The following is a 55,103-nucleotide window of genomic DNA, read 5'->3' on the forward strand; positions in this document are numbered from 1 at the left end:
GACTAGTTCAGAATCCATTTGGTAATACAGCCTACAACTCGCATAACTGGTTCTTTAACCTTCCTTACTATGTAGGTTTTGAAGATAAGTTCTCTATGGGAGTTAATTTTCATCAGCGCAGAAATCGCTGGATCTATGATGTTGCCTTTTTTAAGAACGCAATGGAACTGAATTTCGGTGATAAATCGGGAACAGACCCGTCAAGATATTCTTATGATGTTGCCGGCAGAAACAAAGAAGTTAACCAGGGGAACATCAAAACAGAGTATTTGATAGCAGAAGACAAAAAGATTGGGGTTTCAGGGATGCTTGGCGGAGTATATAATATTCCTACAGGGAGAATGGGAGCCAGATGGGCAGCAGCATTACATACTGATTTGACTTTTGGAAGGGTTAATGTGAAGTTACAGTCTATGTACTATCAATATAATCTATCTGACTCGTCTCAGTATAAAAATATAGTACAACTGGCCGCCTATGGTTCATCCTATGATGTCGCCCGCAAAGCTTACTTGCATACTGCATCCTTCGCTTATACACAACCAGTAAAACTAGGCCCTGTAAAGTCGCTTGTTTTTTTTATGAGAACTACTCTTATATGAATAAGCCGCAGGCCGGATTTAAGGACACACAGATGAATGTATTAGGTTGTATGATTAATGCAGGAAACCTGGTGACCTACGTAGACTGGGCCGCGGGGAAAAATCAGCCCTGGTTAGGGCCGGATTGGCAAAATGGATTATCAACAGGTAATCCAGAATCAAAATGGAGTAGCCGGTTCAACATTAATATCGGTTATTATTTTTAACATAAAACAGCTATACTATGTCTAAACTTAAGATAGAAGACCTTACACTCATATTCGGTAAAGAAAAAGAGGAGGCACTGGCACTATTAAAACAAGGAAAAACCAAAGCTGAAATCCTAAAAGAAACGGGCTGTACGGTTGCAGTAAAGAATGCTAGTTTTAATATAGAAAAAGGAGAATTTTTTGTAATTATGGGCTTATCAGGTAGTGGTAAGTCTAGTTTACTCAGATGTTTTAACCGGTTAATAGAACCTACTTCGGGAAACGTAATTTTGAACGACGTAAATATTACCAGTCTTGAAGATAAGGAATTACAGAATGTACGGAAAAAAGAGATGGCAATGGTTTTCCAGAACTTTGGACTATTACCTCACCGTACCGTACTGGAAAATGTAGCCTTCGGTTTAGAATTACAGGATATTCCAAAAGCGGAAAGAGAGGCAAAAGCTCAGGAAGTAATTGAGATGGTCAGCCTGAAAGGATACGAACATCAAAATACTTCAGAACTTTCGGGGGGTATGCAGCAACGTGTTGGCTTAGCCCGTGCTTTAGCGAATGATCCTGAGATCTTGCTAATGGATGAGGCTTTCTCTGCACTTGATCCGCTGATCCGTACACAAATGCAGGATGAGTTGATTGACTTGCAGGAAAAAATGCATAAGACAATTATTTTTATTACGCATGATCTTGACGAAGCGATCCGTTTGGGTGACCGTATTGTTATTATGAAAGATGGAGAAGTTATTCAGATTGGTACGCCTGAGGATATTTTAACAAACCCGGCAGACGAATATGTGTCCTCTTTTGTAGAGAAAGTTGACCGTAAATCGATCATTACTGCGGCCAGCCTATTATTTGAAAAACCGACAGTAGCCATCTATAAAAAAGATGGAATAGTGGGTACTTTAAGAAAAATGCGTTCTTCGGGGTTAACCACTTTACCAGCGGTTTCGGTTGATAAACATTTTCTAGGTTTTGTTTATTTGAAGGACATTCTTGATTTGAAAGCAAAAGGAGAGCATACCATAGAAATGGCTATTGTTAAAGATATCCCTGTTGCTTATCCGGAAACCACTGTTGAGCAAATGCTCCCTTTCATTGCAGAAAATGGAAGAGCAGTGCCAATCATCGATAAGGAAACAAATAAACTGCTTGGAATCGTTGCGCAGACCTCTTTACTGATAGAGACCACAGGAACTTCCTGGGAAAATGTGTGCGGAAACTCAATTGATAATTTACAAAACGAAGTAATATAATATGATACATATAGGACCTTATATAGAAGAATTTATAAACTGGCTTACCAGCAATTTTGGCGCCTTATTTAATATAATAAAGATCATTGTGATCTCAGTTGTTGACTCCGTTGAATGGATATTGATGTTTCCTCCATTTTATATCATTATCTTACTGGTTGCTTTCCTTGCATGGAAACGCACAGGTTTGGGAGTTACCATTTTTACGATTTTAGGATTATCTCTGATCTGGGCAATGGGATACTGGGGACAAACAATGGCAACGCTGGCACTTATTTTATCCGCTGCCTTTATCGCTTTGTTAATGGGAGTACCGATGGGAATATGGGCTGCTAAAAACCCGTTGGCCGGAAAAATCATGCGTCCAATTCTGGATTTAATGCAAACGATGCCAGCTTTCGTCTACCTGATCCCTGCAGTATTGTTCTTTGGATTAGGGAAAGTACCCGGAGCATTTGCGACAATTATATTCGCTATGCCACCTGCAGTTCGTTTAACTACATTAGGAATCAGTCAGGTACCTAAAGAGATCGTAGAAGCTACCCGTTCTTTTGGTGCTACGCCAAGACAGTTACTTTTTAAAGTGGAATTGCCTTTAGCCTTGCCAACCATATTGGCTGGTGTTAACCAGACGATCATGATGGCGCTTTCAATGGTAGTTATTTCAGCAATGATTGCTGCCGGAGGACTTGGTGAGGTTGTTTTAAAAGGAATTACGCAGTTGAAAATAGGATTAGGGTTTGAAGGCGGGATTGCAGTAGTAATTCTGGCAATTATCCTTGACCGTATTACGCAGTCATTCGGGACAACAAAGAAGAAAAAAAAAAACAGCATAGAAAATATTAAAACGAAAAATTAAATCTATTCAAATGAAGAAAGTAATTAGCGGATTATTAATAGCACTGACAGCAACGATGATGTATTCATGTAATGGCGGGGCAGGTAACAATAAAAAAGTAACTATAGCCTACGTAAACTGGGCAGAAGGAGTTGCAATGACTCAATTGTCAAAAGTATTACTTCAAAATGAAGGTTATACCGTTGAATTGAAAAATGCAGATGTTGCACCGGTTTTTGCAGCAGTTGCTGGTGGCGATGCAGATATTTTTATGGACGCATGGATGCCGGTTACACATAAAGAGTACATGGATAAATTTGGAGCAAGACTTGAAGTCCTGGGTACAAACTATGCAAATGCACGTATAGGTTTAGTAGTTCCTGATTATGTGAAAATTAACAGTATTGACGAATTGAATGCTAATGCATCTCTTTTTGAAGGTAAAATCATTGGAATTGATGCTGGTGCAGGAATTATGAATAAAGCAGAGGCTGCAATTAAAGATTACAAATTAAAGTACGAATTGCAATCTGCCAGTGAAGCTGCAATGCTTGCAATTTTAAAGAAAAGTATAGATGCTAAGAAACCGGTAGTGATTACTGGCTGGTCTCCGCATTATATATTCAGCAATTATAAGCTGAAATTTTTAAGTGACCCTAAAGGTGTTTTTGGAAAAGTTGAAACTTTACAAACTGTTGCAAACTGTTGCAAACAAAGATTTTGTAAAACTAAATCCACAGGTTAGTTCATTTTTTAGAAATTTTCAGTTAGATGATGATCAATTAGGCTCATTGATGGCTGTACTTAAAGGTACTGATGATGAAAAGGCAGCTATTGATAAATGGTTAGCTGATCATAACGAATTTGCTGTTCGTATGAGTTCTTTTTTGAAAAGTGATTCAGTAAAATAATAAGAGTAATATTAAACCGATTTTGAATCTTTTGAATTATTCTATTATAATCCAAAAGATTCAAGATTGGTTTTTCCAAAACGACATCCTAATGATGGGCTGGAAAGTATTTTAAGTCAAAAAACTAATATTTGATTGCTCCGGCATCAGGATTCCCACTAGAATTCAATGTCTTATTGAAAAAATCAACCCTCCGTTACTGACAATTGCTAATCCAGCAGCAATGCATGGGGAGGTACTGGATAAATCAAATGCAGTCGCTGTAGCTTTTCCGGTCCCATAGCTTCCTGGCTTAACGAATTGTGGCTGAAGAAGAGATATTGTTGCTGTGATAACAGCCGTTCCAGTTACTGGCAAGTATAACTGTATTAGGATAGATGCAATTGTTTAAAAACCGGGCATCGGTCGTCATGGCATTCTGAGAAAATTGAGCGACTGTTCCTGTGCTGTTAATGATGTTATTTGTAAATGAACCTGTAAACTTACTTTGGAAAATATAACTTACGTTATTGGTCAGGTAAAAAACGTTGTTATAAATTTGGTTTGAAGTATTTGTAGCGGTGAAGTTAAATAGCTTGCTGCCCCCCAGAACATCATTTGCGCTTATATTATATCTGACAATTATATTTTTTGCATTTGGCATGAACAGCATAAATCCCCGGTAATTGTCATGGGAATAGTTGTATTCGAAAATGTCACCATCAGTATTGATGTCAGCATCAAATGCCTGTCCGTCATTGTATCCGCCAACCAGGCCATATACTTCATTATTGGAGATTGTTGTCTGATAGCTATTGTAGGTCCAGGCACCGGCGTAGTTGGCAGCATTACTGATACAAGCATTTCTTATCGTATTATTGGTTATCATTGAACCTCCGGTCACACCATTTAAAACAATGCCATCCCCATAAATATTTTCGATTAAATTATGATCAAATACAACATGTGATGCCCTGACACTGCTTGATGTTCTGATTCCTTCTATCTGACAATTGGCAACGTGGCAATTTTGAACCAATACTTCATTTATCAATCCGTTGAAGATGATACCACCAGAGCCCTTGTTATAATTAGAATTTCCTACCCCTGTCGAATTTACATCATGTACATAACAGTTCTTAATATAGATGTGTGTATTAGCGGTAGTTGCCGGATTATTTACTTTAATTCCGGTAACTGAATAATGAAGGCCTGAGGTAATTGTATTTGTAATTTCGAGATTGTTAATTTCCCAGTAGGACTGATTACTAAGAGAAAGGGTTACAGAAGCATTGGTTAAACCCCCTCCGTTAATGACGGGGGCAGCGCCTTCCATATTGATCGATAACAATAGGGGCTTCCGCAGTTCCTGAGCCCAGTAGCTGAAGGTTGCCTGACCAGCTGCCCCCGGATTTAAATAAAAGTAAATCACCTGGTAAAAAAGTTTGTGTGTTTATTTTGCTGATTGTTTTCCAGGCAGTAGCGGGACTTGTGCCATTACTGTTATCATCGCCGAAGGGATCGACATAATAAGAAATTCCTGAAGCTCCGTTTGTTTTGGGGTGAATTGAGCTCTGATTGTCAGTGGTACCAGCATTTGAATTCTTTTTACACCCCGTAAATAGTAAAAATGCTAGTAATGAAGTGATTAATAGATTCTTCATTTTTTAATTGATTTAGGTTTATATTTTGTTTAAGTAAAAATATAACCAGGCCGTTGGCATGAGGGGGTAGGATTCTGATTAAATAGGGGGGATTTTAGACAAGAGCTTTTTGTTAGATTCGTAATCTTGATTTTTCAATATCAGTAAAGGCAGTTTTCCCTTAATCAAGAGAAAAAACTGCCTTTTTCATTGAACTTTATTCCAGTTCTTAATTTAAGCGTTCTTCATGATTAAGCATCTCTCAGCGTTTTCATATCAAGTTTATCCATTTTCAACATGGCTGCCATCACCCTTGATGCCTTGTCCGGATCATGATGTCGTAACAGTTTGCTCAAATCTGAAGGCACAATCTGCCATGATAAGCCAAACTTATCTTTAAGCCATCCACATCTTGATTTTTCTCCCCCTTCTGATAATTTCTCCCAGAATTCATCTATTTCTTCTTGTGTATGGCAGTTGACAAATAAAGAAATAGCAGGGGTAAAAGAGAACATAGGGCCGCCATTCATCCCCAGAAAATCTTGTCCGTCAAGATGAAAAGAAGCAGACATGACTTTTCCTTTTGTTGCCGGATCTTTTCCTCCCTGATAAGAGATGTTTTGAATAACAGAATTCTTAAAGATCGAGGTGTAAAAGTGAATCGCCTCCTCAAGATTGTCATTGAACCATAAAAATGGAGTTATCTTTTTCATATGGAATATATTTGGTGGTTAGTTGATTTTAGCTGATTAACCCCTACATTAGTTCCAGAGGTTTCTGTTTTTTTAAATATAATCAGAATTTGATTTAAAAAAAGGCATATCACAGACATTTAGAGGATAATCAATGAAACATGTTTTAATATTTTTAGCTTGTTCTGGTTTAGGAGCCAGCTTGTTTGCCCAGGAAAAGCCAATGAAAACTTCGGGAAATCCTATCTTTCAGGGATGGTACGCAGATCCGGAAGGGGCAGTTTTTGAGAATAAATTTTGGGTATACCCTACTTATTCTGCTAAATACGAAGACCAGGTATTTATGGATGCTTTTTCTTCCACGGATTTAGTGAAATGGGAGAAACACGAACATGTTATTGATACCGCTAATTTCAAATGGGCTAAAAAAGCTGTCTGGGCACCTTCTATAATCAAAAAGGATAATAAGTATTATCTTTTATTCGGAGCCAATGATGATATACAGAGCGATCAGGAAACAGGAGGGATAGGGATTGGAGTTTCAGATAAGCCCGAAGGCCCGTTCAAAGATTACCTGGGTAAACCACTTGTTGATAAATTTTATAATGGTGCGCAGCCAATAGATCAGTTTATATTTAAAGATAAAGACGGACAGTATTATTTGATATATGGGGGGTGGGGACACTGTAATATCGGAAAACTGAAAGCTGATTTTACAGGGTTTATTCCTTTCCAGGATGGAAAACTATTTAGAGAAATTACACCTCAAGGTTACGTAGAAGGTCCTTACATGTTTATTCGAAATGGTAAATATTACTTCATGTGGTCTGAAGGAGGGTGGACAGGACCTGACTATTCAGTAGCTTATGCCATAGCGGACACACCTATGGGCCCATTCAAAAGAATTGATAAAATCTTAAAGCAAGATGCTCAGGTGGCAACCGGAGCAGGTCACCATTCAGTAATCAAACATCCCGGAACCAATGATTACTATATTGTTTATCATAGAAGACCACTGGGAGAAACCGATGGAAATCATAGGGTTACCTGTATTGATCAGATGGAGTTTGATACAAATGGATTTATCAAACCGGTGCAGATAACCTTCGAAGGAGTGAAAGCAAATCCAATCAGGTAGTTTTCTAACCTGATCAGATAAATTTTATTCAATACTTATACTGAACACAAGCTTGTGAATTGTTACAATTCAGAGCCTGTAAAGCCGTTTTGTTCTTGCCTGGCCATATTATTTTATCATTTGTTTTGTTCAAATTTGCACGCTCTTTAAATGGTTTCTTATTTATTATGTATGGCATAACCGGATCAAAAGATAAAACGCAATAAGGTTTTAAATTATCTGTAAATGATAATTAGGACTGGTTTTTGTCAACAGTAATTACAAACACAAATGAACCGCTTTTTGAGATACCGTTTAATTAAAAAATTGCTTAAAATAGGTCACATCATTTAATTAAAAAGGGACCATGGTAATGAGAAAAAAAATAAACTATGTTGTACATCCCTTTAAAATGGGAATTATAAACTGATTTTAGCCAAGAATTAATATAATACGCTGCTATAGAATGAATGAATTAACCGGGCCGTCCAAACAAACTTTAAACTTATTAAGTGCTGTTACGGGAGCTGTTTATGTGCTGTTGAATAAATATCAGGCCTATCTGAACGATGTTGTAAAGATCGGACTGAGTTTTGACCAGGGCAGACAATCTGGAACCCAATTACCCTCTCTTGGATTTGAATATCCATTAGATAGTAAAATGATGTTCAGTGAATTGAGTGATAAAATTGCCGATAGTCTTGATACTTATTATACCGCTTCCAATGAAGATTTTTCTTTAATTATAGTCTGGAAAAGTGACGATCAGGCTAATGAATATAAAAGTACTATCCGCATAGAAAACGGAGATGTGATCTCTTCAGTTTTTACTTGCAAGGACACCGCTTTTTATGCTGTTAGTTTTAAAAATGCAATAGCTCATTTTATGAACGTATTGCAGCAGGTAGCAGAAAATCCGACCATTCGGATCTCAGATTTGACTTTTATGGATACTGCTGAGCTGAAACGTCTGGCAATTTTTAATACTGGTTTGATCGATAATGAAGTTGGAACGCCAGAATTATTACATTCTTTGTTTGAAAAAACTGCACAGATTTTTCCTCAAAACAGGGCTATATATGCCGCGGGCCGACAAGTTAATTATGAAGAATTAAACCAGGCGGCTAATCAGCTTGCTTCATTATTAATAGCCAAGGGGATACAAAAAGGTGATTTCGTTGGCATTTTATTAAAAAGGTCTCCGGAAGTTTATCTTTCGATGCTGGCTATACTTAAAGCCGGTGCAGCTTATGTACCTCTGGATATTGGCTATCCCGAAGACAGAGTGAGTTTTATCCTTGAAGATTGCGGAGCTAAATTCTTGTTAAGTGACCCGGCCTGTTCCGCTTCATTCAAACTCTCCAGTGAAATAATTACGTTGATGACAGTTCTTTTGCTATGCATCAAAATAATTCTGAAGCGCCATCGGTTTCTATTACCGTAGCTGATCCGGCTTATATGATTTATACCTCTGGTTCTACTGGCAGGCCAAAAGGAGTGATTATCTCTCATGGTGCAATTAGCAACCTGGTCAAAGGAGAGGATCGTTTATTTGAATTAGGGCCTAATGATAAAGTTGCGCAGGTTTTTTCTGTAGCATTTGACGCCTCTTTAGAAGAAATATGGCTTGCTTTTAGGTCAGGAGCTACTTTATTCCCTGTTTCGGAGGCTGTAATGCATTCCGGAGCCGATTTGAGTGAATTTATTGATACACATCAGCTGACTGTACTGTCTACAGTGCCTACAATGCTTTCGATGATGCAGGTACCTTTACCTTCATTACGTTTATTGATTCTTGGAGGAGAGAACTGTCCGCATGAATTACTTTTGCCCTGGCACCATAGTGGATTACGTATTGTCAATACATACGGGCCTACAGAAGCAACGGTAATTGCTACCTATGCTGATTTTGATCCGTTACATAAAATCACCATTGGGAAACCAGCAGTCAATTATTATACTTGTATAGTTGATGAACAGCTTTTGCCAGTACCTATAGGTGTACCAGGCGAACTCTGCATTGGCGGACCTGGTTTAGCAATCGGCTATTTACATCAGCCTGATTTAACCGCAGAGAAGTTTATACAACCAGCTTTCCCGCTTCCGGAAGGCACACCTCCCTGTTTGTACCGGAGCGGTGACCTTGCCCGCTTTAACGGAGATGGGAATATTGAATTTCTGGGACGTATTGATCTGCAGGTCAAATTAAGAGGTTATAGAATTGAGCTTTCTGAGATAGAATCGCAGTTATTGCAGATAGAAAGCATAAAAAATGCAGTAGTGACTGTCAAAGAAGATGAGCAGAAAGTACAGCGGCTTGTAGCTTACCTGATTCTTAAAGGGGAAAAGGATACTTTTAACGAAGAATCATGTAATGTATACAGCTTAAAGCAAGATTAGCACCTTATATGGTTCCTGCTGTATTTGTGATTATGGATGCTTTCCCATTGCTTGCCAGTGGTAAAGTAGACCGGAAACTCCTGCCTCAGCCTGTAAAAAAATATAAATCAGAAGGCCGTAAACTTGTTGCTGCACGTACACCGACAGAAGTAATGCTGGTGGAGGTGTGGAAGAAATACTTCGAGCCTCAGGAAGTTTCGGTGACGGATGATTTCTTTGATCTGGGCGGACATTCACTGGTCGCATCCATGATGGTCTCTGAATTAAGAAAAACAGGAGCTGCTGCGCAAATTTCTGTACAGGATATTTATACCTGCCGTACATTAGAGAAGCTGGCAGCAAAAATTAGTGATATTGCCGACGATAATGAGCATTTGCATAAAGAAAAAGCCAAACCAACTGTAAGATTAAAAGTATCAGCAGGTCTGAAAGCATTAACTTCTGTATTGCAATTAGTTAGTGTACTACTGGTCTTCTTTATGATCGGTTCTGCCGGATTAATGGGGCCGTTTATCATCAGGCATTTTGGCTCTTCTACCAATGTGTATGATCTGCTTGTTTATGGTGTAACTGGTTTCTCTGCTATATTTTTCTCTATCATTATCCTTTCAATATTAGCAAAATGGATATTGATTGGTAAATTCAAAGCGGGACGGTATCCACTTTGGGGTTGGTATTATCTGCGTTTCTGGATCGTAAAAAAACTAATTGACCTTAGTCCGATAGGTATTTTAAGCGGAACCCCATTTTTAAAATGGTATTTCAGCCTGATGGGTGCTAAAATTGGCAAACGCGTATTTCTTGGATCTGACAGGATCAGAGTATTTGATCTGGTTAGTATAGGTGATGGTGCAAGTATTTCAAAAGAATCAAATTTATTAGGTTATAAAATTGAAGACGGAGCCTTAGTTATTGGTAGCCTGATCATTGGTGAAAATTGTTTTGTGGGTACACGTGCAGTCATCTCCTGTGGTGCTGTGAGAGAGAACGGATCGGCGATTGGCGAACTGTCTCAGCTACAGCCGGACACGACAATTCCTGCTGGTGCATATTGGAAAGGAACCCCCGCAGTGCATATCGGGTCTAATAAAGCAACTGAAACCATGCAGTTTTCGGGGCAGAATAAACCCATGAATTTCGCGCTATATTTGTCCCTGCTGATTGTTACCCTTGGTTTTGTATTCATTTTTCCATTCGGATTGAGCATCCCATTTATAGTGATCTATTATGAAGTGATTTTGTCGTTTGGGCTGGGCTGGGCGATAGTACTTTCCGTACCAATTTCCGGTATGTATATTATCATTTACTGTGCATCGGTAGCACTATTCAAATGGTTGATCATTGGGAAGTTAAAAGAAGAGCCTTTTAGTGTTTACAGTTTCAAATATATTCGGAAATGGGCGGTTGATTCGTTAATGAATATGAGTTTAACTTATTTCAGATCCGTTTATGCAACGATTTACCTGTCTTCATGGTTAAGGTGATGGGGACGCGAATTGGTAAAGCGACAGAAATATCTACTGTAAATCAGATTACAACAGACCTTGTTAAAATAGGTGCAGGAAGCTTTCTTGCAGATTCAGTAAGTTTAGGATCACCCGAAGTACACCAGGGAACTATGTACCTGCGCCGTATTACTATTGGTAATAAAACTTTTATTGGAAACAGTGCTGTAATTTCCTCAGGGGATACGATCGGAAGTAACTGTCTGATCGGTGTATTATCTACGCCACCAGCCAATATTGAACGTAAATATATCAATGATTCTTCGTGGCTGGGTGCACCACCAATGTATTTACCTAAAAGACAGGAAAGTGTGAAATTTTCTGATGATCTGACCTTCAGGCCAACTAATAAATTATACATTCAACGTGGTATCATTGAGCTTTTTAAGATCACTTTACCCTATGCAATTACTTCGATTATCCTGATGTTATTTTATCACTTAATTGATAACTATTATGATCATATGGGAAGACATTAGTGTACACACTTTGTCTGGCCCCATTTTTACTGGTGGCCTTAATTGGAGTTTCTGCCTTAATTACTGTTTTGTTTAAAAAAGTACTGATTGGTACTTATGAACCCGCGAACAAACCTTTATGGAGCATGTTTGTCTGGAAAAATGAACTGGTTAATTCTTTATGTGAAAATATGGTCTATCCTTTATTGGTCAATACCTTACTGGGAACACCATTTGCACCTGTGTTTTTTAGAATGATGGGTTGTGATATAGGGAAAGACGTTTATATGGATACCAGTGAAATCACAGAATTTGACCTGGTACATATTGGCGATCATGTAGCGATCAATCACATGTGTACCATACAAACACACCTTTTTGAAGACCGCGTGATGAAAATGGCTCATTTACATATTGGCGATAACTGTAATATTGGTGCGATGAGTGTCGTTTTATATGATTCTACTATCGAAGAAGGAGCAACTTTACAGGCATTATCATTAGTCATGAAAGGAGAGACTATTCCTAAACATACACAATGGGCGGGGTCACCAGCTAAATTTGTGAAATAAGCGCATATTGCTAGATTTGTTTCTTTAAGTATGGCCTGATGATGACAAACCTAAAATGCAATTTCGCCCTGATTTTTTTACTGTTTATTGCTAACCTGGCGATTGCCCAGAACAAGATTCTTGTTTTTCAATCCGACTTTGGCCTGAAAGACGGTGCTGTATCCGCTATGAAAGGAGTTGCGATTGGTGTTTCACCAGATCTTAAAATATTTGATCTTACCCACGAAATCCCTGCGTATAATATTTGGGAGGCAGCATACCGTTTGGTTCAAACAGTCCCTTATTATCCTGCGGGCACCGTATTTGTTTCCGTAGTAGACCCTGGAGTTGGAACAGCCAGGAAGTCTGTGGTGCTTAAAACCAAAACCGGGCAGTTTATTGTCACACCTGATAATGGTACACTGACTTTAGTTGCCCAGTCATTAGGAATTGAAGCATTACGGGAAATTAACGAAGTGAAAAACAGGCGTAAAGATTCTGAGAAATCATATACCTTCCACGGACGCGATGTTTATGCTTATACTGGTGCTAAATTGGCTTCTGGTGTTATTACTTACGATCAGGTTGGTGCTGAATTGCCAAAACAAGTAGTTGAAATACCTTATCAGAAAGCGACGCTTGAAAATGGAGTCCTTAAAGGTAGTATCTCCATTCTGGATGTTCAATATGGGAATATCTGGACTGATATCAGTGGTGATCTTGTTAAACAACTGAGCCCTGTATATGGTGATGTGCTACAGGTGAAGATCTTCCATAAAGGAAAAAAAGTCTATGAAGGAAACGCTCCATACAGTCAAACCTTTGGTGCTGTTGCTGTAGGTAAACCCCTAAGTTATCTGAACAGCCTGTTACAATTATCATTCGCTTTAAATCAGGCTAACTTTGCCGAAGTTTATCATATTGCCAGCGGTAATGAGTGGAGCGTAGAAGTGACTGTGAAAAAAAAGGCAGATAGGATAAGAACCATAATACATTCATTTTTTTTTTTTGTTTTGTTTGAATTGTGTAATATTATTTAGGTGCGTATTTGATGTTTTTATTTGTTTTGATGCTTTTGGTGCTGTTTAGGCTGTACGTTAATTCTATCATCATTGAATTGTGTAATCATTTATTTGATTAGTGTAATTGACAAAGCTACTAAAGCTTTAATTTTGTAGCATTATGATAATGATTACCTCCAAATCAAAAGCTATAAAAGATAAACATCAGGGAATAGCCACCCTGCTTGCTTTTGCATTACTCCCGCTCTCTGGCTTTGCAACTGATATTTATATTCCTTCATTGCCGACAATGGCAGGGGAGATGAATGTAAGCAGTATCCAGGTGCAATTAACATTAAGTATTTTTCTAATCAGTTATGGTGTTTCTCAATTATTTATAGGGAGTGTCCTGGATAGTTTTGGGAGATACAAAATCTCTTTGGTTTCACTGGTTATTTTTGCACTGGCAGTTTTGTCATTGCAAAAAAAGTCATAACATTTACTTGATTTATCTGATGCGTGTTATTCACGGGCTCACCGTAGGTGCAATTATAGTTGCCAAGCGTGCTTATTTTGTAGATGTCTTTTCTGGTGACCAGTTGAAACATTACCTAAGTCTTTTTTCTATTATCTGGTCTACAGGTCCAATTGTCGCTCCTTTTATTGGCGGATACCTGCAAGCTGCCTTCGGCTGGGAGTCTAATTTTTACTTTTTAGGCGGATTTGCAATGGTGCTGCTTTTGCTTGAATTAATTTATAGTGGAGAAACGCTCGTACATTTTACAGAGTTCCGTTTCCGCAAAATTGTAGATATCTATACGACTATGATCAAAACAGCAAGTTTTTCACTCGGGATTGTGATGCTTGGTTTGGCTTATTGTATGGTGATGATCTATAATATGACCGGCCCTTTTATCATTGAACATCATTTACATTTATCGCCTATTGTTGCTGGTTACAGCTCCCTGTTTTGGGTTTTGCATGGATGGTCGGTGGATTTATTGGTAAGGCAACTATTAATAAACCATTTTTCAGGAGACTGGTAATCAATGTAGGGTTACAGGTTGTGTTTGTAGCCGCGATGATTATTAGCCTGAATTTTATCACGAACTTATATTCCATGATCTTCTTTGCTTTTATAATCCATGTAGGAGCTGGTTATACTTTTAACAATTACTTTACTTTTTGTCTGGGTAAGTTTCCGAAAAATGCAGGTATTGCTGGCGGACTTACTGGCGGGATTACTTATGTGATTGTTTTTTTTTTAAGTTATGCAATTGCTAATATAGTTCCTGCAAAAGATGAAAGAAACCTGAGCTATAGTTATTTGATACTTATAGTTTTATCAGTAGTGATTATGTTTATCATCTTTAATATGAATAAAAAAGCTGTACCTGAGCCGGCCAGGCAGGCAGTTTAATAGACAAAGAAAGAATTAGCAAACAAAGATTAAACGGGATGATCAAAGGTCAAACACTGATTATCCCGTTTTTAACCGCATAAATTACCAGTCCTGCGATCTTTTTTGAACCTATTTTCTCGAATAATTTTGTTCGGTAGCCTTCCACAGTCCGGACACTTAAAAACAGCTTTTCGGCAATCTCAATATTGGTGCTTTCCTCGCATATCAATTTCAGAATATCAATTTCCCGGTCGTTCAACATAGCTTCGTGACTGCCGATTGTAGCTGGATGGTGAACCAGCAGCTCTTTGATTAAAGTAACAGATAAGTGTTTATTAAAATAGAAACCCTTATCGCATACGTCATTAATGGCATGTATAACTTCTTCTGGTTCAGAATCTTTGAGTAGATAACCATTTGCACCAGCCTTCATTACGTTGATAATACATTGATCGTCATCATGTGCAGATAGCATCAGTATCTTGACCCGGTCAAAGTTTGCCCTCATTTGACTAATTATCTTTAATACTTCCATATCAGGCAGTTTAATGTCCATTAAGATGACATCGGGGTTTTTATGGACAACTGGTTAATGATTCCAATACCGTTCCCCGTTTCTAAAACCAGGTCAAACTCTTTAAAATCTTCCAGTATTGCTATTAATCCTTTTCTAAAGATCTTGTTTTCGTCAGCGATTGCAATTTTTAAAGGTGCCATGAGAGAGAGGGATAATCATAAATCAATACAAACCCGAATAATAAATATAATCTAATTCTTAGAAAGTATCAAATTTTTGCAGGTCTAAATGACTTGTGTTTTGCAGCCTGAATTATACAGCAGAAACATTGAATTTTATTTATGCAGTCTTTTTAGCGTAAAATCACTTATTGCTACCGTAGTACTACTCATCTTGAAATCCGTATTTGAACGCTCCGGAATCCGTATTGGCTACCTTGAGATACAACATTTAAAAATTGAATTTTATAAAGCAATTTGTGTGGCCTTATTGAAATCCGGATGATAAAATTGTTTATCATCCGGATTTCAATAAGGCCTAAGAGTTCTTGCTCGAAAGGTTAATTATGGGTTGATGGCACCAAGCCGTTGAAAAAACAAAAAGCTCCGATGAAACATGATGAATTTGAATCAAAAAATAAGTCAGATAAACAATTCCTGAATACCGAAGGTGGGAAAACGAAATCCAATGCGATAGAGATACCATCAATTAATCTGCCCAAAGGAGGCGGGGCAATTAAAGGTATAGATGAAAAATTCTCTGTTAATGCATTAAATGGTACTGCCTCCTTTTCAATTCCGATTCCTTTCTCCAATGCGAGAGGTAACTCACCTTCATTAAATTTAACTTATAGTTCCGGCTCAGGTAACGGAGTCTTTGGACTGGGTTGGAATATCAATCTTCCGTCTATCAAGCGGAAGACAGATAAAAAATTACCTCAATACTACGACGCCATTGATTCAGATATTTTTCTTTTCTCTGAGGCAGAAGATCTGGTCCCTGCTTTTAAAAAAGATCTGAGCGGCGATTTTATGAAAGATCCGGCAGAAATATATATCATTAACGAAAAAGACTCAGCAGATCATTTATTCACTATACGTTACTATCTGCCCAGAATAGAAGGTCTTTTTGCACGTATAGAACGCTGGTCGGCCAAAACCGGTCCGGAAATTAAATGGCGGATTACTACCAAAACAAATGTGACGACCCTATTTGGCTGGAGCAGTAACTCAAGAATTACAGATCCCGGAGATGAAAACAAGATTTACGAATGGCGGCCGGAATTTATATTTGATGATAAGGGGAATTGTACACAATATCGTTAAAAAAAAAGAAGATGAACTGGGCTTTGATCATCAATTGATTAATCATACCAACCGTTTTAAAAACGGAAAAATAACCTATACCAATTTATATCTTGAAAAGGTGTTGTATGGAAATAAAACACCTTATAAAAACTTCGCAGATCCATTTCCTCCTGAAACAGACTATAGCTTTCAAACTGTTTTAGATTATGGAGAATATGATCAAAATGCACCTTTTGATAGTGTTAATAATAACTGGGGCTTCCGGACTGATGCCTTTTCAGTTTGTAAAGCGGGTTTTGAAATCAGAACTACCAGGCTTTGCCGCAGAGTACTCCTGTTCCATTATTTTGAAGAATTAAAAGATATCATCTCCGGAAATAAAACCCTGGTCAAATCTTTGAATTTCAATTACGATACCATTTCTGGACAGGACTTTACCTTTTTAAAGACGATAACTGCCTTCGGTTATATCAAACAAGCGGATGGGACTTATACCAGTCAGAACCTTCCGCCAATGGAGTTTATCTATCAGAAACATGATTGGAATAAAGAAGTGAAAAACCTCTCCGCCGAAGCACTGGTCAATGCACCTTCGGGGCTTGATGAACAGTTATACCAGTTCACAGATTTACTTAATGAAGGATTATCTGGTATGCTGACCGAGCAGGGGAATAGCTGGTATTATAAACGAAATCTGGGAAATGGAAATTTTGAGCATGCGCGTCTTGTTGCTCCTAAGCCGTCATTAATGGATGGATTAAATAATCAATTACAGCTGTCAGACCTCGATGCTGATGGAAGCAGGCAGGTTGTTAATTACCACCATGAGCCAAGAGGTTATTTTGAACTCAGCGATGAGCAGGAGTGGCAGCCATTCCGTTATTTCCAGACTTTGCCTAATGTAGATCTGAAAGATCCGAATACCAGGATGGTGGACTTAAACGGCGATGGAAAACCCGATATACTGATTACCGAAGAACAGGTTTTTACCTGGTACGAATCCTCTGGAAGAGAAGGATTTAACAGTATTCATAAAGTTTTTAAAGCATTTGATGAAGAAAGCGGGCCTCACATCCTGTTTTCAGAAGCTGAGCAAACTATTTTTCTGGCTGATATGCAGGGCGATGGAATGACCGCTCTTGTTCGTATCCGAAACGGAGAGGTCTGCTACTGGCCTAATTTGGGTTATGGAAAGTTCGGCGCAAAAATAAGTATGGCAAATGCACCTGTTTTTGATTACCCTACCCTGATGTTTAATCCTGCGTTGATCAAATTGACAGACATAGATGGATCTGGTACAACCGATATAATTTACCTGGGCAAAAACAAGTTTTCATGCTGGCTAAACCTAAGCGGAAATAGCTTCAGTGCTGATCCGGTTAGTATAGACCCTTTTCCAGAAATTACTACGGCTGCTAAAGTCACAGCCACAGATTTAATGGGCAATGGGGTAGCCTGTATCGTCTGGTCAGGCGGGCTGGCTAAGAATGCAGGGGCGCAATTGAAATATATCGATCTGATGAACAGCAAGAAACCTCATCTGATGATCGGTTATAAGAATAACCTGGGCAAGGAAGTGTCGCTGGAATATACGCCCTCTACAAAATTCTATCTGGAAGATAAACTAGCCGGCCGGCCGTGGGTAACTAAATTACATTTTCCTGTTCACTGTATGTCCAAAACTGAAACCCGGGATTTAATCTCGGGCTTTAGGCTGGTGAGCAGTTATAAATATCACCACGGTTATTTTTGATCATACAGAAAAAGAATTCAGAGGTTTTGGCAGGGTCGAACAAATTGATACAGAACAATTTGATGACTGGGTGAAAGGAGGTTCCAGCAATGTGACGGCCCAGGATCTGCATCAGGACCCTGTGAAGACAAATTCATGGAGCCATACCGGGGCATTTACTGGTCGTGGGAGTATGCTCAATTCTTTTGCACATGAATACTGGTACGAAGAGATGAACCGCCAGGGATATGCTGTTTCACAGCAAGAGCGGACATTACCTGATGCACAGGTAACGTTAGCTCCAAATCTTGATATCTCGATCCTCCAGCATTTAAGTGCCGGAGAATGGCAGCAAGCCGCCAGAGCTTGTAAAGGACTTGCTTTACGTGCTGAAGTTTTTGCGCTGGATGCACCCGCTACAGGGGCAACGGCCGATGAACTTAAAAAACAATTGATACCCTATACAGTTAGCACCCATAATTGTACAGTTGAATTAATACAACCAAAAGGGCAGAATCCTTATGCCGTATTTATCGCCAAAGAAAGCGAGGGGATTACCTATAATTATGAACGGGAACCATCAGATCCAAGGATATTACATAAACTGAGTTTGACGTTTGATGAATATGCAAACGTACTGGATTCTGCTTCGGTAGTTTACCCAAGGATTATAGCGGATGTAACATTGCCTGCCGATATACAACAGATCCAGCAGCAGCCTGTTATCACCTATTTAGCAAATAAGTTCACTAATGATGTCATTACAGCAACCGACTATCGGTTGAGGTTACCTTCACAGGCCACAACCTACGAACTTAAAGGAGTAACAAAAACAGACTTTTACTATCAGCCAGAAAATTTCGCAGACGTATTAAGTACCGCAGTTGAAGCTGCCTATCATCAGATAGATGCAAATCCGGCTCCCGGAACCACGCAGAAAAGACTGATTGAGCAAATCAGGACAGTTTATAGAAGTAATAACCTGACTGCTCCGCTAACACTTCATTTACTGGATTCAAAGGGCTATCTTTTGAAAACTATCAATTGGCTTATACACCTGCACTGGTTACTGATCTGTTTGGGGTCAGGGTAGATGCTGCCTTATTACTGGAAGGTAAATTCTGTCACAGTGAAGGAGATGCGAACTGGTGGATCAGATCAGGGACTTCGCAATATCTGGAAGGTGCTGAAACCATTGCTGCGGCTCAAAGCCGGTTTTATATGCCAGTTTCCTTTACTGACCCTTATAGTGCAAAAACCAAAGTGAAATATGATAGTAATTATGTCTTATTTATTGAGGAAACAGAGGATGCAATTGGTAATAAAGCATCAATTGATCAATTCAATTACAGGACACTCACCCCCAGGAGATTAAAAGATGTAAATGATAACATTTCTGAGGTTGTAAGTGACGAACTGGGTTTTGTAAAAGCAGTAGCACTTTATGGAAAAGGCACAGAGGCTGATGACCTGACTGGTCTGACAGAATTTACTACAGCAGCTGAAAACATCTGAAAAAATGGGCTTATTTTAATGCAGCGGATTCTGTTCAGTTAACGCAAAAGGCCAAAGATTTACTCCACCATGCAACTACCCGCTATTTACTGGATTTTCATAGTTATGTTACTACAGGAAAACCCGCAGTAACAGCTGCAATATCCAGGGAAGAACATTATCAGAAAAATAACAACTCGCCAGTTCAGCTTAGTTTTGAATATACGAATGGATTAGGGCAGGTCGTGAAAAAAAAAAACACAGGCAGAGCCCGGTCTTGCTAAAAAAGTGGTCGTCAATCCAGATAATTCTTACACGGTAACTGCTATTGACACCGGAACTTTAATCCCGAAACAATTACGATGGATAGGAAATGGCAGGACTGTATTAAATAATAAAGGGAATGCTGTCAAACAATATGAACCCTACTTCTCTGTCAGTTTTCAGTATGAAGATTTAAAGGAACTCGTTGAAACGGGCGTAACTTCTGTACTTTATTATGATGCTCCGGGCAGGATTATGAAAACTAAATGCCCGATGAAAGCTATACTAAAGTAGAATATACTTCCTGGAAACATATCGCATTTGACCAGAATGATACTTTGCTGGATTCACCATGGTACCTGAACCGTCATAACGGATTGATTAATGCTCAGCTAATCGCCCAGGGCAAAGATCCTGTAGTAGAAAAACAAGTTGCAGATAAGGCAGTCAAACATGCAGGCACACCGACGGTTCAGCATTTCGATACCATGGGCAGACCGGTTTTGTCCATAGAACACAAAAAAATCCAGTGACTGCCGCTGATGAGTTTACAGAAACCCGGGCAATATTAGATGCCGAAGGTAATCAGCGTGGGGTAGTCGATGGCCGGAATAATCTGCTCATGCAGTATAAATATAATATGCTGGGCAATATGATTTACCAGGACAGTACTGATGCAGGCAAGCGGTGGCTGGTTCAGGATATTATGGGTAAACCACTAAGAACCTGGGATGAGCGAAACCATGAGTTCCAGTACTTCTATGATATATTTTACACCGGTCAACTTATAGTAAGGTATTAGGGGGGGACGGAGCTGTCGCGCTTGACCATATTTTTGAACGTTTGTTTTATGGAGATACAGTCCTTAACGCAAAAGTTAAAAATCTTAAAGGGCAAATAATCAGGCATTATGATACTGGCGGATTAATAGATACTCCAGCTTATGATTTTAAAGGGAAGCCGGTATCAACAACCAAAACCCTGTTCAAATATTACAAGGAGGTGGCTAACTGGATAGATGGAAACCTGGTTTCTAACCTCGAAACGGATAGTTATACTTTCACCACAGCGCTGGATGCACTAGGCAGAATTTCGAAACAAACTGCTCCCGACGGAAGTGTCATTACGCCATCTTATAATGAAGCAGGATTGTTAAATGCAGAAACTGTAGCGCATGCAGACCCGGCGGTTACAACAACCTATATCAAGGATATAGATTATAATGAGAAGGGGCAGCGGAACAAAATTATTTATGGAAATGATGTGATTACCCGTTTCTATTATGATCAGGAAACCTTCCGCCTCAATCGTCTGGAAAGTAAAAGACTCAGTAATGATCCTCTGCAAGACTGGTATTATAGTTATGATCCGGTAGGCAATGTTACTTTTATCAATGATAAAAATATCCCTGTTGTTTTCTTTAATAATGCAAAGGTAACCGGGATTTCAGAATACACATATGATGCTTTGTATCGTCTGGCAGAAGCTAAGGGGAGGGAAAATGATGCTGCACTGATTTATACGAATCAGGATAACTGGAATGATACAGCTTTTATGCAGACTGCTAATCCTGGAGATCCGATGGCCGTACGTAACTATACACAAAGTTATCAATATGACAAGGTGGGGAATGTTCAGCAGGTACAGCATGCAGCTACCGGGAATAACTGGAAACGGACTTATCAATATGGAGCCGGCAATAACCGGCTGAATAGTACAAAAACAGGAGTGAATACCTATTCGTATACGCATCATGCTAAACATGGCTATATCCTGCAAATGCCTCATCTGGAAGATATGGGATGGGATTTCAAAGAAGAACTGGTTAAAACCATCCGGCAGAAAAAATTAGATGGAGGCACGGCCGAAACTACTTATTATCAATATGACGGGCAGGGGCAGCGCATCCGGAAACTGACAGAAAATGAGGCTGATGAAGGGAAAATAACAACTGTCAAAGAAGAGCGGATTTACATCTCCGGATATGAATTGTACCGGAAGGTTACCGGTACAGATGCTGGTCTGGAGCGCAGAAGTTTAAGCCTGATAGATCAGGGGAACCGCTTTGTTATGGTAGAAACCCGTAATGCAGTAGATGATGGTACCGAAAAACACCTGGTTCGTTATCAATTACATAACCATACGGGTTCTGCAAGTATGGAGCTGGATGCTACTGCACAGGTGATCAGCTACGAAGAATATCATCCTTTTGGTACCACAGCTTATCAAGCCAGAAATGCCAGTATCAAAGCCGCAGCGAAACGTTATCGTTATACAGGAATGGAGCGGGATGAAGAAAGCGGACTTTCTTATCATAGTTCACGTTACTACCTGCCCTGGCTGGGCCGTTGGCTCAATGTGGATGCTGCAGGGCTCAAAGACGGGGTAAATTTATATGCCTATACAAGAAATAACCCGATCAGGTATAATGATCAGACGGGAACTCAGTCTGACCCTCCGCAAATGTCTTTCTGGGAAAGCCGGGTTTATCATACTGAGGTTACAGCGACCTATAGCGGCAGGGGGATTTCTCCCGAACTCAGGGCTACCATGACCGGGGTATACCGGATCTGGACTTCTGATTATACCAGTGATGTGGATGTAGGGCATATGGGTAAACCTTTTGTTTTATTGACAGCGGGAGAAAGGTCTCCTGTCGGGCCTCAGTTAGCTGGGCCTAACAGAAGTGACGGAGGTGGGGCAGTACGGGCGATGGCAGGTACAGTAAGGGCCGCTGGTGGTTATACCAGAACTGATGGGCTTGATATGACCCCCGCTGGTGTAGCCTCAAAAGGAGTAAGATATCCGACAATTGCTTTACCGCCAGCTTTAAGAGATCCAAGACTTCCGATAATTGGAAGGGCGACACAGCACCACCCGCAGCTCCGCCACCACTCATTACCTTATCGCCAGCTTCGGGAACAGGGACACCGGTAACACCTGTAGCAGCACCTGCGCCAATGCAGCAAATGCCTCTGGATTTTGATGCGCCACCAAGAGCGGCTGCACCACCACCAGTAGCGCCGCCACGTCCTGCAGCGCCGCTTGCACCGCCAAGACCACCTGCTGCGCCAAGGCCTGCTGCTCCGGCAGCGAGACCATCGGGAGGCGGAGGTGGCAGTGGAAGAAGCGTCCCAATGGGAGGCGGAGGCACAGGAGCCAGTATTGTAGGTGCAGTAGGAAGAGCCGTTCCATTTGTTGCAGAAGCAGAAGTTGTACTGACCGGGGCAGCCGGAGCATCACTGATGACTGCTACCACAGCACCATTAGCGGCACCGTTGCTTGCTGCCGCAGAGGCTTTACCAGTAGTTGCTGGTTGGGTTGCAGTAATTGGTGCCGGAACCGGGCATATCGTCCGCGCCGTAGCTAATGAGGCAGGCGCAAGCAGGAGTACGGCTGATGGTTTAGGTTTAGGAGCTGCAGTGCTGACAGGTGCAGCTATTGGTTCTGTAATCCCGGGAGTAGGAACTGCAGTTGGAGCCGGAGTAGGGGCATTAGTAGCAGGAGGACTTTATTTATGGTCACTTTTAAAATAAACAACGATTAAACATAAAACCTAAAGATATTCATCATGGCAATTTTAAATCAGGCAATTAATATTGTATTTGGTAAAAAAATAAGTAACCAGTCTAATCAGTCCTTACCCAATCTGTTGGTACAAGCTTATGACCGTGATATGCGTTCTGAAGAGCTTTTGGGCGAATGTATTACAGCACAGGACGGCAGTTATAAAATTAGCTGGAAACATGAGCAACTGAGTGGGCGGGGCAGAAAAGAAGCTGATTTATCCATGAAAGTATTGAGCAGGGAGAAAAAGACTGTGCTGTTTGCTTCTGCTATTATTGACACCAGGTTTAATGCCTCTCCATCCGAAGAGATCAATATAGTCATCAAAGGTGCGGTCCGGCCCGAAATTATAGAATATGATTTTCTATATAAAGAGGTTAGTTTTCTGGCAGATAAAGTTAAACCGGCAGATTTACAGGAGAATTCAACTAACCAGGATATCTCCTTTCTTTCCAGAGAAATGAGTGTCCCCCGGCAGAGAAAATTGTACATCTTGCCGTGGCTCAGCGTCTTCAGAACTTATCAAAAATAGAAGCACCTTTCTTTTACGCCCTGCTTCGTAAGAATACCTTATTGAAAAATGATTTAATCAATACTTTCCAGGTGCGTGTATCGGTAGATCTCAATACAGAGATTCTGCCTTTGCTGTATGATGCTGCTTTATGTGATCCTAAAACTATCAAACAAGATTTAGAGAGACGCTGTAAAGAAAAATTAGTTGCCGAAAAAACGCTGAAAGAGCTGAACAGATATCTGGAAATCCTTCAGCAATATAAAACAAAGGCCGAAGATTATTATCAAAAAGAATATGCTGCGAAGGTGTTTCTGCTGCTGAAAAGTTATGTGCTGGACAGCCGTTTGTCTGATATAGGACAGATCTTTAAAAATAACAGGAACAATCTTGATGGTTTGGTTAATGAACTCACTGACAAGAGTTTTTTCGAAAGTGGTCATCATCAGATTGATGCTAAAACTGCGGTTAGACTGGCCGAACTGCTGGGTTTTAATATAGATTTGATTGACAGGGTAAAAAAAAAAACAGAAAATATCAAGACCGCAGAAGAAGTTAAAAACTTAGCGGCTCTAAATAAAGCAGACTGGCGCACAATTCTGGCTAAACAGCCGGGGGTTAAAGATCAGGGAGCAGAAAAGGAGATGCTCGATATCCAGGCTTCGGCAATGGCCAGAAAATTCGAAAAGGAATATCCTTCAGTAGCTAGCTTTTGCTGCACAAGTAGAGCGGGAAGCAAAAACACCTTATCAAAACGAGACGAAAATTAAAGAGTTTTTTAAAGCTCAGACCAGTTTCGACTTACAGCATTCCAATATAGACCAGTTCTTTAAGAAACAGAAAATGGCGGATGAGAAAAACAATCCGCTCCGTGATGAGTTAAAAGCGGTACAGCGCGTTTTTAAGCTCGTACCGCATTATAGTAAAACGAATGGGTTAATAGCGCAAAATATCCATTCCGCACAAAGTATTGCTTTGGCTGGTAAATCCCGTTTTGTGAATGATATCGCCCCTAAAGCAGGAATCGATCCCATAGAGGCAAAAGCAATTTTTAACCGTGCAGAAACAGTGAATATTGCTGCCAAATTAATGGCTGGTGAACTCCATGATGCGATGAGCGCTATGGATATTCCGGCTATGGAAATGAAATCGCTGAGTTTAAAAATAGAAGCTGTCAGCAAAGATTTTCCGAATCTGAAATCGTTTTTTATACGACAGATGTTTGTACCTGTGATCAGTGCAGGTCAGTATATAGCCCCGCGGCTTATCTGGTAGAGATTTTGCAGTTTTTACAGAACCGCAGGGTAACTGATCTGACTTTGCCCCCTGCAAATTTATCTGCTAAAGAGGTGTTGTTTGAGCGTCGTCCTGATCTGGGAGATATCGATCTGGGTTGTGAAAATGCGATGACACCTATTCCTTATATTGATTTGGTTTGTGAGTTATTGGAAGAAGCGATTGCCCCTGATCCTGGAATTTCTTATACCGGGGTTCTTTCAGATGGCCCGAACCCGCTTAAAGGAAAGATTTCAGCTTCACTTCTCCATACACTTTTGGCCGCTAAAACATCGTTCACCGATCCGGTAACCCTGGTGGTTACGGATATCCCTTGTAATTTCCCGGTTACAGATCAGACGCTTATTTTCAGAACAGAAGGGACTATTCCGGGGCAGCCATTTTATCTGCGTGATCAAAAGATAGTTTAAAAGCAGTGCCAATAGGAGGAAACAAGTATCAGATTAACAGGTTACGCCAAACGCTTTCTTCTGCCGAGGAATTAGCCTCTTCTCCAGCTTATGTCAATGTAAACGCTTACAAGATATTACAAACCAGCTTTTATGCTTTTAAACTTCCCTTTGATCTGAACTTGAGTTCAGCAAAGGCTTATTTCTCCAGATTTGATATTGACCGGTCAGAATTGATGAAAGCTTTTCAAAGTGCAGCCATTCCTTCTGACTTAGCAATTGCAACTGAAAAACTGGGTTTAACTGATGCAGAGAAAGATTTAGTGATCACTGCTGCTTCCGGTAAACAAAAAGCTTACTGGAATACAACCTCGGCAAACGCTTCTTCTGAAGTAGGTAATGTGGATGTATTCCTGACTAAAACCGGGCTGAGTTTTAAGGATCTGACAGTATTGCTGACTTTGAAATTCATTGATCCGGATCAAAAATTGTTTGTTAAAAACCTTGATCTGACCTGTGATACTACTACACAAAAGCTCATTAATAACCTGGATGATGTCGCTTTAGACCGTATCCATCGCTTTTTAAGGTTGCAGAAAAAAACGGGGCTGAAATTTGAGTTATTAGATGAAGTCATTTCTCAGCCGAACCTTGGCGCGGGCGATCTTCAGGAAGCGATCTTAAAGCTGGCTGATTTACAACGTATTTCAGTATTAAGTGGTCTTAAGGTGGAAGAATTAACAGGTTTCTTCGGGGGGATCCCTTATGAAATACGTACTGAAGAAAGCCCGCTGCCATTGTTTCACCAGGTTTTTCTGAATAAATCAAAAAATGGTTTCGTAGATGATCATTTATTAGAGGATACTATTGGTGGTGCTGTTTTACTATCAGTATACAGGGATAGCTTATCAGTTTGTCTGCAATTATCAGGTGATGATTTTGATCAGCTGAGTACACTTGCACCAGATGGTAAACTAAATTTTAAAAACCTGAGTGTTTTGTATGCGGTATCCAGGATGATGAAAAAAAATAGGCTTAAAACGTACTGATTTTCAAGTAGTCAATGAACTGGCGGGTTTGAGTTATGCTACAGATCCCGGTATTTTGCTGCAATTTATAAAACAGGCCATTGCTTTTCGGTCCTATCCTCAAAAGCCTGCTGATCTGCTGTTTATGCTGAAACATGAAGCGACAGATCTGGTAAACCGGGAGCTCAAAGAAGACCGGATTATCGAAGTGCTGACGCAGTTACAAAAGGATTTGAAAAAGGTGCTTACTGATAACCAATCGCTTTATAATGATGGTTTAGAAACAGATGAACAGCGCGAAGCTTTGCAAAACCAGTTAGCAAAGCTGGCCAATGTAGAACCTGACACAGTTAAAACACTGATGGGGTTTCTGGATGCAACATGGGTTACACCAGCTGCGGCCAAAACATTTGCAGATGATCATCTGGCCTATCTTGATAAAACTACGGATACCAAAAGAGAAGGTTTTGATACAACGAATATCAAAGCTAAGATAGACGATCTGGCAGCAGCCACTCCGGTGACTTTTGCAACTGTTCAGAAAACACTGTTAAAGTCTTTTTTTGATACTATATCCGTATATTTTATTGCTGACGGGAAGACAACTACTTTGGTGCAATGCCTGATGCAGACTTTCAAAGCCCCGGACGATCTGGCTAATGTGATCCTGAAATACGCCTTGTTAAGACAGCCTGCACCCGGCACTGCGGTTATTAAAGACTTACTATCATCGGATACTTTTATCAACCTGATCGCACCAATTACCAGTCTGAACTGTGTACCTCAGTTTTCAGCGCTCCGGTTATTGCATAAAATGATCCCGCTGGTTAATTCGTTTCAGCTGGAAGTAACCGATACAGCATGGTATTTTAAAAATGCAGCTGACTTAGGCTGGTTTGTATTCGATGGAATTCCTTATAATACTACGCTAAACCCTGTAAATCTGAGTTTATACGCTGATTTTATAGGAATAGTTAATTTGGCGAAATCTTTAAGCCCTGTTCCGGATCCGGCAGATGTAGAAAACCCGCTTAGTTTTCAGCGGACAATGGAGCTATTGCTTCCGGGCAATACAACCAGTCAAACGACCTGGTTCGAAACAATGTCCTTATTAACTGGTTATCAGACATCAGATCTTACTGCTATAGATGCAAGTCTGTTTACCGTATTTAATCTGGACAATTATAAGTCGTCACAAAACTGGCTGCAGGTGATCACCAATGCTGAATATCTGCGTACGCTGGGTACAACAGTTAGTCAGGTGATGGCTTTTATCAAACCTGTTTTAACGGATACAGATACCACACAACTCAGGATGGCCTTAAAAGCCCGCTATGATGAAAATACATGGTCAGACACGCTGAAAGAAATAACTGATGCAATCCGTCCTCAAAAAAGAGATGCATTGATTGCTTATTTATTAGCTGTAAACCCTGATTTGAAGGATGAAAACGATCTGTATGATTATTTTCTGGTGGATGTAGAAATGGAATCAATTCTCTCTCTTCTTCCAGAATTGTGCTGGCACATAATACCATACAGCTTTTTGTACAGCGTTGTTTAATGGGGCTGGAACCGAAATGTGCAGCTAATCTGGATGATGATCCGAGCTGGGACCAGTGGAAATGGATGAAAAACTACCGGGTTTGGGAAGCTAACCGTAAAGTGTTTTTATATCCTGAAAACTGGATTGAAGCTGAGCTTCGGGATGATAAATCATTTATGTTTAAAGAACTGGAAAATGAGTTATTACAGGATGATCTGAACAATGATACCGCCGAAGCAGGTTTAATCAATTACCTGGAGAAACTTGATAATATTGCTTTTTTAGAAGTTGTCGCGACATGGTATCAGATAGATATCAAAACTATGCACGTTTTTGGACGTACCAAAGGTGGTGATCCGGCTATTTATTACTACCGCACATTTGAGCAGGAGCGCTACTGGACGCCCTGGGAAAAGGTAGAACTGGATATTACTTCAGATCAGCTGCTCGTTTTATGCGGAATAACCGTCTTTGCCTGGCATGGCCGATTTTCAGTGATGAAGCTGAGATGAAAGATTCTGTGTCTGTACCGAGTGGTTCAGGCGGGGGCACGGTTCCGGGAAAACCAAATAAAAAACTTAAAATCCAATTGGCGATCAGTGAGTTTGCCAATAAAAAATGGCAGCCTAAAAAGATTTCTAAAGATGCGATTGAAAATCCGCCGGGAAAAGGGAATTACTGGCTGAACACGGTACCCAGAGATTTATTCAATATGATGTATGTCGAATATCTGGATCAGATCTGGTTATTCACCACCAACGGCAACAGTTATTCGCAGGAGCAAAGACTGGAAGGTGTATTCAATGTGGCGGGCTGTAAAGGCTATCCTGAACTGGTCAAAGGCTTTGGAGGCTGGAATCTGCCAGACTTTTATCCTGATTTTGAAAACACAAAACTGACTTTGCAGCGTTACAATGAAATGAGTGAAAATGCACCTGCAATGGATCGTTTGGGCGGTTCAAAATGCATTTTCTATGACTCAGTTCATGGAATTGCTGGGTGTAACTCCAGGAACTTTCCGCTTAACTTATCCTGCTCAGTTTAGCATCATTGATCTTTTAGTGATGTTGTTTGAAATCATCTTTTCCGGGATTAATGGTAATTACATGGCCGAAAGTTCCGTAGGGAGAAAGGGAAGGTTCAAAGGTGCTATGGGTACGTTTTTACCTTATTTTATGGAGGATAGTAATCATGCTTATGTAATCGTACCTGGATTCTATAACGTGTTGACCAAAGATGAGACCGGACCTCTGGTACTTCAGAAGACGGCTTCTGACTTGTTAAAACTCATTGAGGATATTATCGCCCTTGGCATGAAATACCTTGCAAAACTACAGGCTGTGCCCGCACCTGATCCGGTTGCACTGGTCAAAGAATTAAACAAGGATGAGGAGTTTCAGCGGATCAAAACAGAACTGGGTAATTACAAGGGGCTTAAATACGGTGAAGCTTTCAAAAATATGTATCATCCGTTGGTTTGTCCGCTTAAAAAGAGTTTGTACAAACTGGGAATCCCAGAGCTTATGAAAAGAGATACGCAGTTACAGCAGTCTAATTTCAATTTTCAGACTAATTACCAGCCAAATGTAAGCAGGATTCCAAGAACCTATCTGCTGGAGAAAAACGGTGTGAGAAAGCTAGGTTTCCCGGTAGAGGACATTGATTTTAGTAGTGATGGCAGTTATAGTAGCTACAACTGGGAGCTGTTCTTCCATGTTCCGTTTTTACTGGCCAGCAGGCTAAGTCAGAACCAGCAATTTGAAGATGCAATGACCTGGTTCCATTATATGTTTAATCCGACTGGCGCCTTGCCTGGTAAAGCACCAGAAAAATATTGGGTAACCAAGCCTTTTTTCCTGACGCATAAAGTAGATTATACTGCTCAGCTGATTGATAAACTGATGGATAAGGTGGCTCATTTTTCTACCGAGGATGTTTCAAAATTGGAATTGCTATTTCGCAATGGAGAGAGAAGCCATTTCAGCCTCATGTGGTAGCCCGTTTCAGACCTGTAGCTTACCAGAAAGCATTACTGATGAAATATATAGGGAATTTAACGCTATGGGGTGATTATCTGTTCAGGCAGGATACTATGGAAGCCATTGCACAGGCAACCCAGATGTATATTCTGGCTGATAAATTACTTGGCCCTAAACCAAGGGTGATTAAGCCTGTAATTAAAGCTCCTTATGAAACTTATAATCAGCTGGAAGCACATATTGATGCTTTTGGAAATGCACTGGTTAACCTTGAAAATGTTTTGCCTGATTTATCGGTATTACCAGAAGGAGGAGCCGAATTACCTCCGCCGGATGTGACCTTATCCATGTTGTATTTCTGTATCCCTAACAATGATCAAATGAATACGTATTGGGATCAGGTAGCGGACAGGTTATTTAAAATCCGTAATTCTCAAAATATTGACGGTGTATTCCGCAGTCTTGCTTTATTTTGCGCCTCCGATTGATCCGGGAATGCTGGTTCGGGCTGCTGCCTCAGGAATGGATCTTTCTTCTATCCTTGCGGGAATGAATGCGCCAACTCCTTATTACAAGTTTAATGTTTTGTCTCAGAAAGCGACTGAACTTGCCCAGGAAGTCAGAGGATTGGGCAGTTCGTTACTTCAGGCTCTGGAAAAGAAAGATGTTGAAGGAATGGCTTTATTAAGAAGCGAGCTGGAGATTCGCGTTTTAAATGCTGTAAAGGATATGAAAACGCTTCAGATTAGTGAGGCCAAGGAGCAGATTAAGGTATTGGAAAAAACAAAAATTGTCACTGAAGCACGTCATAGCTATTTTAGAGATATTAGTTATATCACGTCTAAGGAGCAATTAAACCTTGATAAACTGAGTGAATCCCATGATTATCAAATGGCTTCGCAGATTTTGGGAGCTACAGCAGGTATCCTTGCACTGATCCCTGATTTAGACATTGGTGCTTCTGGTTTTGGGGAAGTCCGCTGGCCGCAGTAAAATGGGGAGGTAGTTTCCTTGCGCACTCTGCAAATGCAGCTGCGGGAGTCTTGAATGTGTTAAGCTCGGCAGCTTCTTATGAGGCAAACAGGGCAGCTACTGCGGGTAGTTATGACAGACGTTTTGCGGATTGGAAATTACAGGAAACATTAGCTGCAAAGGAACTGGATTCTCTGGATAAACAGATTTCTGCTGCTCAGATCAGACAGGAGATTGCAGAAACAGATTTACGTAATCATTTGATACAAATTGATAACGCGAAGAAAACTGATGATTTCATGCATAATAAATTCACTAATAAACAGCTTTATGACTGGATGATCGGGCAGGTGAGTGCTGTTTACTTCCGGGCTTATACGCTGGCTCATGATGTTGCGAAAAAAGCGGAACGGAGTTATCAGTATGAACTGGGTAACGGGGATACTTATATCCAGTATGGCTATTGGGATAGTATGAAAAAAGGTCTTCAAACTGCCGACAAGCTACTGCATGATATCAAAAGAATGGAATGCGGGTATTTAGATAAGAACAGGAGAGAGTATGAACTGACCAGACATGTTTCAGTTTGCCTGCTTGATCCGCTTGCCCTGGCACAGTTGAGAGCTACTGGAGTATGTGATTTTGACCTGCCTGAAGCCTTATTTGATATGGATTATGCGGGGCAATATTTCAGAAGGATTAAGTCTGTGAGTATCAGTTTACCTTGTATAGCCGGCCCGCATACAGCGGTAAGTGCCAAATTATCCCTTGTTAAGAATAAATACCGTAAAAACATGAACCCGGATAATTCGGCAGCAACAGGTTATACCGAAGATCCGGCTGGGAATGACGAACGCTTTATTTTCAATTTAGGTGCAATTCAGTCTATTGCAGCAAGCAGCGGTCAAAATGATAGTGGTGTATTTGAGCTAAATTTCAAAGATGAACGGTATTTGCCTTTTGAGGGGACAGGTGCGATAAGCAGCTGGAGACTTGAATTGCCAAAAGACATCAGACAGTTTGATTACAGTACTATTGCAGATGTAGTTTTACATGTTAAATATACAGCCAGAGAGGGTGGATCTGTGCTTAAAGGTTTAGCCGAAACAAGTCTTAAAGGTCGTTTAAATGCGATACATCAGACGCTGAACGAAACCGGTTTGCATATTGGTATTAACCTGAAACAGGATATGCCTGATGTTTGGAATCTGTTGCTTAAAAACGCTTCTGCTCCGGTAACGATCAGCAAATTCAGGCTGCCGTATTTTGTACAGCCTTTAACGACTACAATCAGTAAGGTGATTTTTGTGGCAAAGGTTAAAGGTGATCCGGGCAGTTATACGGTGAAAATCAATGGAACTGACCTGAATCTTTCCAAATCTTCTAATTTGTTGAAAGCGGAAAATATTACAATTCAGCTGGATACAGAGTTTATCTTATCTGGAACTGCACTTCAGGTCGCTAAATTGGAAGAGCTGGTTATGGTGGTGAAATACGGGGTTTAAGTCAGTCAGTGACGGGTCTGATACCGATTAAGTTCTGTAAGGCATCTATGTTGGGAAGGGGTTGGTAAGGCCAATGGCCTTACCAACCCCTTCCCAACATAGATGCAGTACGTATGTTAAAGAGTCTTCTTCCAGTTTGATAAGATTTGAAAATCTTATAACTTTGTACATGCTTGTTTTTCTGACTTTACTGAACGCATTAATTTTTATGATACTTTCTTTCATCCATGTTTATTGGGCATTTGGCGGCCAGTGGGGGAAAGAACTTTCGGTACCCACAGTCAACTCTGGTGAAAAATTATTTGTTCCCGGGGTTCGTGCAACGCTTACTGTTGCTGTTGGACTCCTGATTTTTGCAGCGATCAATCTCAGCATTCAGATTTGGCCGGATTCAGGCATCAATCCATTATATATCAAATACGGAATTCTGGTTATCGGTTTGATTTTCCTGTTGCGGACGATTGGTGATTTTAACTATGTTGGGTTGATGAAAAAACATAAAACATCGGGTTTTGCCAAAAATGATACGAGGTTTTTTATATTCCTTTGTGTTTAGTGATTTTTATTTCTCACGTATTGATATTTTTTTTGTTTTAAAAAGCCTTTTAAAATTTATCTGGTGAATTTTAAGCCTGCTCTTAACCTGATAAAGATCATTTGTCTACCTTTGGGAGGTTTCCGGAATCATATTTGGAAATAGAATATTAATTTGCTGATATGCGTCAAAAAGTGCTTTTTTTTGGATTAATTCTTATAGGTCTGATTACCTGTTGTATTACAGGTTGTAAAAAGAAAATATCTACTGCCAGTTCTGCTTTTTATTATTGGAAAACCACTTTTTCATTGGATAAATCACAGGCCGCTCTTTTAAAAGATGCAGCAGCTAACCAGTTATATCTGCGCTTATTTGATGTAATCTGGGATGAACAGCAAAAAGATGTACGTCCAAATGCGATCATTAGTATCAATCAGGATATTCGTCAGTTCCATGTTGTTCCTGTCATATATATCACGAACAGAACTTTTGAAAAGTTATCTCCTGATCAGACAGCTCCATTGGCAGAAAAGATTAATAAATTGATTAATGACATCACCACGCAGAATAAGATCCCTTATGAACGTGTACAAATAGATTGTGACTGGACTACAGGTACTAAAAACCGCTATTTTGCTTTTCTTAAAGCATTTAAACAATTGAATAAGAAACAGCTGGAAGCAACCATTCGTTTGCATCAGGTCAAATATGCAGATCGTACAGGCGTGCCTCCGGTTGATAAAGGATTGTTAATGTTTTATAATATGGGAAAAGTTTCTGCGAATCTAAAACAGCGAAACTCCATTTACAATACGACTGATGCAGCAAAGTATGTTAAATACCTGCCATTATATCAATTGCCTTTAGATATCGCTTTACCCTTATTTTCGTGGACAATACAGATCAGAGAAGGAAAAGTAATTCAGATCTACGGAAAGATAGGGCAGCAGGAACTATCAGATCGACTAATTTTAAGCAAACAGGTCAGGCAAATGTTTACCAGGCGAATAAGAGTTTTTATTCCGGCGGAATTTATATCAAAGAGAATGATTTGTTTAAACTCGAAACTGTAAATCCAAAGCTGCTTGATCAGGCCGCCAGTCAATTATCAAAACACCTTGCACATCTTGAAAAACGCAATATTATATATTATGAATTATCAACCAACGCTGCTTCTGCGCTTGAAGCAAAAGATATCAAAGAAGTTTCTGCTCGTTTTTAGTGTCTGCTCCATTGCGGTGGCAGGTATTGTAGTTGCCTGTGGTGATGGAGGGTATTATGATGATTATGAAAGCTCTAGTTTTGCACCGGAAGCCTTTGTAAACAGCAATTATTCGCCCTTCTTCTTTACAAGTTCGACTACTTATTATAATGGGTATTATTTGGACGATAGCAATACGCGCTATAACCAGTTGGTTGTTAGTGAGTGGAATTCGTGGTTTGATAATCAGGTAGATACGGCTCGCTAAAAACATTGTTGATTAAGGCGACTGCCGGAAATATTGATTCAGCTTCCAGATATTATAAAGGAAAACTGGATATATTGGCCGCTGGTTTGCCGGATTTAAAAAAATCAAAGGCGGATAAAAAGAAAGTAAATGCTTTTTTTGATTATTTGCTTTTAGCTAAAGAATGTGAAGTTTATTCGGTGGGTTCAGGTGATTACTGGTCTTACGAAAAAACTCCGGTCAAAGAAGTGCCTGTTGCTTTAGAGAATACTTTAATGCAGGCTGTAAAACAGGCAAAAGATCCTTTTATTAAAGAACGCCTGTGGTTCCAGATGGTACGTTATTACTATTTCAAACAGAGGCAGCACGCCGCGGATCCCGTAAAAGCTGATGTGCCACTGCCTGCGTATTTTGCTAAAGAAGGGGCTTCTTTTCCAAAGAATATGATTTATTATCGTGCGCTTGGCTACCTGGCTGGATATTATTATCAAAAGGGGGAGTATGCACAGGCAAACTATCTGTATAGCTTATGTTATAACTATTCTTTTGAAATGAAAATCCCAAGCAGATGGAGTTTTCATCCTCAGGACGAGAAAGATTGGCTGGCCACATTAAACCTTGCTAAAACCGGAGAAGAGAAAATCACTTTATGGCATATGCTTGGAAGCAGTGGGGATGAAGCGCGTGCAATTAAAGAAATTTATGCAATTGACCCGAAATCTGAAAAACTTGATCTGCTGTTAAGCAGACTGGTGAATATCAGAGAAGCAGAAGGCCAGGCGTCAAAAGATACGAGTGCAACCAGTAGAACTAAACGTGTTGAAACGGCCAGTGAACGTACATTGGTTAACAAAATCGCCAGCGAGGATAAAACGCTGAAACCTTATTATTGGAATATGGCAGCTGGTTACATGAATTCACTTTCAGGTAATTATACGGTTGCAAGAACATTTTATGGTAAAGCAAAAAAGCAATTGCCTAAAAATGATACGTTGGTTATGGCACAGTATAAGGGCTCGACTGGTTGCTTTACCTGAAACAACTCAAACGTATAGATGCTAAAACTGAGGCTGAAATGGTGGAGCCGCTAAACTGGCTGAACAATTTAAGTAAGAATAAAAAATCTATCCCAAATCTTCGTTTCAACAGTGCAATAGCCCAAAGTATGAACATCTTATCAGATCTGTATAAGAAACAGGGGGATGTTTTGAAAGCTTATTTCTTTCATCCGGAAATGGGATTTTATAATAGCAATGCGAGGATAGAGGCTGCAAAAGCACTTTTGAATAAGAAAGATAAAACAGCTTTTGAGCAATCCATGCTGAATTACTATTCGATCAATGTGGGACAGCTAAGCTATTTGCAGGCTATATTATTGGTATATCAGGAAAAATTGGATGAAGCTGTTGTTTTAATGAAGCAGTCTGATACGGTGAACAGGTCTGTTATGTATGCTAATCCTTTTAATATCAATATCAAGGATTGTCATGATTGCGATTTTGACGCTGATAAGACAAAAAAAAAACATTTCACTGTATTGGGTTTTCTTGAAGCCTTAAAAACTATTAAAGGAGACCTGGCCGCTGGTAAAAATGTATCCAGAAATGCAGCTTTAATAGCCAATGCTTATTATAATATTACCCATTTTGGTAATGCCCGTGTGTTTTACTATTCGGCTACCGTAACTGAAAGTTATGGAGATTCACCTTACAGCATTCCTTTGCCATATAGAAAGATAGTAACTAATAGCAAAATAGCTGAGAAGTATTATCTTTTGGCCAGATCCGGTGCTAAAACAAAGGAACTAAAGGCGAAATATACTTATATGGCTGCTAAATGTGAACGAAACGAGATCTATAATGTACAATATAATAGTCCGGATAACAAAAGAAAATATCGTTGGGAATTTGATTTCAGCAACATACCTGCCGGTAAATATTTTGCGGAACTGAAGGCTCAATACGGCCAGACAAAGTATTATCAGGAAATATTAAATGAATGTGGTTATTTTAAAAAACGTAAGTAAAAAACATTAATATCATTGACAGTCCTGAACCGGCTGGTATCAAAAAGGGGCAGATGTTTTCATCTGCCCCTTTTTGATTAAATAAAACCCGGGTTTATCCTGTTTGAAAGGAAGTTCTATTTGGAATGGTACTTAGCGTTACGCTGATCGCTGATTTTACCTTTCCAGTTTAATCCATATCCAAAATCATAAACGTTCCCCAGAGCATCTGTGTGACAGTTCATGTCAAAAGGGGTGTCTTCATATTGCTTCTCTACTGTTAGCATGTCAGCGGGCATCTGAACAGGTAACAATCCAGAAGGCTCTGCAGCTCCTGAGATAATATCCAGTACAGCCTGACCCGAAACGCCAAAATGTAATACAATTCCTTCAACCTGTTTTTCAAACTCATTAAATATCATTGGTTTTGATGCGTTCACAACCACAATAACCGGTTTTCCTTTCATGGCTGATTTAGTATCAAGGATAGTCCTCAGATCCATTGTATTGTAGGCAGTAACGGTTTTGTTGGCGTAAGAACGATTGTCTATGGACGGATCAATAACCGGATCGCCAGCGGCCATACTTTTTGTTCTTGCAGTTGAAGCGGTATAAGCATTATATTGTAAGGTGATCGGAACATATCCATTGCCTCCTGATTTTCTGTCATTCAGGTCATACCCGCCATCTGCGCTGTATGGACTGGATACGAAAACAATAGAGAAATCAGCCTGAGCAGGATCTTCTGTCAGGTTATAATACTTTTTCACCAGATTGATATCTACGGGGAAATCAAATTTAGGCGCAGATAAGTTTCCCCACCAGTCTTTTGAAGCAGGATAGTAAATCTTAGGTACAAATACTGTCTTGTTTTTGGCCATAGGCAGAACAGAAGACTTGTTTTTAAGCAAAATCACAGATTTTAACTGCGCCTGAAAACCTGCTTTCATAAATTCTTTATTTCCTACGATCTGTTTACTTTCCTGAGGATCCAGATATGGGTTTTCAAAAGCCCGACGACTCTGAAAATGTTTTTTAATAATCTGATTGCTGAAGTTTCAAATCTGGTCCGCATAAATTTCTCTCCGTATTCTTTGATACCGATTTGATAAGCAGCCAGAATAGGTTTCACCTCATTATTACCGCCAAACTGATCTACACCAGCCATGATTACCTGATAATGTCTTTCATTGATTGATAAAGCTTCTGCGCCCCATGGTTTACCTGCAAAAATATCAGGAGTAGCTCCTTCATTTCCAGTAATCAGCCAGTCTGTGCAAACTACGCCATCATAATTGTATTTCTTTCGGAGCAGATCTGTGATCATATACTTGCTATAACCATTGGCTACATTTTTTCCGGAAGGGTCTTGTCCGTATGTAATTGTATAATATGGCATAACTGCTGACGCTTCTTTGGTCTTTCCGTCAAGTTTAAAGGCTCCTTGTGTAAAAGGATAAAGATGCTGTTCCAGATTTTTGCCGGGATAAACAGCAAATTTGCCATAAGCCCAGTGTCCGTCTCGGCCGCCTTCTTCTGCACCTCCGCTGGGCCAGTGTTTGACCATTGCATTTACACTTTTATAGCCCCATCCATCTTTGATTTCATCCTTTCCAAAAGAGGTTTGAAAACCGTCAATGTAGGCACGGGCCATATCGGCAGCTAACAATGGGTTTTCACCAAAAGTCATTGAAATACGGTACCAGCGTGGTTCTGTCCCCAAATCAATCTGGGGTGAGAGGGCTGTTGAGATGCCTAATGCGCGATATTCCTGCGCGGCAATATGCCCAAATTCTTTAACTATTGCCGGATCAAATGTTGCCGCCATACCAAGTCCGTCAGGCCACATAGAAATTGTCCCTCCGGCACCGGCATTGAATTCACTGTTTATGGTGGCAGTATGGCGTGGATCAGTGCTGGTGTTTCCCGGGATACCGAAGCCTGTACCTTCTACAAAGGCCTGCATGTTGTTATTCCATGCGGCAGCAACTTCCGGACTTTGAACTTTGGGATCAGTATGTGTGTCTGAGATTGTCTTCTTTGAGAAATTTCTTTTGGTTATCACTCAGGTCTTCGGCTTTAGCTTTGCCCTTGCTGAAAACCAGTCCGTTATAGGTAGCAGAGCCAAAACCTGAATCAGAAGCCGGGATCATCTGGTGGCCGCTATAAAGCATTAACCCCGAGATTTGTCCGATGGTCATCTGGCGGGCTAAATCTTTAGCTCTTTCTTCTGGGTTGAGTCTCCAGTCTTCGTATTTATCAAGCTTGCCATTTTTGTTCAGGTCCTTGAATTTAAGTCCGTCAACTGTCAATATTTTGACACCTGATGCGGGATTATATCCCAGGACGATTCCATTTGGGTTCGTGATCAGTTTATAGTTTTTTCCTTCCTGAGCATTTGAGATCTGGCAACAGGAAAGTGCAAATAGGGTTAAGACTACCTTTTTCATACAGCTTTGGTTTTGTTTTTTTATAGGCTTAAAGCTTGTTATCAGGTTGATTGGCAGACCAATCAGTTCTTTTTTTTGCTAAGTCGCTTCTATATGAAGCAATGGTAAACTTTATTTTCTGCTTTTCCAAATTCTTAATTTAAACCGCATGTCGAATTGTAATTGAAATCCAATTATTTGATAATAATTTGTATATATGTAGTTGACTACGTACTTTTGAATTATATATGATAAAAACGATGGAAATACAATTTGAAATCAAGACCTCAACAGTTGCAGAGACCGAACAAATCATTGATTTAATACTTACTATTCAGCAACAAGAATTTAATATTCCGATTACTGCTGAAGATCAGCCTGATTTGAGTGAGATAGATGAGTTTTACAAAGGACCAGGAGGTGAATTCTGGATTGCGAAACATAATGACCAGGTGATTGGTTCTATCGCACTGATCAATATTGGCGATGGAATCGGAGTAATCCGAAAAATGTTTGTCAATAAAGATTTTAGGGGAAAAGAGAAGGGGATCGCACAGGAGTTATTGGTTACGCTTATTGCATATGCTAAAGAAAAAGGGATGAATGCGATCTACCTGGGAACTGTACAAATTTTACAGGCAGCGATCAGGTTCTATGAGCGCAATGGTTTTGTTCCTATTGAAAAAGCGAACTTACCTGCTACGATGCCTTTGATGAAACTGGACACTCACTTTTTTGTTTTACAACTGAATAATGACAAATAAAGATGCTGTTAATCTGATAGATGAATCTGGTATATTGGCGATATCCACACGTTTACAACGTTTAAGTGAACAATTTCGTAAGGATGGATTATTGCTGTATAAAACTTTTGGTATAGAGTTCGAACCGAAGTGGTTTCCAGTAATCTATACCTTACAGTTTAAATCCCCTTTGAGTATCCTTGAGCTTGCTTCGGAGATTGGCTATGCACATCCTTCAACAATTAGTTTATTAAAAGAGCTTGAACAGCAAAAGCTGATCAGCTCTTTACGTGATAAAACTGATGAACGTAAAAGGCTGATTATATTGACTGGGAAAGCCTGGGGAGCTGATCGAAAAAATGAAACCAGTATGGGAAGTCATGATCAAAGTCTTATCTGAGGTTACTGAGAATGAGAATAACTTGTTGAAGGCTTTGAATGAGGCAGAAGAACAGCTTCGGAAAAAGAGCTTTTTTGAACGGGCACAGAATCTGGTGGAGACCATGAAAGAAAAACGGTTTGAAAGCAGCGCGGAGCTTTTGGAAATAGAGGTTCAATTGGTTGAAACAACCGAAGGAATGAAAACTTCGGCAGCAATAGTAAAATCAATTTTAAGGGAAATTGATGATGAACAGTCTTTTGTGAGTACAACGGATGATAAAACATTACATTTTCTGGCTACAGTACATGATTTGCCGGCTGGAACATGCAGCTGCCGGAAAACCAGGGTGGGGAATAAAATCGAAGGGCTGGCGATATTAGAACAATATAGAGGCTTAGGAGTAGGCAAGGCCTTAATTCAGAAACTAATAGCTCAGAAGATTGAAGGGCTTTATGTGCATTCGCCCTTGGCATTGGTCACCTGGTTTGAAAAAATGGGTTTCTTGAAAAAGGGCAAAGAGCAGGAGGAATCTGGTAATCTTTATTATAAAATGGTTTTAAAAGATTAGTTTATTCCTTTAAGTATTATTTTGTAAATAAACTTTCAGTAATATTTGAAAGTTTAAAAACTTTAGTATATTTGTTCATGGAATTACCAGAAGCAAAACAGAAATTTATTGAGGCGTGGGGGAAATTGGGTTCCGAGTGGGGTATAAACCGTACAATGGCGCAGGTCCATGCTTTGTTATTGATTTCTCCTGAAGCGTTGACTACTGAAGAAATTATGCTCACCCTGAGTATTTCAAGAGGAAATGCGAATATGACTTTGAGAGAGTTAATCGGGTGGGGACTTGTAGAAAAACAACATAAAGCAGGGGAGCGTAAAGAGTATTTTTTTGCTGATAAGGATACCTGGAACATTGCCAGACAAGTAGCTAAAGAGCGTAGGAAAAGAGAACTTGACCCAGTGATCAAAATTCTTGATGAATTGTCTAAGGTAGAAGGGGATGTGAAAGATCCTGAATTTATGACTTTTACAAAATCTGTTAAAGACATTAATAAACTGGCGAAAAATGTAGATAAAACATTGGATACCATGCTTAAAGCTGAAGAGAACTGGTTTTGGGGTTCTATATTTAAAATCTTCAAATAAGCAATGATAAAAATCTTCAGGTATGAGGATTTTTTTTACCAGTTGAACTTTCAAAAATTACTGAAACTTAAATATATACAAGATGAATATTTCCCTTCTTAAACCGGTTCCTGAATTTACAGAAGATAGCCAGCCCGCTTTCCGGTTAGCTGATCGTATTGCCTATCTTATCTTGAGCTGGGGAGGGATTGCTTATATTCTTTCAGGTTATACAAGCCTGATGAATGGTTTGCTCCCTGAAGATCATATTTATCGTGAATACCTGATTTGCGGTGGTCAGCTTTTATTTCAGGGGTTCGTTGTGAGCGGATGAAAATCAGTAGCCGCAGGAAATGGGATTATCTGGGACATATGATGACAATTTCTTTTGGAGGGGCTATATTACTGCTGCCAGGTCTGTTATTCGCGCATTGGGTTAACCTTCCTCCCTTAGGTTATGCTGCTTATTTTATGGGAGTTGCCGGCTTAATGTTTTTAGAGCATATTCGTAGAACCAAGCTTTTGAAATTAGGCTGGACACTGACATTTACCTGGGCATTATATCGGTTTGTTATTCTTTTGATCATCCTTTTTATCCATTAATATGAACTATAATAAAATTATTCTGGCCGGAGGTAATGGTTACCTTGGTGGCGTATTGGCACAATATTATAGAGGTCTGGCTAGCGAAGTAATCATTCTGAGCAGAACTGAAAAGGCAGCTGATGGAAATATTAAAACATTAGTTTGGAATGGGGTAGATGATGGGGAATGGAGTAATTCTTTAGATGGTGCTGATCTGTTAATTAATCTTTGTGGTAAAAATGTAAAAACTGCCGGTACACGGAGAAAAACAAGAAAGCGATCGTTACTTCAAGGTTGCAGCCCACCCGGCTACTGGGATTAGTAATCAGTAAAATGACTGCTCCTCCAAAATTGTGGATCAATGTAACCTCTTCAACAATTTACCGTCATGCAGAAGACAGGCCTCAGGATGAGGAAACCGGAGATATAGGTTATGGTTTTTCTATAGATGTGTGCCGTCAATGGGAGTCTTCTTTTTTTGAAACGGAAACTCCGAAAACAAGGAAAATTGCATTGCGGATGGCTATTGTTCTGGGCCGGAGCGATGGTGCTTTCCCCCGTTTACTGAATCTGGTAAAACTGGGTTTGGGAGGACATCAGGGGGATGGCCAGCAATATGTTTCATGGATACATGAACAGGATGCAGCTAAATGCACTGAATGGTTGCTACAGCATGAAGAGCTGAGCGGGGTTATGAATTGCGCTGCACCAGAAGCCATCAAAAACACGGATCTGATGAAATTGCTGCGTAAGTCGTAAGTCTTATGGTATTCCTTTGGGACTGCCTTCTCCAGCATGGCTATTAGAGTTGGGAGCGAAATTGATTGGGACAGAAACTGAGCTGATCTTGAAAAGCAGGTGGGTTATGCCAAAACGTTTATTGGATGGTGGTTATCCTTTTTTGTTTTCAAAATCTGAGTATGCAGTAAAGGATATTTTAAGCATTCGTATTTAAATTTTAAAATACATAATATGTTTCAGAAACTGTTCGATTCCGCCTTATTAAAAGGATTTTTTTTCTCTAATATTTTTGCAATGCTCATTATGGGGGGGACGAAATATTTCTTCGTTGATCGTGATGGAACCATGATCTTTTCGGAGTTTGTTATCTTACCATTGATGATGGGAATGATTAGCAGCTGGTTCTGGAGAGACCTGAAGCTTAAAAGTAAAACGATCATTGGTTATTCCTGTCTGAATGGTTTGATCGGAATAGTATTAAGCTATGTCTTTTATAAAGAAGGCTCGATCTGTCTGCTCATTGTTTCCCCTTTGATTTTTGTTTTTATTGTGACCGGTGCATTTATTGGCCGCAGTATATTGAGAAGGAATAGTCAAAAACTCAATGTAAGTATCTTTTCACTCCTTATAATCGTGTTTTTGACAGATGCAGTTCAGGAACATCATTATGAGAATATGGTTGCTGATGAGATGGTGATCAATGCAAGCCCCCGGGAAATATGGAAACATGTTGTTTCATTTAAACCTATAAAAAAAAAAAAATGATTACTGGCTGTTTAATATCGGCATGCCAAGCCCTGGTGCAACTACTGTGGAGGGCTATTATAAAGGAGCCGGTCGTAAATGCATTTTTAGTAATGGATATACCTTTGATGAAAAAATAGTCACTTATGATGTCAATAAGGATCTTACGTTTGATATTACCGGTCAGCCCAGAGATCCAGAGATCATGGGACATATAGATATTCTAAGAGGTCAGTTCTTATTAAAGGATAATAAAAACGGTACAACACACTGATAGGTAACAGCTGGTATAGATTATATGTTTTTCCAACCTGGTACTATGATATCTGGGCTAAAAGTATTACCAGAAATGTTCATTTAAGAGTAATGGAGCATATTAAAGAGCTCAGTGAAAAAAGATAAGACACTATTTTTGTTTGTTGTTAAAAGGCTCAGCTTTCTTAAAGCAATACCTTTGTTTGCCCTTATTTTTGATAGCTGGCTTAAACTATGGATGTTTGTTATCAGACCTGAAATACTGGACTGGCTGGATGAAATTGAAACGGAAGTATTAACCTGGGACGGGATGTTGGGCAGATTGCATAAATATGGTGGTATGCAGCTTGATTTTCATGGACATGAAATTGGGCATATTCATAGTAATGGGATCATGGACATCTTATTTACAAGGCAGTTTAAGCAACAATTAATCAAAGAAGGAAGAATACAAGATCATCATCTGTTCACCTCATCGGGATGGGTCAGCTTTCATATTGACTCTGAAAAAGATAAGGACTATGCTAAACACTTGTTAGCCCTTTCTTATCAAAAAAATATTTCAACTTTCATTACCCCTTAAAGTTTCTCAGAGCGCGATATTTCGTTAAATCATATGATGTTCGGGGGAATAGGTGCCTGTTTTTTTTTTTTAAGGGTTAGGGGGGCAGAATAAATGAGAGGAATCCGGGGAATGCCAATTTGAAATTAAATAGAGTTTTTTGATAAAAAACAGTTATTCCGATGAGGAACAAATTATTAATTGCAGTTGGCACAGTCTCGCTTTTATTCCTTGCAGCCGGCATGCCATTTGATTTCAGACAGCTTGTAAGTATCTCCAAATTGATTGGAACAAGTAATCAGCAATTAAAAAATGGGAAAGGATTTGATATCTTCTGTATACAAATTCAGCTAAATCAAGAGCATTGAAACAGGAATAAATTCAGCTTGTTTCAATGCCCGGATTTAGCTGCTGATTACGATATCGCTAACAATTCTTATCTAATTCACACCATTGTGTATGGAGGCTAACATAACGTAATTTAGTCCTCTTTCAAAAAAAGGACCAGCCTTGCCATCGCGGTATAACTTCAGGATATGGGTGCGTGTAGATGATAATAGGTAAGGCAGAACCTTCTTGATTTTCTCATTCTCCTTTTCTTTCCATAAAGTTACATACACTTCCTGGACTACCGATTCTACTAAATCTTTGTCTTTTAGTCGTTTATAAGACTCATTATATAGCTTTTTCCAATACCTGTCAAAAATTTCTACAAATGCCTGGCGATCGCCCTGTTTTAAATAAGTGAGTAACATTGTGTCGCTAAAGTAACTGTAGATGCTTTTTTCTGGTTCCATAGTAATCTTGTTAAATCAATTAATTCCCTGATTTTTTATCAAGTATAAAAAAATAACAGCTAATTTTTCTGATTATAGACAGGTCTGATTTCATTATTTTTTGCTAAATGCATTTAAATTATCGCCTGGCTATTTAAAGAATTTATATTTTTATTGTCCTGATTGATTGGTTGTTAGCTATTTTGCGGAAATACTACCGAATCATGCGTAAGCTATTTCTTCAATTGATTCTGACTAAGAAATACCTCAGTAGAACTTATTTCTGCATAGTAGAAATTCAAGGCAGCCAGTAAGGCTTTCTGAACTTGTTCAGCTTTTACCTGCTGACCGTTGATCTCCAGATCTCTTGTGGCCGTCGCATCCCCTATAACCTCACAATTAAAGCCATAATCCTTGGCGGCCTTTACAGTGGCATCTATACAAACATGGGTCATCATACCTGCAAATACCAGGTTTTTAATGTTTTTACGTTGAAGATATTCCAGCAAATCTGTTTCACGGAAACTATTAGGATAATGTTTTACAATTAGCTTCTCATTTTTTAATGGGGTAACATCCTGATGGATCTCTGCACCCTTTGTATCAGGCAGGAAAAAGGTTGCGCCTTCTTGCAGGGCAATATGTTGTACATGAATAACGGGGATACCTGCCTGTCTGCTTTTTTTTTCAATTAGTTTTTTAGCATTCGTGCTGGCTTCATTTGCATTGACAAGGGGCATTTTACCACCTGGGAAGTAGTCATTTTGAATGTCGATGATGATTAATGCACTATTTGCATGATTTATCATTTGAGCGGATACAGCAGGGGCAGTGCTGATAGTGAGCAGGCAGGCTGCACCGATGTTTAAGATTGCTTTCTTCATTTTTTTTTTTTTTATAAAACAAAAGTACAGCGGCACTTTTTGTGAAAAATTGAACTAGTTCAATGCCGCAAATAATAATATTAAATCCTGGAAAGCTTTTTCCTGATTTTATTTAGAAATTCATGTGTAATGCCTAGGTAAGCAGCTATTTGCAATTGTGTTAACCGATCTTCTAAATCCGGGTATTTTCCAATAAATTCAATGTAACGCTCTGCAGCTGTTTTGCCAATAGATGAGATGACCCGCCGCTGAAAAGAAACCAATGTTCTCTGATTCATAATACGGAACAGTTTTTCAAACTTTCGCCAATTGCTGATAAAGGAGATCTTTATCAGTCTTATTAATACATAAGACTTCACAATCTTCTAAAGCCTCTATATTCAGGATAGCTGGAACCTGGTTGGTAAAACTATCAATGTCCGTGGCCCACCAGTCTTCTGTGGCAAAATAAAGGATCTGTTCTGAACCATTTTCGTCAAGATAATATACTTTAAAACAGCCTTTTGTAACAAAGCCTTCGTATCTGCATATTTCTCCGGCTCTGAGTAGAAAATCTTTTTTCTTCACCTTTCGGTTTTGAAAATTTGCGCAGAATTGTTCAAATTCTGTATCCGTTATTTGGATATGTTTCTCTATGTTTTTACGCAGCAGCTGGAACATCTTATTTCTTTATGATAATTCTTTGGACATAGGCTCCACCCCAAATGCCAAGGGCGTTTTCAATATTTCCCTTGATGGGAACGTCTAAAATACCAGCAAGACTTTTGGCTGCTTGTAAATCAGCGCTGTACACAGATAATTGAAATATACTGGGTCTGTTGATTTTACGAGTAGACTGAGTTGCGTATTTTCAAGTCTAAATGATAATTTGTCAAAATAGATTGCTAATGTTGTCTTGTTTCCATTAAATGTTTTGTCGGTTAAAAAAATCCTGCCAGAGTGGTCTTTTAAAACGTTGTATCTTACATTCTCGGTTCTGCTATCATCTGTACCAATAAATACCCTGCTGAATTTTGTGCTAAAGGTCGTGTCACGTTTCAGTTCCAGTGCAGGCTTAAGTTTGAGCAGTTCAATAAAATCACTTTCTGAATTGACCTTTATTTTTTGCCCGTTTTCAAAATAATAACGTTCTATAGTATAGGGGGTCGCGGTTATTTCAAAAGTATAATTATTACTTACGTGATTTAAATCAGCTATTTCTGCTTCTACAGAAGAAGAATCCTGATTGACCAGATTTAACTTAAATGCTGATGGTACCGTTGTCTGTGCCTGGTATGTTTCCCCTTTATAATTGATAGCCCAATTTATAACGCTGACCAGCCATTGCTTTTTTTTTTACAGGTATAATTCCCTTTGCCTGCGTAAGTATATTTTTCTATTAATGTGTTATTCTGATCAAACAGACTGACTTGAGCATCTTCAACATCCGGGAATGTCTTAAGCGCAGCAGAAAAGACAGAAGTACTCAGATTGATTATGGCATCATTTTCTTCGTTAAATTCTCCCAGTACAACCAGTCGGGAAGGATTTTTAGTAATATCTACATTTGTTTCTTTTTCACAGCTGCTCATGGAGAATAAAAGCAGGAGTACCAGAAGTTTTTTCTTGCTGTAAATATGCATACTTAGAATTTATAAGTGAAAGTAAAATAGGGAATTAGTTGTAACTTATCCTGTTCCAGAATATAAATATGATTCGTTTCACTATTAATTGCCGTATAGACAGAGCTGGATTGGGGATTAGCAATCGCATTATACATACCCAAAGACCAGATTCTTTGATGTCCGCTTTTTAGCTTTCGGGTTAAGTTTTTAAGCCAATATCGAGTTTGTAATTATTGGAGAGGGTGTAATTGTTTAGTCCGGAAATGACATAGGTATAAGGAGCTGAGTCGTTACCTAATACTTCTTCCAGGCTTTTATGTACGGTTTCCGGAACCGTAATATGCTGACCTGTTGTATAAGTCCATAAAGCAGATATGCCAAGTCTTTTACCGATTGATGCATTAGCTGCAAAATTGAAATTATGTCTGAAATCCTGATTCAGGGGAAAACTCTTTCCTAAATTAAGTGCCTTAAACTGACCTGTAGTTTTGGAGAGGGTATAGGCCATTTGAAACCTCAGCCAGTTGAATTGTTGTGTGTAACTGAACTCTATACCCTTGCTGATTCCTTTTCCCGGAACCAGGCGGTCTTCTATTTTTTTTGCGAAATAACCGTTGGCAATATCCTGTCCCGAACCTAGTGCCAGTAAATTAGTCATGGTCTTATAATAGACCTCAATTGCAAAACTACTTGTTTTACCAGCCTGCAGGCGATATGAAAGGTTGATGACTTCTGCAATCTCTGGCTTAATATTCTTACCACTAGGTAACCTGAATTCGGTCGGAAACGAAAATCCATTTACTGTAAACTGATGAATAAACTGGGACATTTTGGAATAAGAGGCGGTTATAACCTGGTTGTCAGTGAAACGGTAAGCAAATCTGATACGGGGCTGCAAAGTGTGATAAGTTGTTTTTCCTGAATTAAATCCAGCATAATGTAAACCTGCAATCAGTTCTGCGCGATCTCCGATTTTAACTTCATCCTCAACATAAGCGCTAAAATTCAGGGTATTGATATTTATACTTTCAGTTGAAAAAAGTGAAGCCGGGAACAGGAATGAATTGACATTCACACCGCCTCCGAAATTTAATTTAAGATCTGGTCTCAGGTAGTAATTAAAATCACTTTTTATACCGTAATCTTTAACAGTAGAGTAGATCCTGTTCGGAGAATCCTCAATATTCGTGAATTTGACATCAAAAACTATTTCTGTATTGGCTAAAGGTAGCCGTTGTGTTCTTAAACAGACGGGGGCTTAAAATTCTATTCCATCTGAAAGCAACCAGACGATTTCCCCATTTTAAAGTGCTTTTGAACTCTTGAATGTTACTAATTGAAGCCTCCTGCGGTAGTTGTATTTTTTGACGGTAGGAGTCATTTCCTAAATATGCACTGATATAAAACCTGTTATTGGGGTCAGCGATATAATTGAGTTTTAAATTAAGATCAGAAAAATAATAGAACAGACCTGCATCCTCCAAAGATTTTGCACCTAACAGATCCAGCCAGCTTCTTCTCATATTAATGGTAAAAGATGCTTTGTCCTTAATAATTGGTCCTTCAAGAGCTGCTGAGCCATAAAGCAGGCCAATTGTAGCATGACCATGATATTTTTCCATATTGCCATCCCGTGACCGGACATTCAATACCGAAGAAAGACGGCCGCCATATTTAGAAGGGAAGTCACTGCGGTAAAAGTCGACACTTTTTTTAATACATCCGGATTGAAAATGGAGAACATTCCGTTAAAATGATTGATATTATAAATGTTGATATCATCCAGTGTGACCAGATTCTGATCAGCATTACCACCTCTTACAAACATACTTACAGAGCCACCACTATTACCCGCAACACCAGGATAAAGCTGTACAGCTCTTACTACATCCTTTTCTCCAAGAAAGGATGGCAGTTTACTGGCTTCTTCAAGATCGACATGATCTCCTCTTAAATTCAGGTTACTCTGAGCCTCGTTGCTTTTTGTGACTTTTAATTCAGGGAGATCTAAACCTGACTTCATAAAGATGTCCTTTCTTATATTACCGCTCTCCAGGTCGACTTTCATGAGTACAGCATCATAACCGGTATGGGTGACATTTAAGTCGTATTTGCCTTTTTCAAGACTAATACTATAAAAGCCAAAGCCATTTGTTGTTGCAATACTACGGCTTTCTGTCTCCGTTATATTCGCACCAATGATAATCTCACCGCTGCCTTCTTCCTTAACTATACCGCTAATAGTAATTAATTTGGGATTGCTGATTAAAAGGATCTTGCCTTCATATTCTTTAATCCGGATAGATTCGGCACGCAGAACTTCTTCCAGTAACTCCCCTACAGTTTTGATTTTTGCTGACAGGCTTATTTTTCGGTTCATCCTGATATTGTCCGGATTATAAGTCAGCAGGATACCCGTTTGTTCTACCTGGGTCAGGAAATAGGAGATAAGCCCCTTCCTTTCAGAGAGTTTAACTGGTGTATTTAATAAACTGATTCGATTCTGCGCATTCAAGAAGGCAGGAACCAATAGTAAAAAAAGGAAAATATAGATTTTATTGCCTGTTGTCATTCTCACAGGCTAAATTATGGATTAATATGTAATCTTTTTTAACCTCATAATTAAACTTAAGAATGAGTTTCAACTCATCTAATATGCTGTCTAATGTTTTGTTGGTGAAAAAAGTAGCTGTCACCGCGCACGATGAAGCATTACTATCCAAAATAATTTTCCTGTGATAAATGTTTTCCAGTGTTTTAACTACGTCAGATAATTGCTCGTTTTTAAAAACTAAACGACCTGTCTTCCATGCGTATTCGTTTTCAGAAAGAACAGTATCCTTTTGTAGCTGATCATTATTCAGAATTCCCCTGTTTCCGGGTAAAAGTGTAATATTGATGCCGTGTCTCGTTTTGCTGCTTAATTGAACTTTACCAGTTTTTACGATAACCTCTACTTTGTCAAGGTTAGTATTCACATTGAATGATGTTCCCAATACTTTAACTTCTCCCTTCCCAGCTTCAATAATAAAAGGTCTGGACGGGTTTTTCGTTACTTCAAAAAAGGCTTCTCCCTCAAGTTTTACCTGTCTTTTATCAGATGATAAGTGTTTGAAATACTTTAAAGTACTGTTTGTATTTAATGAAACGATTGAACCATCCTCCAGGGTAACCTTTTTGCTGGCAAGATTGCCTGATGTCACCGTTATTAATGGGTTGTAGTAACTGCTGTAATAGATTAAGCCAAAACTTGTAATTAAAAATAAAGATGCCGCTATAGATAGCCACAATCTGCGTTGTGACGGTTTTTGAGTCAGTTTAACTGTTGTGTTTTGTTTTTCTCTGATTTGAGTATTAACTTTTTGCCAGCTATTATCTAAATTAAATTGGGGAATATGTGCAGACTGACCTGCTTGCGCGACCAATGATTTCAGACGTTTGTATTCCAGCGGGTTGGATGCAATCCACTGTTCTACTATAACCTGATCTTCAGGAAGAGTTTCGCCGTTGAAATGTTTGGCCAGAAGAGTATTAATATCTTGATTTTGCATTGTTTGCTGTTAAACAAAAATTAAACGTAAAAATTTGGGATACCCCTATGCCCAAAGAAATAAATAAATGCGAGTAAAATAGAAAAAGGAATATAATGCGTACGGGCAAATTCACGCATGATTCCAATTGCTTTCCCCATTTGGTTTTCAACTTTAATAGAGATTCCCAATTCGTTTGCTATCTGTTGATAAGTAAGCTTATCAATTCTGCTCATTCTGAAGATAGCACCGCATTTCGGCGGAAGAAGTGCTAATGCTTCATCGACCAGTGTCTGAATATCTGTACTTTCTTTATTATCCTCTTCTAATGGGGTGTCTGTTATTTTGTTATAAACTGTTTCATCCTCCATTGAAACGGTATGAACCTTTTTTCTCAGTCTTGAAATACAGTTGTTGCGGACGGCAGTGATCAGATAGTACAATGCATTTTTATCATTGACCATATCCTGTTTGATCTCCCAGAACTTAACAAATACCTCCTGTACAGCATCCTGACTTTCGTCACTATCTGCAAGGTATTTATAGGCATGCATACATAAGGTATGATGGTGCAGACGGAATAACTTTTGAAAATCTGAATATAGAGGTTCGTTTATGTGCATAGATTAACGGCCTGATTAAGGCTTGCATTTAGCAAAGGTAAAATTATTGTAATTGATCGGGCATTAGAATTTTTGAAATAAAATTAATTGGTGCATGGGGGTATTTATGTTTCTGGTCGTCTATTAGAAAATGACTGATTCATTAGAACCTATTATATGAGAAAAGTTACTGGAATGGCTATTATTATTTTATCTGGACTGTTAAATCAGGTAAAAGCTCAGGATTTTAGACCCGGAAAGTCAAGTAGTATAAGATTGTCACAAAGTTTTGTAAGAGCGGAATCAGATTTTTCTATGTTAACGGTTTTGGGTTATCGCTATCAAATCGCAGAAACAATACGAATAGGAGCTGATTTAGGCTATCATGGACGTACCTATTCAAGGAACAGAATAAATGAATTCGCAGCAGCAGCAAGTACCGATTTTACGTATTCAAAAGGCAGAGCGATAGAATTTTATGGCACAGTAAGCGTTGGTTATAGAATACATACTGGCAAATTTGATTATGCTGATAAGCCGGTAAGTCAGGAAATGAAAGGGGCCAGGGGCCAATAAAGTTATTTATCAAATTAATCCTATAGCAATGCGTGTAGGCAACGGCCGGATAGCTGCATTTGCAGAGCTTGGCTGGGGATACAGAGGGCTGGTTACCATAGGTATTGCTTACAAATTTTAGTTCACAGACACACAATTTTATCTTTTAATATATGGAACCAATAATTGGAATTATAGAAAAAAACTCAGTTAAAGTAGCACAGGCACTGAACATAATCCTGGCCGATGAATTCTTACTTTATACAAAGACAAAAAATGCACATTGGAATTTGGATAAGAATGATATCCATCGCAAACTCATGCTTTTTAAAGAACAGTATGAGGAATTAGAAGTCATCATGGACAGCATTGCCGAACGTATTCATGCAACAGGGTATAATATACCCGCTACACTTGAAATATTTTTAGAATTGGAACATCTTGCTGAACAATGTCAGATTAAAAATGATGGAATTGAGTTTATTGCCGAATTGTTAGAAGACCATGAAAGCCTGATTATCAGATTACAGAAGAAAGCTGCTTATTTTGGAAATGAGCTTCAGGAGTCAGGTGTTAGCTGTTATATTCTTCAGTTAACACAAATGCACCAGGATATGATAGCATCGCTCAGGATTTATTTATAATCGGAATAGCCCCTGTGTTATACAAGTTATACGCAGGGGTTCATCATCTGACCTAAATATTAAGAAAGCATAAAAAAAAAAAATATGGTATTTTTGTAGTTCTATTGAATGAAATCATTACGTTTTGAAACCAACTTATACCAAATTTCTATCTAGAAAGATCATTCTTGCATTCTTAGCGGGTGTGATTGTTCTTGCTATAGCAGCACTTTTTGTACGTTATTCGATCACGCATAAATTAGAAAATCTTTCAAAGTTTGCTTACAATATTGAACGTGATCAATCAAAACCACAACGTGCCTTACTATTACTTCATCAGGCTGAGGATGATTTTCAGGAATCACTTTTAAGTACTGATACGACTAAAAATAATGCTTATAAGGTAAAATTATCACAGGCTTTTGATGAGATTGATTCCTTGCTTAAGCAGAATACTGATACCGCAAGTTTATCTGCTGTACAGCGTAATAAAGTCCGTTACTGGTATCATAAAAAACTAAAACTATCAGAGAATTTATATACCCTTAAACATAATTTTGATTCATTACTTACTGCTTATACTGATTTTAATCTGAGTCAGAAAAGCGTTCCGGGTATCCGTACAACTGTACATGCGAATAAAAGGATTGCCAAAATTGATACTGACACAATACGTAAAGATGTTGTCGTTAAAAAGAAAGGCCTTTTTACTAGATTAAAAGATGCTATTTCCAACAGCAATACATCCCGCACAGGGGTTATTGAGATTAATCATAACCGGACCAGCGGTTCTATTGATTCTGTTACTATGAAAATTGCCGGAAAAGATAAAAGAGCTTATACTAAAGGTATACAGCAATTACAGGAACGTAATGAAAAATTATTAACCACACAAAAAGATTAATTACACTGAATATCCGCATCAACAATGAAATGGAACGGATTATTAATGGGATTAAGGAGATCAACTATAGTATTGTAGCTGAGTTTAAGGAGATGGCTTTTAAAAGCTATCAGGAAACTACCGCCTTATTGAATAAGTTCTATCTCGCTGCACTCTTCCTGGTACTTATATTTGCTATATTATTGATCATATTTATCATCAGGCTTGATAAGTCAGAAGTATTTCTGCGAAAAGAGAACGACCGTGCGGTAACTATTGCACAGCAAAAGATGGACTTACTGTTACATATGAGTCATGAGATACGTAATCCATTAACAGCGATAAAAGGTTTTCTTTATATATTCAGCAGGACGAATCTTTCTCCCCGGCAAAAAGAAATGCTTGGTTCTATCACACTATCTTCTGATATGTTGCTGCTCACTCTGAATGATACGCTTGATGCTGCAAAAATGGAAAACAATGAGTTTAAGATTAATAGTGATCCATTTAATGCTGATTTGCTTTGAAAGAGGTGATAGAAAGTATGGAGTTTAGCGCAACTAAGAAAAAACTTACTATCAGTTATAATTTTGAGGGAAATAAAGAAGCTGTATTATTAGGTGATAGTTTCAGATTGAAGCAAATCATGGTTAACCTGTTGAGTAATGCTATTAAATACACTAATACAGGTGGAATTACAGTAAATGCTAAATTGATAAATGTAAATCAGGAAACCAAATTGGAGATTGGGATTACAGATACCGGGATGGGTATTAGTACAGAGCAGCAGGCAAACCTGTTCTCTAAATACTATCAAACCAACTCTGCTAAAGGAAAGGCAGGAACGGGGCTTGGGCTTTACATTTGCAAGCAAATGGTTGAACTGCAAAAAGGGGAGATCAGTGTGGAAAGTAAAGCCGGAGAGGGCAGTACTTTTAAATTCTATATACCTTATCAGGATAGCAATTCGACTGATAGTACCCATGTTAAAACTGTAACGGATGATCCACTGCTCTTACTTAACGGTATAAGTATTCTGGCTGTAGACGATAATGAGCTAAATCTCATGTTCCTTAAGATGATGACCAGTAAATGGAATGTCAGATTTCACCAGGCATCAAATGGAATTGAAGCCCTGGCTATACTCCGTAAAGATCTGGTAACAGTTGTTCTTACAGATATACAAATGCCAGAAATGGATGGGTATGAACTTCTTTCGGCGATTAGAAATTCTGATGATTCCATCAATAAAACACCTGTTATTGTCATCAGTGGTAACGAAACGGAGCTCGAAAATAGCATTGTTACAGCAAAGGGGTTTTCTGGTTTGGTAAAAAAAAACCATTTATTGAAGCAGAGCTTGTCCGAAAAATTGCCTCCGCTATACAGCCTGTAACTGAAATCAGTTAATTTTTTTT

At 39.1% G+C, this 55,103-nt stretch carries 74 protein-coding genes and 2 pseudogenes (1 of these 76 running past the window's edge); 58 read left to right on the forward strand and 18 right to left on the reverse strand.

Annotation, left to right across the window (positions count from 1 at the left end; genetic code table 11):
- The 5 genes in view from ACWYN3_RS04825 to ACWYN3_RS04845 are tightly spaced (at most 17 nt apart) and all read left to right on the forward strand, a layout consistent with a single transcriptional unit that may run on beyond the window.
- A protein-coding gene (locus ACWYN3_RS04825; RefSeq protein ID WP_456220119.1) for a hypothetical protein crosses the window boundary here: on the forward strand, window positions 1-602 show its 3' portion. Its footprint begins 286 nt before the window's first position; the window shows 602 of its 888 coding nt (coding positions 287-888); the start codon falls outside the window, past its left edge; the stop codon is at window positions 600-602.
- Complete coding sequence (locus tag ACWYN3_RS04830; protein WP_456220120.1) at window positions 599-808, forward strand: hypothetical protein; 210 nt, start codon at window positions 599-601, stop codon at window positions 806-808. The genes ACWYN3_RS04825 and ACWYN3_RS04830 overlap by 4 nt, the downstream gene beginning before the upstream one ends.
- A 17-nt stretch (window positions 809-825) precedes the next feature.
- A complete protein-coding gene (locus tag ACWYN3_RS04835) occupies window positions 826-2,064 on the forward strand; it encodes a quaternary amine ABC transporter ATP-binding protein (RefSeq protein WP_456220121.1) in 1,239 nt (412 codons plus the stop codon).
- A 1-nt stretch (window position 2,065) separates the two neighbouring features.
- Window positions 2,066-2,923, forward strand: a complete 858-nt coding sequence (locus ACWYN3_RS04840) for an ABC transporter permease (RefSeq protein WP_456220122.1) — start codon at window positions 2,066-2,068, stop codon at window positions 2,921-2,923.
- Between the two features lie 10 nt (window positions 2,924-2,933).
- Window positions 2,934-3,647 (forward strand): glycine betaine ABC transporter substrate-binding protein, encoded by a 714-nt coding sequence (locus tag ACWYN3_RS04845; protein ID WP_456220123.1) that lies wholly within the window; start codon window positions 2,934-2,936, stop codon window positions 3,645-3,647.
- Window positions 3,648-4,105: 458 nt separating this feature from the next.
- Here the strand turns inward: ACWYN3_RS04845 and ACWYN3_RS04850 are convergent, their stop codons facing one another.
- The 3 genes from ACWYN3_RS04850 to ACWYN3_RS04860 all read right to left on the reverse strand — a co-directional run bounded on the left by ACWYN3_RS04850 (window position 4,106) and on the right by ACWYN3_RS04860 (window position 6,148).
- Window positions 4,106-5,128, reverse strand: a complete 1,023-nt coding sequence (locus ACWYN3_RS04850; RefSeq protein ID WP_456220124.1) for a right-handed parallel beta-helix repeat-containing protein — start codon at window positions 5,126-5,128, stop codon at window positions 4,106-4,108.
- The gene (locus ACWYN3_RS04855; RefSeq protein WP_456220125.1) at window positions 5,103-5,456 is read right to left on the reverse strand and encodes a hypothetical protein; all 354 of its coding nucleotides are present in this window, start codon (window positions 5,454-5,456) and stop codon (window positions 5,103-5,105) included. Before ACWYN3_RS04855 ends, ACWYN3_RS04850 begins: the two co-directional genes overlap by 26 nt.
- A 230-nt stretch (window positions 5,457-5,686) precedes the next feature.
- Window positions 5,687-6,148 (reverse strand): VOC family protein, encoded by a 462-nt coding sequence (locus ACWYN3_RS04860; RefSeq protein WP_456220126.1) that lies wholly within the window; start codon window positions 6,146-6,148, stop codon window positions 5,687-5,689.
- Between the two features lie 133 nt (window positions 6,149-6,281).
- Between ACWYN3_RS04860 and ACWYN3_RS04865 the strand changes: the two genes are divergently transcribed.
- The 9 genes and pseudogenes from ACWYN3_RS04865 (at window position 6,282) to ACWYN3_RS04905 (ending at window position 14,579) form a co-directional block, all read left to right on the forward strand.
- The gene (locus ACWYN3_RS04865) at window positions 6,282-7,265 is read left to right on the forward strand and encodes a glycoside hydrolase family 43 protein (RefSeq protein ID WP_456220127.1); all 984 of its coding nucleotides are present in this window, start codon (window positions 6,282-6,284) and stop codon (window positions 7,263-7,265) included.
- A gap of 445 nt (window positions 7,266-7,710) precedes the next feature.
- A complete protein-coding gene (locus ACWYN3_RS04870; RefSeq protein ID WP_456220128.1) occupies window positions 7,711-8,688 on the forward strand; it encodes an AMP-binding protein in 978 nt (325 codons plus the stop codon).
- Window positions 8,643-9,644 (forward strand): amino acid adenylation domain-containing protein, encoded by a 1,002-nt coding sequence (locus tag ACWYN3_RS04875; RefSeq protein ID WP_456220129.1) that lies wholly within the window; start codon window positions 8,643-8,645, stop codon window positions 9,642-9,644. The genes ACWYN3_RS04870 and ACWYN3_RS04875 overlap by 46 nt, the downstream gene beginning before the upstream one ends.
- A gap of 8 nt (window positions 9,645-9,652) precedes the next feature.
- Entirely contained in the window at window positions 9,653-11,128 is a 1,476-nt protein-coding gene (locus ACWYN3_RS04880) for a phosphopantetheine-binding protein (RefSeq protein WP_456220130.1), read from the forward strand.
- Window positions 11,128-11,628, forward strand: coding sequence for a hypothetical protein (locus ACWYN3_RS04885; RefSeq protein WP_456220131.1), 501 nt, complete (start codon window positions 11,128-11,130; stop codon window positions 11,626-11,628). The genes ACWYN3_RS04880 and ACWYN3_RS04885 overlap by 1 nt, the downstream gene beginning before the upstream one ends.
- Window positions 11,628-12,179 carry a hypothetical protein gene (locus ACWYN3_RS04890; protein WP_456220132.1) on the forward strand — a complete coding sequence of 184 codons (552 nt, stop codon included), beginning with the start codon at window positions 11,628-11,630 and terminating at the stop codon, window positions 12,177-12,179. The genes ACWYN3_RS04885 and ACWYN3_RS04890 overlap by 1 nt, the downstream gene beginning before the upstream one ends.
- A gap of 38 nt (window positions 12,180-12,217) precedes the next feature.
- Entirely contained in the window at window positions 12,218-13,198 is a 981-nt protein-coding gene (locus ACWYN3_RS04895; protein WP_456220133.1) for an SAM hydrolase/SAM-dependent halogenase family protein, read from the forward strand.
- Window positions 13,199-13,481: 283 nt separating this feature from the next.
- Window positions 13,482-14,205 (forward strand): annotated as a pseudogene (locus tag ACWYN3_RS04900) (MFS transporter).
- On the forward strand, window positions 14,145-14,579 hold the full coding sequence (locus ACWYN3_RS04905; RefSeq protein WP_456220134.1) for a hypothetical protein: 435 nt from the start codon (window positions 14,145-14,147) through the stop codon (window positions 14,577-14,579). The pseudogene ACWYN3_RS04900 and the gene ACWYN3_RS04905 overlap by 61 nt, the downstream one beginning before the upstream one ends.
- A gap of 49 nt (window positions 14,580-14,628) precedes the next feature.
- Here ACWYN3_RS04905 and ACWYN3_RS04910 read toward each other — a convergent pair whose 3' ends face one another.
- Both ACWYN3_RS04910 and ACWYN3_RS04915 read right to left on the reverse strand, forming a co-directional pair.
- Window positions 14,629-15,117 carry a response regulator gene (locus ACWYN3_RS04910; RefSeq protein WP_456220135.1) on the reverse strand — a complete coding sequence of 163 codons (489 nt, stop codon included), beginning with the start codon at window positions 15,115-15,117 and terminating at the stop codon, window positions 14,629-14,631.
- Complete coding sequence (locus tag ACWYN3_RS04915; protein ID WP_456220136.1) at window positions 15,117-15,278, reverse strand: hypothetical protein; 162 nt, start codon at window positions 15,276-15,278, stop codon at window positions 15,117-15,119. Before ACWYN3_RS04915 ends, ACWYN3_RS04910 begins: the two co-directional genes overlap by 1 nt.
- A 387-nt stretch (window positions 15,279-15,665) precedes the next feature.
- Between ACWYN3_RS04915 and ACWYN3_RS04920 the strand changes: the two genes are divergently transcribed.
- The 26 genes and pseudogenes from ACWYN3_RS04920 (at window position 15,666) to ACWYN3_RS05045 (ending at window position 36,677) form a co-directional block, all read left to right on the forward strand.
- Entirely contained in the window at window positions 15,666-16,403 is a 738-nt protein-coding gene (locus tag ACWYN3_RS04920) for a SpvB/TcaC N-terminal domain-containing protein (protein WP_456220137.1), read from the forward strand.
- Window positions 16,330-18,138 (forward strand): SpvB/TcaC N-terminal domain-containing protein, encoded by a 1,809-nt coding sequence (locus tag ACWYN3_RS04925; protein WP_456220138.1) that lies wholly within the window; start codon window positions 16,330-16,332, stop codon window positions 18,136-18,138. Before ACWYN3_RS04920 ends, ACWYN3_RS04925 begins: the two co-directional genes overlap by 74 nt.
- Window positions 18,139-18,208: 70 nt before the next feature.
- Window positions 18,209-19,210, forward strand: a complete 1,002-nt coding sequence (locus ACWYN3_RS04930) for a toxin TcdB middle/C-terminal domain-containing protein (protein WP_456220139.1) — start codon at window positions 18,209-18,211, stop codon at window positions 19,208-19,210.
- Window positions 19,162-19,632 (forward strand): hypothetical protein, encoded by a 471-nt coding sequence (locus ACWYN3_RS04935; RefSeq protein WP_456220140.1) that lies wholly within the window; start codon window positions 19,162-19,164, stop codon window positions 19,630-19,632. Before ACWYN3_RS04930 ends, ACWYN3_RS04935 begins: the two co-directional genes overlap by 49 nt.
- Window positions 19,633-19,899: 267 nt before the next feature.
- Window positions 19,900-20,169, forward strand: a complete 270-nt coding sequence (locus ACWYN3_RS04940; protein WP_456220141.1) for a hypothetical protein — start codon at window positions 19,900-19,902, stop codon at window positions 20,167-20,169.
- The gene (locus ACWYN3_RS04945; RefSeq protein ID WP_456220142.1) at window positions 20,142-20,408 is read left to right on the forward strand and encodes a hypothetical protein; all 267 of its coding nucleotides are present in this window, start codon (window positions 20,142-20,144) and stop codon (window positions 20,406-20,408) included. Before ACWYN3_RS04940 ends, ACWYN3_RS04945 begins: the two co-directional genes overlap by 28 nt.
- The gene (locus ACWYN3_RS04950) at window positions 20,405-20,677 is read left to right on the forward strand and encodes a hypothetical protein (RefSeq protein WP_456220143.1); all 273 of its coding nucleotides are present in this window, start codon (window positions 20,405-20,407) and stop codon (window positions 20,675-20,677) included. Before ACWYN3_RS04945 ends, ACWYN3_RS04950 begins: the two co-directional genes overlap by 4 nt.
- A 41-nt stretch (window positions 20,678-20,718) precedes the next feature.
- Window positions 20,719-22,812: an RHS repeat-associated core domain-containing protein gene (locus ACWYN3_RS04955; RefSeq protein WP_456220144.1), complete on the forward strand. Its 2,094-nt coding sequence runs from the start codon at window positions 20,719-20,721 to the stop codon at window positions 22,810-22,812.
- Window positions 22,813-22,835: 23 nt separating this feature from the next.
- Entirely contained in the window at window positions 22,836-23,411 is a 576-nt protein-coding gene (locus ACWYN3_RS04960; RefSeq protein ID WP_456220145.1) for a hypothetical protein, read from the forward strand.
- Window positions 23,412-23,446: 35 nt separating this feature from the next.
- Window positions 23,447-23,974: a hypothetical protein gene (locus ACWYN3_RS04965; protein WP_456220146.1), complete on the forward strand. Its 528-nt coding sequence runs from the start codon at window positions 23,447-23,449 to the stop codon at window positions 23,972-23,974.
- Window positions 23,941-24,723, forward strand: a complete 783-nt coding sequence (locus ACWYN3_RS04970) for a hypothetical protein (RefSeq protein WP_456220147.1) — start codon at window positions 23,941-23,943, stop codon at window positions 24,721-24,723. The genes ACWYN3_RS04965 and ACWYN3_RS04970 overlap by 34 nt, the downstream gene beginning before the upstream one ends.
- 73 nt (window positions 24,724-24,796) lie before the next feature.
- Window positions 24,797-25,228 carry a hypothetical protein gene (locus ACWYN3_RS04975; RefSeq protein WP_456220148.1) on the forward strand — a complete coding sequence of 144 codons (432 nt, stop codon included), beginning with the start codon at window positions 24,797-24,799 and terminating at the stop codon, window positions 25,226-25,228.
- 5 nt (window positions 25,229-25,233) lie between these two features.
- Entirely contained in the window at window positions 25,234-25,659 is a 426-nt protein-coding gene (locus tag ACWYN3_RS04980) for a hypothetical protein (protein WP_456220149.1), read from the forward strand.
- A 5-nt stretch (window positions 25,660-25,664) separates the two neighbouring features.
- Entirely contained in the window at window positions 25,665-26,687 is a 1,023-nt protein-coding gene (locus ACWYN3_RS04985) for a hypothetical protein (protein WP_456220150.1), read from the forward strand.
- Window positions 26,688-26,715: 28 nt separating this feature from the next.
- A complete protein-coding gene (locus tag ACWYN3_RS04990) occupies window positions 26,716-28,230 on the forward strand; it encodes a neuraminidase-like domain-containing protein (RefSeq protein ID WP_456220151.1) in 1,515 nt (504 codons plus the stop codon).
- Window positions 28,185-29,257, forward strand: a pseudogene (locus tag ACWYN3_RS04995) (neuraminidase-like domain-containing protein). Before ACWYN3_RS04990 ends, ACWYN3_RS04995 begins: the two are co-directional and overlap by 46 nt.
- Window positions 29,187-30,209: a hypothetical protein gene (locus tag ACWYN3_RS05000; RefSeq protein WP_456220152.1), complete on the forward strand. Its 1,023-nt coding sequence runs from the start codon at window positions 29,187-29,189 to the stop codon at window positions 30,207-30,209. The pseudogene ACWYN3_RS04995 and the gene ACWYN3_RS05000 overlap by 71 nt, the downstream one beginning before the upstream one ends.
- Window positions 30,203-30,679 (forward strand): hypothetical protein, encoded by a 477-nt coding sequence (locus tag ACWYN3_RS05005; protein ID WP_456220153.1) that lies wholly within the window; start codon window positions 30,203-30,205, stop codon window positions 30,677-30,679. Before ACWYN3_RS05000 ends, ACWYN3_RS05005 begins: the two co-directional genes overlap by 7 nt.
- Window positions 30,654-31,184, forward strand: a complete 531-nt coding sequence (locus ACWYN3_RS05010; RefSeq protein WP_456220154.1) for a hypothetical protein — start codon at window positions 30,654-30,656, stop codon at window positions 31,182-31,184. Before ACWYN3_RS05005 ends, ACWYN3_RS05010 begins: the two co-directional genes overlap by 26 nt.
- Before the next feature lie 56 nt (window positions 31,185-31,240).
- The gene (locus ACWYN3_RS05015) at window positions 31,241-32,668 is read left to right on the forward strand and encodes a Tc toxin subunit A-related protein (RefSeq protein WP_456222887.1); all 1,428 of its coding nucleotides are present in this window, start codon (window positions 31,241-31,243) and stop codon (window positions 32,666-32,668) included.
- Window positions 32,669-32,876: 208 nt separating this feature from the next.
- Window positions 32,877-33,224 carry a DUF3995 domain-containing protein gene (locus tag ACWYN3_RS05020; RefSeq protein ID WP_456220155.1) on the forward strand — a complete coding sequence of 116 codons (348 nt, stop codon included), beginning with the start codon at window positions 32,877-32,879 and terminating at the stop codon, window positions 33,222-33,224.
- Between the two features lie 161 nt (window positions 33,225-33,385).
- Complete coding sequence (locus ACWYN3_RS05025) at window positions 33,386-34,276, forward strand: hypothetical protein (RefSeq protein WP_456220156.1); 891 nt, start codon at window positions 33,386-33,388, stop codon at window positions 34,274-34,276.
- Window positions 34,255-34,425 (forward strand): hypothetical protein, encoded by a 171-nt coding sequence (locus ACWYN3_RS05030; protein ID WP_456220157.1) that lies wholly within the window; start codon window positions 34,255-34,257, stop codon window positions 34,423-34,425. Before ACWYN3_RS05025 ends, ACWYN3_RS05030 begins: the two co-directional genes overlap by 22 nt.
- Before the next feature lie 16 nt (window positions 34,426-34,441).
- Complete coding sequence (locus ACWYN3_RS05035) at window positions 34,442-34,672, forward strand: hypothetical protein (protein ID WP_456220158.1); 231 nt, start codon at window positions 34,442-34,444, stop codon at window positions 34,670-34,672.
- Window positions 34,673-34,680: 8 nt separating this feature from the next.
- Window positions 34,681-35,688, forward strand: a complete 1,008-nt coding sequence (locus ACWYN3_RS05040) for a hypothetical protein (RefSeq protein WP_456220159.1) — start codon at window positions 34,681-34,683, stop codon at window positions 35,686-35,688.
- The gene (locus tag ACWYN3_RS05045; protein WP_456220160.1) at window positions 35,676-36,677 is read left to right on the forward strand and encodes a hypothetical protein; all 1,002 of its coding nucleotides are present in this window, start codon (window positions 35,676-35,678) and stop codon (window positions 36,675-36,677) included. Before ACWYN3_RS05040 ends, ACWYN3_RS05045 begins: the two co-directional genes overlap by 13 nt.
- Window positions 36,678-36,793: 116 nt before the next feature.
- Here the strand turns inward: ACWYN3_RS05045 and ACWYN3_RS05050 are convergent, their stop codons facing one another.
- Genes ACWYN3_RS05050 through ACWYN3_RS05060 form a run of 3 tightly spaced genes read right to left on the reverse strand, consistent with a single transcriptional unit; the run spans window position 36,794 to window position 39,106 of the window.
- Window positions 36,794-37,606, reverse strand: coding sequence for a glycoside hydrolase family 3 C-terminal domain-containing protein (locus tag ACWYN3_RS05050; RefSeq protein WP_456220161.1), 813 nt, complete (start codon window positions 37,604-37,606; stop codon window positions 36,794-36,796).
- Between the two features lie 14 nt (window positions 37,607-37,620).
- Window positions 37,621-38,721 (reverse strand): glycoside hydrolase family 3 N-terminal domain-containing protein, encoded by a 1,101-nt coding sequence (locus ACWYN3_RS05055; RefSeq protein WP_456220162.1) that lies wholly within the window; start codon window positions 38,719-38,721, stop codon window positions 37,621-37,623.
- Window positions 38,669-39,106: a hypothetical protein gene (locus tag ACWYN3_RS05060; protein WP_456220163.1), complete on the reverse strand. Its 438-nt coding sequence runs from the start codon at window positions 39,104-39,106 to the stop codon at window positions 38,669-38,671. The genes ACWYN3_RS05055 and ACWYN3_RS05060 overlap by 53 nt, the downstream gene beginning before the upstream one ends.
- Before the next feature lie 239 nt (window positions 39,107-39,345).
- On the opposite strand from ACWYN3_RS05060, the gene ACWYN3_RS05065 reads away from it, so the two are divergent.
- The 13 genes from ACWYN3_RS05065 (at window position 39,346) to ACWYN3_RS05125 (ending at window position 44,596) form a co-directional block, all read left to right on the forward strand.
- Window positions 39,346-39,849: a GNAT family N-acetyltransferase gene (locus ACWYN3_RS05065; RefSeq protein WP_456220164.1), complete on the forward strand. Its 504-nt coding sequence runs from the start codon at window positions 39,346-39,348 to the stop codon at window positions 39,847-39,849.
- Window positions 39,839-40,228 (forward strand): MarR family winged helix-turn-helix transcriptional regulator, encoded by a 390-nt coding sequence (locus ACWYN3_RS05070; protein ID WP_456220165.1) that lies wholly within the window; start codon window positions 39,839-39,841, stop codon window positions 40,226-40,228. The genes ACWYN3_RS05065 and ACWYN3_RS05070 overlap by 11 nt, the downstream gene beginning before the upstream one ends.
- On the forward strand, window positions 40,188-40,778 hold the full coding sequence (locus ACWYN3_RS05075; RefSeq protein WP_456220166.1) for a GNAT family N-acetyltransferase: 591 nt from the start codon (window positions 40,188-40,190) through the stop codon (window positions 40,776-40,778). Before ACWYN3_RS05070 ends, ACWYN3_RS05075 begins: the two co-directional genes overlap by 41 nt.
- A 77-nt stretch (window positions 40,779-40,855) precedes the next feature.
- A complete protein-coding gene (locus ACWYN3_RS05080) occupies window positions 40,856-41,362 on the forward strand; it encodes a GbsR/MarR family transcriptional regulator (RefSeq protein ID WP_456220167.1) in 507 nt (168 codons plus the stop codon).
- Window positions 41,363-41,444: 82 nt separating this feature from the next.
- On the forward strand, window positions 41,445-41,675 hold the full coding sequence (locus ACWYN3_RS05085; RefSeq protein ID WP_456220168.1) for a hypothetical protein: 231 nt from the start codon (window positions 41,445-41,447) through the stop codon (window positions 41,673-41,675).
- The gene (locus ACWYN3_RS05090) at window positions 41,672-41,944 is read left to right on the forward strand and encodes a hypothetical protein (protein ID WP_456220169.1); all 273 of its coding nucleotides are present in this window, start codon (window positions 41,672-41,674) and stop codon (window positions 41,942-41,944) included. Before ACWYN3_RS05085 ends, ACWYN3_RS05090 begins: the two co-directional genes overlap by 4 nt.
- A gap of 1 nt (window position 41,945) precedes the next feature.
- On the forward strand, window positions 41,946-42,248 hold the full coding sequence (locus tag ACWYN3_RS05095; protein ID WP_456220170.1) for a hypothetical protein: 303 nt from the start codon (window positions 41,946-41,948) through the stop codon (window positions 42,246-42,248).
- An 11-nt stretch (window positions 42,249-42,259) separates the two neighbouring features.
- A complete protein-coding gene (locus tag ACWYN3_RS05100; protein ID WP_456220171.1) occupies window positions 42,260-42,685 on the forward strand; it encodes a hypothetical protein in 426 nt (141 codons plus the stop codon).
- 16 nt (window positions 42,686-42,701) lie between these two features.
- Window positions 42,702-42,881: a DUF1731 domain-containing protein gene (locus ACWYN3_RS05105; RefSeq protein WP_456220172.1), complete on the forward strand. Its 180-nt coding sequence runs from the start codon at window positions 42,702-42,704 to the stop codon at window positions 42,879-42,881.
- A 17-nt stretch (window positions 42,882-42,898) separates the two neighbouring features.
- A complete protein-coding gene (locus ACWYN3_RS05110) occupies window positions 42,899-43,432 on the forward strand; it encodes a hypothetical protein (protein ID WP_456220173.1) in 534 nt (177 codons plus the stop codon).
- A gap of 22 nt (window positions 43,433-43,454) precedes the next feature.
- The gene (locus ACWYN3_RS05115) at window positions 43,455-43,685 is read left to right on the forward strand and encodes a hypothetical protein (RefSeq protein WP_456220174.1); all 231 of its coding nucleotides are present in this window, start codon (window positions 43,455-43,457) and stop codon (window positions 43,683-43,685) included.
- 180 nt (window positions 43,686-43,865) lie between these two features.
- On the forward strand, window positions 43,866-44,249 hold the full coding sequence (locus ACWYN3_RS05120; protein WP_456220175.1) for a luciferase domain-containing protein: 384 nt from the start codon (window positions 43,866-43,868) through the stop codon (window positions 44,247-44,249).
- Between the two features lie 161 nt (window positions 44,250-44,410).
- The gene (locus tag ACWYN3_RS05125; protein ID WP_456220176.1) at window positions 44,411-44,596 is read left to right on the forward strand and encodes a hypothetical protein; all 186 of its coding nucleotides are present in this window, start codon (window positions 44,411-44,413) and stop codon (window positions 44,594-44,596) included.
- 72 nt (window positions 44,597-44,668) lie between these two features.
- Here the strand turns inward: ACWYN3_RS05125 and ACWYN3_RS05130 are convergent, their stop codons facing one another.
- The 10 genes from ACWYN3_RS05130 to ACWYN3_RS05175 all read right to left on the reverse strand — a co-directional run bounded on the left by ACWYN3_RS05130 (window position 44,669) and on the right by ACWYN3_RS05175 (window position 51,645).
- A complete protein-coding gene (locus ACWYN3_RS05130) occupies window positions 44,669-45,025 on the reverse strand; it encodes an RNA polymerase sigma factor (RefSeq protein ID WP_456220177.1) in 357 nt (118 codons plus the stop codon).
- Between the two features lie 212 nt (window positions 45,026-45,237).
- A complete protein-coding gene (locus ACWYN3_RS05135) occupies window positions 45,238-45,888 on the reverse strand; it encodes a cysteine hydrolase family protein (protein ID WP_456220178.1) in 651 nt (216 codons plus the stop codon).
- A gap of 80 nt (window positions 45,889-45,968) precedes the next feature.
- A complete protein-coding gene (locus tag ACWYN3_RS05140) occupies window positions 45,969-46,166 on the reverse strand; it encodes a hypothetical protein (protein WP_456220179.1) in 198 nt (65 codons plus the stop codon).
- A gap of 16 nt (window positions 46,167-46,182) precedes the next feature.
- Window positions 46,183-46,455 carry a Crp/Fnr family transcriptional regulator gene (locus ACWYN3_RS05145; protein WP_456220180.1) on the reverse strand — a complete coding sequence of 91 codons (273 nt, stop codon included), beginning with the start codon at window positions 46,453-46,455 and terminating at the stop codon, window positions 46,183-46,185.
- Window positions 46,456-47,192: 737 nt separating this feature from the next.
- Window positions 47,193-47,510, reverse strand: coding sequence for a hypothetical protein (locus ACWYN3_RS05150; RefSeq protein WP_456220181.1), 318 nt, complete (start codon window positions 47,508-47,510; stop codon window positions 47,193-47,195).
- Window positions 47,511-47,691: 181 nt separating this feature from the next.
- Complete coding sequence (locus tag ACWYN3_RS05155; protein WP_456222888.1) at window positions 47,692-48,702, reverse strand: TonB-dependent receptor plug domain-containing protein; 1,011 nt, start codon at window positions 48,700-48,702, stop codon at window positions 47,692-47,694.
- Window positions 48,692-49,114 carry a hypothetical protein gene (locus ACWYN3_RS05160; protein ID WP_456220182.1) on the reverse strand — a complete coding sequence of 141 codons (423 nt, stop codon included), beginning with the start codon at window positions 49,112-49,114 and terminating at the stop codon, window positions 48,692-48,694. Before ACWYN3_RS05160 ends, ACWYN3_RS05155 begins: the two co-directional genes overlap by 11 nt.
- A gap of 23 nt (window positions 49,115-49,137) precedes the next feature.
- Complete coding sequence (locus ACWYN3_RS05165) at window positions 49,138-50,064, reverse strand: carboxypeptidase-like regulatory domain-containing protein (RefSeq protein ID WP_456220183.1); 927 nt, start codon at window positions 50,062-50,064, stop codon at window positions 49,138-49,140.
- Window positions 50,048-51,043 carry a FecR family protein gene (locus ACWYN3_RS05170; protein ID WP_456220184.1) on the reverse strand — a complete coding sequence of 332 codons (996 nt, stop codon included), beginning with the start codon at window positions 51,041-51,043 and terminating at the stop codon, window positions 50,048-50,050. The genes ACWYN3_RS05165 and ACWYN3_RS05170 overlap by 17 nt, the downstream gene beginning before the upstream one ends.
- 20 nt (window positions 51,044-51,063) lie before the next feature.
- Entirely contained in the window at window positions 51,064-51,645 is a 582-nt protein-coding gene (locus tag ACWYN3_RS05175) for an RNA polymerase sigma-70 factor (protein WP_456220185.1), read from the reverse strand.
- 156 nt (window positions 51,646-51,801) lie between these two features.
- Here ACWYN3_RS05175 and ACWYN3_RS05180 point away from each other — a divergent pair, with 156 nt between their 5' ends.
- The 5 genes from ACWYN3_RS05180 (at window position 51,802) to ACWYN3_RS05200 (ending at window position 55,081) form a co-directional block, all read left to right on the forward strand.
- Window positions 51,802-52,200, forward strand: coding sequence for a hypothetical protein (locus ACWYN3_RS05180; RefSeq protein ID WP_456220186.1), 399 nt, complete (start codon window positions 51,802-51,804; stop codon window positions 52,198-52,200).
- Between the two features lie 152 nt (window positions 52,201-52,352).
- Window positions 52,353-52,823: a Dps family protein gene (locus ACWYN3_RS05185; protein ID WP_456220187.1), complete on the forward strand. Its 471-nt coding sequence runs from the start codon at window positions 52,353-52,355 to the stop codon at window positions 52,821-52,823.
- Window positions 52,824-52,947: 124 nt separating this feature from the next.
- The gene (locus tag ACWYN3_RS05190; RefSeq protein ID WP_456220188.1) at window positions 52,948-53,706 is read left to right on the forward strand and encodes a hypothetical protein; all 759 of its coding nucleotides are present in this window, start codon (window positions 52,948-52,950) and stop codon (window positions 53,704-53,706) included.
- Between the two features lie 29 nt (window positions 53,707-53,735).
- Window positions 53,736-54,212 (forward strand): histidine kinase dimerization/phospho-acceptor domain-containing protein, encoded by a 477-nt coding sequence (locus ACWYN3_RS05195; RefSeq protein WP_456220189.1) that lies wholly within the window; start codon window positions 53,736-53,738, stop codon window positions 54,210-54,212.
- Between the two features lie 5 nt (window positions 54,213-54,217).
- The gene (locus ACWYN3_RS05200; RefSeq protein WP_456222889.1) at window positions 54,218-55,081 is read left to right on the forward strand and encodes a hybrid sensor histidine kinase/response regulator; all 864 of its coding nucleotides are present in this window, start codon (window positions 54,218-54,220) and stop codon (window positions 55,079-55,081) included.
- Window positions 55,082-55,103: the final 22 nt, after the last annotated feature.

Source organism: Pedobacter sp. NJ-S-72 (genome assembly GCF_053890575.1).

What these genes read in the sequence shown, in the direction of transcription:
- ACWYN3_RS04885 (WP_456220131.1), top strand. Translation starts at nt 11,128, where the DNA reads ATGGGGACGCGAATTGGTAAAGCGACAGAAATATCTACTGTAAATCAG.
- ACWYN3_RS05060 (WP_456220163.1), bottom strand. Translation starts at nt 39,106, where the DNA reads ATGAAAAAGGTAGTCTTAACCCTATTTGCACTTTCCTGTTGCCAGATC.
- ACWYN3_RS04840 (WP_456220122.1), top strand. Translation starts at nt 2,066, where the DNA reads ATGATACATATAGGACCTTATATAGAAGAATTTATAAACTGGCTTACC.
- ACWYN3_RS04915 (WP_456220136.1), bottom strand. Translation starts at nt 15,278, where the DNA reads ATGGCACCTTTAAAAATTGCAATCGCTGACGAAAACAAGATCTTTAGA.
- ACWYN3_RS05050 (WP_456220161.1), bottom strand. Translation starts at nt 37,606, where the DNA reads ATGAAAGCAGGTTTTCAGGCGCAGTTAAAATCTGTGATTTTGCTTAAA.
- ACWYN3_RS04855 (WP_456220125.1), bottom strand. Translation starts at nt 5,456, where the DNA reads ATGAAGAATCTATTAATCACTTCATTACTAGCATTTTTACTATTTACG.
- ACWYN3_RS04960 (WP_456220145.1), top strand. Translation starts at nt 22,836, where the DNA reads ATGCAGCAAATGCCTCTGGATTTTGATGCGCCACCAAGAGCGGCTGCA.
- ACWYN3_RS04845 (WP_456220123.1), top strand. Translation starts at nt 2,934, where the DNA reads ATGAAGAAAGTAATTAGCGGATTATTAATAGCACTGACAGCAACGATG.
- ACWYN3_RS04945 (WP_456220142.1), top strand. Translation starts at nt 20,142, where the DNA reads ATGCCCGATGAAAGCTATACTAAAGTAGAATATACTTCCTGGAAACAT.
- ACWYN3_RS05065 (WP_456220164.1), top strand. Translation starts at nt 39,346, where the DNA reads ATGGAAATACAATTTGAAATCAAGACCTCAACAGTTGCAGAGACCGAA.
- ACWYN3_RS05080 (WP_456220167.1), top strand. Translation starts at nt 40,856, where the DNA reads ATGGAATTACCAGAAGCAAAACAGAAATTTATTGAGGCGTGGGGGAAA.
- ACWYN3_RS04975 (WP_456220148.1), top strand. Translation starts at nt 24,797, where the DNA reads ATGGCGGATGAGAAAAACAATCCGCTCCGTGATGAGTTAAAAGCGGTA.
- ACWYN3_RS05090 (WP_456220169.1), top strand. Translation starts at nt 41,672, where the DNA reads ATGAAAATCAGTAGCCGCAGGAAATGGGATTATCTGGGACATATGATG.
- ACWYN3_RS04880 (WP_456220130.1), top strand. Translation starts at nt 9,653, where the DNA reads ATGGTTCCTGCTGTATTTGTGATTATGGATGCTTTCCCATTGCTTGCC.
- ACWYN3_RS04870 (WP_456220128.1), top strand. Translation starts at nt 7,711, where the DNA reads ATGAATGAATTAACCGGGCCGTCCAAACAAACTTTAAACTTATTAAGT.
- ACWYN3_RS04910 (WP_456220135.1), bottom strand. Translation starts at nt 15,117, where the DNA reads ATGGACATTAAACTGCCTGATATGGAAGTATTAAAGATAATTAGTCAA.
- ACWYN3_RS05170 (WP_456220184.1), bottom strand. Translation starts at nt 51,043, where the DNA reads ATGCAAAATCAAGATATTAATACTCTTCTGGCCAAACATTTCAACGGC.
- ACWYN3_RS04860 (WP_456220126.1), bottom strand. Translation starts at nt 6,148, where the DNA reads ATGAAAAAGATAACTCCATTTTTATGGTTCAATGACAATCTTGAGGAG.
- ACWYN3_RS05025 (WP_456220156.1), top strand. Translation starts at nt 33,386, where the DNA reads ATGCGTCAAAAAGTGCTTTTTTTTGGATTAATTCTTATAGGTCTGATT.
- ACWYN3_RS04835 (WP_456220121.1), top strand. Translation starts at nt 826, where the DNA reads ATGTCTAAACTTAAGATAGAAGACCTTACACTCATATTCGGTAAAGAA.
- ACWYN3_RS05000 (WP_456220152.1), top strand. Translation starts at nt 29,187, where the DNA reads ATGACTCAGTTCATGGAATTGCTGGGTGTAACTCCAGGAACTTTCCGC.
- ACWYN3_RS05110 (WP_456220173.1), top strand. Translation starts at nt 42,899, where the DNA reads ATGTTTCAGAAACTGTTCGATTCCGCCTTATTAAAAGGATTTTTTTTC.
- ACWYN3_RS05165 (WP_456220183.1), bottom strand. Translation starts at nt 50,064, where the DNA reads ATGACAACAGGCAATAAAATCTATATTTTCCTTTTTTTACTATTGGTT.
- ACWYN3_RS04865 (WP_456220127.1), top strand. Translation starts at nt 6,282, where the DNA reads ATGAAACATGTTTTAATATTTTTAGCTTGTTCTGGTTTAGGAGCCAGC.
- ACWYN3_RS04895 (WP_456220133.1), top strand. Translation starts at nt 12,218, where the DNA reads ATGATGACAAACCTAAAATGCAATTTCGCCCTGATTTTTTTACTGTTT.
- ACWYN3_RS05175 (WP_456220185.1), bottom strand. Translation starts at nt 51,645, where the DNA reads ATGCACATAAACGAACCTCTATATTCAGATTTTCAAAAGTTATTCCGT.
- ACWYN3_RS05085 (WP_456220168.1), top strand. Translation starts at nt 41,445, where the DNA reads ATGAATATTTCCCTTCTTAAACCGGTTCCTGAATTTACAGAAGATAGC.
- ACWYN3_RS05185 (WP_456220187.1), top strand. Translation starts at nt 52,353, where the DNA reads ATGGAACCAATAATTGGAATTATAGAAAAAAACTCAGTTAAAGTAGCA.
- ACWYN3_RS04875 (WP_456220129.1), top strand. Translation starts at nt 8,643, where the DNA reads ATGCATCAAAATAATTCTGAAGCGCCATCGGTTTCTATTACCGTAGCT.
- ACWYN3_RS05020 (WP_456220155.1), top strand. Translation starts at nt 32,877, where the DNA reads ATGATACTTTCTTTCATCCATGTTTATTGGGCATTTGGCGGCCAGTGG.
- ACWYN3_RS05130 (WP_456220177.1), bottom strand. Translation starts at nt 45,025, where the DNA reads ATGGAACCAGAAAAAAGCATCTACAGTTACTTTAGCGACACAATGTTA.
- ACWYN3_RS05115 (WP_456220174.1), top strand. Translation starts at nt 43,455, where the DNA reads ATGCCAAGCCCTGGTGCAACTACTGTGGAGGGCTATTATAAAGGAGCC.
- ACWYN3_RS05160 (WP_456220182.1), bottom strand. Translation starts at nt 49,114, where the DNA reads ATGGAAAAATATCATGGTCATGCTACAATTGGCCTGCTTTATGGCTCA.
- ACWYN3_RS05070 (WP_456220165.1), top strand. Translation starts at nt 39,839, where the DNA reads ATGACAAATAAAGATGCTGTTAATCTGATAGATGAATCTGGTATATTG.
- ACWYN3_RS05095 (WP_456220170.1), top strand. Translation starts at nt 41,946, where the DNA reads ATGAACTATAATAAAATTATTCTGGCCGGAGGTAATGGTTACCTTGGT.
- ACWYN3_RS05125 (WP_456220176.1), top strand. Translation starts at nt 44,411, where the DNA reads ATGAGGAACAAATTATTAATTGCAGTTGGCACAGTCTCGCTTTTATTC.
- ACWYN3_RS04925 (WP_456220138.1), top strand. Translation starts at nt 16,330, where the DNA reads ATGAAAACAAGATTTACGAATGGCGGCCGGAATTTATATTTGATGATA.
- ACWYN3_RS04830 (WP_456220120.1), top strand. Translation starts at nt 599, where the DNA reads ATGAATAAGCCGCAGGCCGGATTTAAGGACACACAGATGAATGTATTA.
- ACWYN3_RS05180 (WP_456220186.1), top strand. Translation starts at nt 51,802, where the DNA reads ATGAGAAAAGTTACTGGAATGGCTATTATTATTTTATCTGGACTGTTA.
- ACWYN3_RS04905 (WP_456220134.1), top strand. Translation starts at nt 14,145, where the DNA reads ATGGTCGGTGGATTTATTGGTAAGGCAACTATTAATAAACCATTTTTC.
- ACWYN3_RS04850 (WP_456220124.1), bottom strand. Translation starts at nt 5,128, where the DNA reads ATGGAAGGCGCTGCCCCCGTCATTAACGGAGGGGGTTTAACCAATGCT.
- ACWYN3_RS05140 (WP_456220179.1), bottom strand. Translation starts at nt 46,166, where the DNA reads ATGAATCAGAGAACATTGGTTTCTTTTCAGCGGCGGGTCATCTCATCT.
- ACWYN3_RS05135 (WP_456220178.1), bottom strand. Translation starts at nt 45,888, where the DNA reads ATGAAGAAAGCAATCTTAAACATCGGTGCAGCCTGCCTGCTCACTATC.
- ACWYN3_RS05100 (WP_456220171.1), top strand. Translation starts at nt 42,260, where the DNA reads ATGACTGCTCCTCCAAAATTGTGGATCAATGTAACCTCTTCAACAATT.
- ACWYN3_RS05150 (WP_456220181.1), bottom strand. Translation starts at nt 47,510, where the DNA reads ATGCATATTTACAGCAAGAAAAAACTTCTGGTACTCCTGCTTTTATTC.
- ACWYN3_RS04965 (WP_456220146.1), top strand. Translation starts at nt 23,447, where the DNA reads ATGGCAATTTTAAATCAGGCAATTAATATTGTATTTGGTAAAAAAATA.
- ACWYN3_RS05075 (WP_456220166.1), top strand. Translation starts at nt 40,188, where the DNA reads ATGAAACCAGTATGGGAAGTCATGATCAAAGTCTTATCTGAGGTTACT.
- ACWYN3_RS05195 (WP_456220189.1), top strand. Translation starts at nt 53,736, where the DNA reads ATGGAACGGATTATTAATGGGATTAAGGAGATCAACTATAGTATTGTA.